Raw genomic sequence first — 51,562 nt, 5'->3', positions numbered from 1 at the left:
CTCTGGTTTCCGAGGAACCAGGAACAGCCCCCGTGAAGTCCCGTAAGGGACGGCGCGCCCACGAAGGGCCTGCCGTTCCTACGCCACGGCCGCTACGCCATGGCGGTCAGACCGCGACGATCACGCCGGGACGATGTTGACCAGCTTCGGCGCGCGGACGATCACCTTGCGCACCTCCGCACCGCCCAGCGACTTCACGATCACGGGCTCGGCCAGGGCCAGGGCTTCCAGCTCGGACTCGGAGACCGAGGGCGACACCTCCAGCCTGGCCTTGACCTTGCCCTTGACCTGTACGACGCAGGTCACGGCCTCGTCCACCAGGTAGGCCGGGTCGGCGACGGGGAAGTCCTCGTAGACGACCGACTCCTCGTGGCCCAGCTTGCGCCACAGCTCCTCGGCGATGTGCGGAGCCAGCGGGGCGATCAGCAGCACCATGGTCTCGACCACGGAGCGGGGCACCTCGCGCAGCTTCGTGACGTGGTTGTTCAGCTCCGTGATCTTGGCGATCGCGGTGTTGAATCGCAGGCCGGCCATGTCCTGGGTGACGCCGTCGATCGCCTTGTGCACCGCGCGCAGCGTGGCCTCGTCCGGCTCGGTGTCGACTACGGTGACCTCGCCCGTCGCCTCGTCCACGGCGTTGCGCCACAGCCGTTGCAGCAGCCGGAACTGACCCACGACGGCGCGGGTGTCCCAGGGCCGGGAGACATCCAGCGGGCCCATGGCCATCTCGTACAGCCGCAGGGTGTCGGCGCCGTAGTCCGTGCAGATCTCGTCCGGGGTGACGGCGTTCTTCAGGGACTTGCCCATCTTGCCCAGCAGACGGCTGACCCTCTCGCCCTGGTAGTAGTACGCGCCGTCGCGCTCCTCCACCTCGGCGGCCGGTACGGCGATGCCGCGCGCGTCCCGGTAGACGTACGCCTGGATCATGCCCTGGTTGTACAGCTTGTGGAACGGCTCGGCGGACGAGATGTGGCCCAGGTCGTGCAGCACCTTCGACCAGAAACGCGCGTACAGCAGGTGCAGCACGGCGTGCTCGGCACCGCCCACGTACAGGTCGACACCGCCCTTCGGCTGCCCCTCCCGCGGGCCCATCCAATAGCGCTCGATCTCAGGGTCGACCAGCTTCTCGTCGTTCCGCGGATCCAGATAGCGCAGCTCGTACCAGCAGGAACCCGCCCAGTTGGGCATGGTGTTGGTCTCCCGCCGGAAGCGGCGCGGGCCCTTGCCGTCGCCCAGGTCCAGGGTGACGTTGGTCCACTCCTCGTTCCGGGACAGCGGGGTCTCCGGCGAGGTGTTCGCGTCGTCCGGGTCGAAGGTGCGCGGGGAGTAGTCCTCGACCTCCGGCAGCTCCAGCGGCAGCATCGACTCGGGCAGCGCGTGCGCGATGCCGTCCTCGTCGTAGACGATCGGAAACGGCTCGCCCCAGTAGCGCTGCCTGCTGAACAGCCAGTCGCGCAGCCGGTAGTTGACGGTGCCCTCACCCAGCCCGTGCTCCTCCAGCCACTGCCGCATCCGCTCCTTGGCCTCGTGCACGCCCAGGCCGTCCAGGGAGATGTCGTGGTCGCTGGAGTTGACGATGGTCGCGTCGTACGAGCCGAACGCGTTCTCCCAGGTCGAGGTGTCCGTCCCGCGGCCGTCGGTGGGCTCGACGACACAGCGCAGGGGCAGCTCGAAGGCGCGCGCGAACTCGAAGTCGCGCTGGTCGTGCGCGGGAACGGCCATGATCGCGCCGGTGCCGTAGCCCATCAGCACATAGTCGGCGATGAAGACCGGCACCTTCTCCTGGCTGACCGGGTTGGTGGCGTAGACACCGGTGAAGACACCGGTCTTGTCCTTGGCCTCCGCCTGACGCTCCACGTCCGACTTGGCCTCCGCCTGCGCCCGGTACGCGGCGACAGCCTCGGCCGGTGTCGCGTGGCCGCCGGTCCACACCTGGTGGGTGTCCTCGGGCCAGACTTCGGGGGCGAAGGACTCGACCAGCGGATGCTCGGGCGCCAGCACCAGGTAGGTGGCGCCGAACAGGGTGTCCTGGCGAGTGGTGAAGACGTCGATGTGCGTGTCCCCGACGGGGAAGCTGATCCGGGCGCCCTCGCTGCGGCCGATCCAGTTGCGCTGCTGCAGCTTGATCGCCTCGGGCCAGTCCAGGTCATCCAGGTCGTCCACCAGGCGGTCGGCGTAGGCGGTGATCCGCATGTTCCACTGCCGCAGCTTCGCCTTGAAGACGGGGAAGTTGCCGCGCTCGGAGCGGCCGTCGGCGGTGACCTCCTCGTTGGCCAGCACGGTGCCCAGGCCGGGGCTCCAGTTGACCGGCGCGTCGGAGGCGTAGGCCAGCCGGTACTCGCCCAGCAGGTCGGCCCGCTCCCGCTCACTCAGCTCGCTCCAGGCTCCCCAGCCCTCCGGCGTCTTACGGGCGCCCGAGGCGAACTGCTCGACCAGCTCCTCGATGGGGCGTGCCTTGCGCGCCTCGGTGTCGTACCAGGAGTTGAAGATCTGCAGGAAGATCCACTGGGTCCAGCGGTAGTACGAGGGGTCGATCGTCGCGAACGACCTGCGCTGGTCGTGCCCCAGGCCCAGGCGGCGCAGCTGGGCCGTCATCTGGACGATGTTGGCCTCGGTCGACGTACGCGGGTGGGTGCCCGTCTGGACGGCGTACTGCTCGGCGGGCAGACCGAAGGCGTCGAAACCCAGGGTGTGCAGCACGTTGTGCCCGGTCATTCGCGCATAGCGGGCGTAGACATCCGTGGCGATGTAGCCCAGGGGGTGCCCGACGTGCAGCCCCGCACCCGAGGGGTAGGGGAACATGTCCATGATGAACTTCTTCGGCTTGGCAGCCTGCTCCGGGGCGCCGCCCAGCGAGCCCTCGCCGGGGTTGGGCGCCTCATAGGTGCCGTGCTTCTCCCAGAAGTCCTGCCAGCGTGCCTCGATGTCGGCGGCCAGGGCCGCCGTGTAGCGATAAGGGGCCGCGATCTCGGCGGCGGTGGTCGTCTCGCTCATCGTCCTCAAAGCTCCATCGGTCGTCTCTGCCCAGCTCTCCTGAAACGAAAAAACCCCTCGCACAGGAGGGGGAGCCGCGCCGACCCCGGTCCGCGGGAGAGGGACCGGTGCTGATTCAGCGCGGCTCGCTAAGCAGAAGGCGTACGGCACGCATAGGGCACAGGGTACCGCACCCCCCGAACCCCCGCCTGGAGACCACCTACAGGCCCAAGACGAGAGACCACCCACAGACAAGAGGGCCGAACCCTCGTACCGGCTGGACCGAACCCTCACACCGGCAGGAGCCCTCACGTCGAGAAGACGGAGCCCTCACATCGAGGGGGCCACCCTCCAAAGGGGGTGTGGGTGGCGAAGCCCCCACAACGCGGCGAAGCCGCAAAAACAAAGGAAGCGAGGCGGCCAAACCGCCGCAGGCGGTTGGCACACCTCGCTCTCGCTTCTGTGGAGCTAAGGAGAATCGAACTCCTGACCTCTTGCATGCCATGCAAGCGCTCTACCAACTGAGCTATAGCCCCAGATTTCTGGTCCGCCGGGGCTTCCCCGCGGCGGCTTCGCCAGCTTACACGGGGGACACCGCGTTCCGCCAAATCGCTTTCCGATATGCCCCGACCCGGGCCGAGCTGCGACCGGGCAGTTCCGCCCCGGCGGTGCCGGCCGCCGGCCGGTCGATACTGTCGGCTCGTGAGCACGTTGTACCAGGCCGCCGAGAGCAAATGGTCATCGGCGCTCAGGGGATACCTTGGGCTCAAGGGATATCTGCTGCGTCGGCCGGTCACGCTGGCGACAGCCCTGTCCATGGTTTCCTTCGCCGCCTTCTGGGCCGCGCAGCGCACAGCGAACGTCTCGATGATCGACCTGATGGTCTACCGGGCCGAGGGCTGGACCGTGCGCAACGGTTACGACCTGTACTCGATGCGCGCCACCTACGCCGACCTGCCCGCCACCTATCCGCCCTTCGCCGCGCTGCTGTTCCTTCCGCTGACGCTGCTGGACGTGGCCGACATGCGCGGGGTGGCGACGTTCGCCAACCTCGGGCTGCTGGTGGTGCTCATCCATCTGTCGCTGCGACTGCTGGGCCGCCCGCTGCACGTCCCGCGGGGCGCTGCGGCCCTGGGGATCGCCTCGTTCGTGGTGTGGTGCGAACCGGTGTGGACGACGCTGCGCTACGGGCAGATCAACCTGCTGCTGGCCGCATTGGTGCTCTGGGACCTGACCCGCCGCCCGGGGACCCGCTGGGCGGGGATAGGCATCGGCATCGCGGCGGGGATCAAGCTGACGCCCGCGCTGTTCGCCGTTTTCCTCGCACTGTGCGGACTGGTCCAGGGCTGGCGTCGGCTGCGGCGCACAGGGCGCACAACAGCACTGTGGAACCCATGGCTGCGGCAGGCGACGGTCGCGACAGTGACGTTCCTGGGCACCGCCGTGCTGTCCGCAGTGGTGCTGCCGCACGACTCCCGGCGCTTCTGGGGCGGGGCCCTCTTCCAGTCCGACCGGGTGGGGCGTACGGAGATCACCGACAACCAGTCGCTGAGCGGCGTGGCAGCGCGGCTGCTGCACACCGGCGACCCGGGCTGGCTGTGGATGGTGCTGGCTTTCCTGGCGGCCGTGCTCGGCCTGGGGGTGGCCGTGGCAGCGGCTCTGGCGGGGCAGCGCGGGCTGCCGCACGGGACGGCCTGGGCCGCCGTCGCCTGTGCCGTGACCACGCTGCTGATCAGTCCGATCTCCTGGTCGCACCACTGGGTGTGGTGCCTGCCGCTGTTGCTGCTGCTCGGCGCGGAGGCGCAGCGCCGCGGCAGTCGCCGCTGGCTGGCCGGGACACTGCTGACCGGCTTGGTGTTCTGCTCGTACGCGCTGTGGTGGGTTCCGCGTGACGCGGGCTCTTCCCGTCCGCCCGAACTCCACCAGAACGGCGCCCAGATGCTGCTGTCGGCCTGTTATCCGCTCGCAGGGGCGGCGTTCCTGGTCGTCGCGGCCGTGGTGACGAGGGACGCACTGCGCGGACGGGGCTGCGGGCGCGGCCCCGGATGGAGGGAGACGGGAGCGTGGCCGGAGGCCGGAACGGTGACCCGGGCGGGGGCTCAGGCCGTCGCGAAGGAGTAGAAACGCTTCAGCGTGCAGTGGGCCTCCAGCAGGCGGCCGTAGATCGGCTCACCGTCCAGCTCCCGGTAGGTCTCGATCGGGTCGCCCTTTATGATCAGCGCCCGAGCGCAGTCCTCGCACCAGTACTGGTAGTCGCTGTTGACCGGCTCCATGTCACGGACGATCGGGGTGCCGCTGCCGCACCAGTCGCACTTCCTGCTGTGGGCGCCCATCCCTCACTCAGCTCCAGATGTGGCCGCAAGCCGTGCACACGTAGGACACTCCTCCATTGTCGCCGAGCACTTGGGCGACGTTCGCCGAACCGCAGGACGGGCACTGAAGGTTGCACGGAGCGCCCCGGGTGAGCTCCGTACGGGGCGGGGGCCACTTGGGCGCGGGCCCGGAGCCGTCCTCGTCGAGGACCGTCGCCGACATCGCACTCGTCCCTCCCCTTCCCCCTCGGCTCTCCCCCTTCCAGCCGTCACGATTCTGCCACGTTCCGGCGTCCGGCCTAAGGGCCGGTCAGCGATCCCCTGGCAATCCTCTTACCCGGCGCACCAGCCCGTTCAACGGCCCCGCCGCAGCACCGACGAGCGTTCCGGTCAGCAGTGCCGCACAAGTGGCGACGAGCGCGTGGGCCGAGGTGTCGGCGGACGGCGCCGTACCCTCCACCCGCTCCAGGAAGACGGCGCCGAACAGCGCCACCCCGCTCAGCAGTCCGAGCTGCGCGGTGGTCACCAGCAGGCCGCTGGCGTCGGCGGCTTCGCTCTGCCGCACGCTCGACAGCGTGCGCGACAATACGGGGTTGTAGGCGAGGGACATCCCGATGCCGCTGACGGCCTGGCAGACGTAGAGCCATGCACCGCCGTCGCCGCCGTCCGACAGCAGCACCCCCAGCAACCCGAACGAGGCCGCGGTGGTCAGGAACCCGGCGGCCGACAGCCGCGGGTGCCAGGACTGCGGGAGGCGTCGCCAGTTCGTACCGACCAAGGCGAACAGCACGGCCGTCGGCACCATCGAGAACCCGGCCAGCAGTGCGCTCTTCCCCAGTCCGCTCTGCAGGTGCAGCATCAGCACCAGGACGAATCCGGCGTTGACGGCCATCATGCAGAAGATCCGTACGACGGCCAGTGGTACGCCCGGCGCCCGCAGCACCAGCGGCGAGATCAGCGGCCTGCCGCCGCGCCGGGCCAGCAGTATCTCGTAGCGCGCGAAGGCCGGGACGAGAGCGGCGCACAGGGCCAGGGAGACCCATCCCCACAGCGGCCAGCCCTGCTCCCGTCCGAGCACCACGGGGACGGTGAACAGCAGCAGCACCGCACCGAGCAGTACCAGCCCCGGCAGATCCAGCGCGCGCCGCTCCTCGGTGCCGCCCCTGGCCTCACCGCGTACGTCCATCAGCCAGGGCGCCAGGGCGAGCAGGGCGAGGCCCACCGGAACGTTGATCAGGAAGACCGGGCGCCACCCCCAGCCGAACAGGTCGGCGCTCACCAGCACCCCGCCCAGCAGTTGCCCCGCCGCCGCACCGACCCCGAGCACGGCCGCGTAGGCACCCAGCGCGCGGGTGCGGGCGAGCCCGGTGAAGGTGCGCTGGATCAGGCTGAGCACCTGCGGCAGCATCGCGGCGCCGCCCGCGCCCTGCACCAGCCGGAAGGCGATCAGCTGGCCGGTGCCCGTCGCCAGTCCGCAGGCCAGCGAGGCGGCGGTGAAGAGGGCGAGGCCGGCCAGGAACACCCGGCTGTGGCCCAGCAGGGCCCCCAGCCGCGCCCCGGTGATCAGCAGCACCGCGTAGGCGATGGTGTAACCCGCGATCACCAGTTGGAGCCCGGCGCCTGAGGCGTGCAGGTCCGCGCGTAGGTCAGGGGCGGCGACATTGACGATGAAGGTGTCCAGCAGCGCCATGAACTGGCCGGTGAGCACGATCGCCAGCAGCCACCCGGGATGCGGGCCGCGACGTGCGGTGCCGGGTCCACTGTCAGTGGCGTGCTCTTTACTGAGAATGCGGTCGTCGGGAATCCGGCGCTCGGAGGCGGTACTTGCTGCCGGGACGGAAGTCCGCGCGGCCGGAGCCGGAGAAGCGGAAGACGAAGGAGCGAAGGTCATGCACCGAGCCTGGCCGGGGCGGGCCGAAGGTCCCGAGAGCCCCGCGATGCTGGTACTGACAGCACCTGGCAGCCGGTTCGCGCTGCCGCGACGATGGGGGATGTGACAGTCATCGCCGAGACAGGAACGGAGCCACGAGCAGCGGGCACCGCCGCCGGAACGTCGCGTTCGGCGGCCCGGCGCCGCCGGTCCGAGCTGGCCGCATTTCTGCGTGGCCGTCGCGCTCGGGTCTCCCCCGCCGACGTCGGGATGCCCGCCGGCCCCCGCCGCCGCACCCCGGGGCTGCGCCGCGAGGAGGTCGCCCAGCTCTCCGGCGTGGGGGTGACCTGGTACACGTGGCTGGAGCAGGGCCGGCCGATCAACGCGAGCGCACAGGTCCTGGACGCGGTGGCCCGCACGCTGGGCCTGGACGAGGCCGAGCGCGAGCATCTGTACCACCTGGCGGAGGTGCCCCACCCACCGTCCCCGGAGCGGATCGCCGAGACCGTCGAGCCGGAGGTCCACCGCATCCTCGGCGCGATGGACCCGATGCCCGCCGTGGTCTACAACGGCCGGTACGACGTGCTGGCCGCCAACGGCGGCTATCGCAACCTCTTCCCGGTCCTGGATCTGGTGGGCCAGCCCGAACGCAACGTGCTGTGGCAGCAGTTCGTGACGATGCCGCCGTGCTGCTGCCCGATCCTCAACCGCGAGGCGGAGCTGTCGCTGATGGTGGCCACGCTGCGCGGTACGTACGGCCGGCACGTCGGCGAGGCTCCCTGGGAGCAGTTCATCAGCCGCATGTGCGAGGCGAGCGAGGAGTTCACACAGCTGTGGCGCAGCGGTGATGTGGCCCCGCCCGGAGCGCGGATCAAGCTGGTGCAGCACGCCTCGGTCGGTCAGCTGCGGCTCAGCTCGACCTCGCTCCAGATCAGCGGCGCCGCCGAGACGCGGATCGTGGCCTATGTGCCGCACGACGACGAGACCGAGGAGCTGCTCGCGCGGCTGCGGACGACAGAAGACCCCATGATCGGCTGCCCGGAGCACGCCCAGCCGCTGTCGCGCATACGCGAGCGGCTGCTGCGCGCGAGCCGACGGAAGTCGAAGGAGCTGTGCACGATGGGCGTAGACGTAGACGTAGACATGGATGTGGACGTGGACTGAACGCCAGGAGCGCCCCCGCCCCCGGGCGCACACAGGCACACAGGCACAGCAAAAATCCCGCCCTCCGTGGCGGCGGAGGACGGGATTCGAGAGGTTCGTGTGGAGCTAAGGAGAATCGAACTCCTGACCTCTTGCATGCCATGCAAGCGCTCTACCAACTGAGCTATAGCCCCGCGGACCGGCGCCGGAGCGCCGAGAACGAGATGCAGCTTAGCTGGTGGCCGGACCGAATGAGAAATCCGGCTGCCCGCCACCACTCCCTCGACCGCCCTGCGGCCGCCCGTGGGCGTCCTCAGTCGTCGTCGCCGAGCACCGGCTCGGGCAGGCTGCCCGCGTTGTGCTCCAGCAGCCGCCAGCCGCGCACCGTCTCGCCCAGGACGGACCAGCTGCAATTGGACAGCCCGCCCAGCGCCTCCCAGGTGCCCGGCGGCAACCCGATGAGCCGCCCGATGGTGGTGCGGATGGTGCCGCCGTGGCTGACGACGACGAGCGTGCCGCCGTCCGGCAGCTTGTCCACGCCGCGCTCGACCACGGGCGCAGCCCGCTCGGCGACCTCGGTCTCCAGCTCACCGCCGCCCCGGCGCACCGGCTCGCCCCGCTTCCAGGCGGCGTACTGCTCGCCGAAGCGGGCGACGATCTCCTCGTGCGTGAGGCCCTGCCAGTCGCCCGCGTACGTCTCCCGCAGGCCCTCGTCGTGCGTGACGTCGAGCCCGGTCAGCGCGGCCAGCTCGGCGGCCGTGGCGGTGGTGCGCTTCAGGTCCGAGGCGAGGATCGCGTCCGGACGCAGTCCGGCCAGCAGCCGCGCAGCGCGCCGCGCCTGGTCGAGACCGGCGTCGGTGAGCGGGATGTCCGTCGAGCCCTGGAAGCGGCGTTCGAGGTTCCACGCGGTCTGGCCGTGGCGCCACAGAACGATTTTGCGGTTCCGTACCGCCCCCGTGCCGTTCAGCGCAGCTCTCCGTCCAGTTCGTCCACCTGCTCGGCGCCTGCCGCCACCGCGTTCGCGTGCTCGGCGGCCCTGCCGCGGGTCGCCTTGGCGTCCTCGGGCAGCTCCAGCTGCGGGCAGTCCTTCCACAGCCGCTCCAGAGCGTAGAAGACGCGCTCCTCGCTGTGCTGGACGTGGACGACGATGTCGACGTAGTCGAGGAGCACCCAGCGGCCGTCACGCTCGCCCTCGCGGCGGGCGGGCTTGGCGCCCAGCTCCTTGTTCAGCCGCTCCTCGATCTCGTCGACGATGCCCTTGACCTGCCGGTCGTTGGGCGCCGATGCGAGCAGGAAGGCGTCGGTGATGGCGAGCACGTCGCTGACGTCGTAGGCGACGATGTCGTGCGCGAGCTTGTCGGCCGCCGCCTGGGCGGCGGTGTTGATCAGCTCGAGGGAACGGTCCGTGGCGGTCACAGGCAAGGCTTTCGGGTCGGAAACATCTCGTGTTCCAGGGTCTCACGGCCGCGCGACCGGATTTCAGCCTTGTCGGCGCGGCCGTTCCTCGTCGGGCCTTTCTCGTCGCGGCCGGTCCCGGGTCACGGAGCCGGCTCGGCGGGTCAGCCCCGGTAGTCGCCTCCCAGCAGGACCGTGACGTCCGCGTTGGCGGCGCCCCTGGCCTTGCGGACCGCGCTGCCGGGCAGCCCCAGCGTCTTGGCGATCTCCTGCGCCTTGGCCTGCTGCCCGGCCTCCGCATAGGTCACCAGCGACCTGGTGCGGGTGGTGCCCGTGCCGCCCTTGACGACGGTGTAGCCGCCGTTGACCAGCGCGGCGGAGGCGGCGTTGTCCAGGCCGCGCTTGCCGGTGGCGTTCTTCAGGCTCACCCGGGGCGCCGCGTCGGGATCGGAGTTCTTGACGCTGCCGCCGAGCACCTTCTTGACGACCTCGTCGCTGACCTGCGGACTGAGCGTCCCGTCAGCCCGTACGGGCAGGGTCCTGGTGCGGTAGTCGCTCTGCTTGGCGTGGTTCGCCAGCTTGGCCAGGGAGGCGCCCAGCTGGGCCTCGGAGAGCGAGGGGTCGGGGATCTGGCCGAGGGACTCGACGGTCTTGGTGACCGCTCCCGTGTCGCTGGAGAGCTTTTTGAGCACCGCCTGCATGACCTGCCCGAACCGGGCGAGCTGCTTGGTCTGGAGCTCGCCCTGGGCCCGGTACGTGGCGTAGGCGACGGCGGCCCGACCGTCCAGGTCCTGGTTGCTGCCCCGCTTGACCTGCGGCGCTTCGCCCTTCTTCGCGCTGGGCACGGTGGTGTCGGTGTTCACCGCGATACCGCCGACGAGCTCGACGAGGTTCTCCAGATACGGGGTGTCCAGCCGCCAGGTGCCCTTGATACCGGAGCCGAGCAGGGTGTTCAGGGAGTCGCGGGTGGGCCCGGCGCCCTCGTCCTCCACGGACTTGCCGAGCGTGGTCGTCCTGCCGTCCTCCGTGGAGACGGCCAGCGAGTTCGGCAGCAGCACGGTGGAGCCCTGGCCCGCGCCCTCGTTGTCCACGAGCAGCGCCGTGGAGCTGACGCCGCCCCGCTCGCGCAGGTGCACCACGATGACGTCCCGGTGTGCGCCGGCCGCGGTGCCGCCCTTGCCCTGGCCGTCACCGGTGCCCGGAAGCATGCCCGCGTACCAGAGGTAGCCCACGCCGCCCGCCAGCAGCAGCGCGAGGACGACGACGAGCGCGACGACGCGGTTGCGGCCCTTGCGCTTGGCTTCCTCGCGGCGCTCGGTGCGGCTCTCGGTGAATTTGAGCCAGTCGATGACGTCCTCGGAGTCGTCGCTGGTCTCCTCGACGAACGAGAATTGCTCGGTACGGTAGTCGTCCGCCGGGCCGGAGGAGGGCTTCGCCTGGCCGGAAGCGGCACCGATGGCACTGCCCGGAGTGGTGCCGGGAGTGGTTTGTCCGGCCGCCGCCTCGGCCACCGACTGCCCGGACTGCTGCTGCGCGTACTGCTGGGGCTCGACGTACTGCTGGGGCGCGTACTGCTGCCCGCCGTACTGCTCGTGCTGCTGCTCGTGCTGCGGCGGCTGCCCCTGGGTGGGCACCCAGTCGGTCTGCTGCGGCGGCTGCGGCTCGGTGTACTGCGGGGTCTGCTGCGGCTGCGGGGGCTGCTGCGCGTACGGGTCGTATGTGTCGTAGTAGCCGCCCTGCTGGGACGTGTAGCCCGCATACGGGTCGTACGACGGGTACGACGCGTCCGGTCCGACCTGTCCGTCGTACGGATCAGCGCCGGGGCCCTCCTGCTGCGCTTCCTGTCGGCGGTATACGGGCCTGCCGTACTCGTCGTAGCCGGTGATCTCGGGCTGCCGACCGTACGGGTCGTATCCGTAGCCGTCGCTCACGCTCGCGAGTCCCCCTCCGTGCCGCCCCCGTCCTGCCGGTACAGCGCACGCTTGTTGATGTACCGCACAACGCCGTCAGGGACCAGGTACCAGACCGGATCCCCGCGTTCCACCCGGGCACGGCAGTCCGTGGAGGAGATGGCCAGCGCAGGCACCTCCACCAGGGAGACGCCGCCCTGCGGCAGCCCCGGGTCGGCCAGCGCGTGCCCGGGGCGGGTGACGCCGATGAAGTGGGCCAGCGAGAACAGCTCTTCGGTGTTGCGCCAGCTCAGGATCTGCGACAGGGCGTCGGCGCCCGTGATGAAGAACAGGTCCGTGTCCGGATTGGCCTCGGCGAGCTCGCGCAGCGTATCGATCGTGTACGTCTTGCCACCGCGGTCGATGTCGATCCTGCTGACCGAGAACTGCGGATTCGACGCCGTCGCGATCACCGTCATCAGATAGCGGTCCTCGGCCGGCGAGACCTGCCGGTGGCTCTTCTGCCAGGGCTGCCCGGCCGGCACGAACACCACCTCGTCGAGGTGGAAGCGTGCCGCCACCTCGCTCGCGGCCACCAGGTGACCGTGGTGGATGGGGTCGAAGGTCCCACCCATCACGCCGAGCCGCCGCTTACCGGTCCCGGGCACTATGTCCTCTCCCATGCGGGACGACTTTACGCTCAGCGATTCCGCTCGGGCTCAGCGATCCCGGTTGAAACGGGTGGTGATCCACAGCAGCAGGAACAGCGCGAGCAGCGCGCCCCCGCCGGTCAGGTACGGGTTCAGGCTCTCGTGCGAACCGCCCTCACCGTGCTCGCCCCCTGAGGCGAGGGTCAGCAGGGCGTCATGTGCGGTGCTGGGCAGAGTCATCGTCGCGGAACCTATCCCGTGAGGCGCGGACAGTGGCTGCGCCGTACCCGTGCCGCGCGCCGGTGAACAACACCGGTGCGGCGCGGAACTGCGCAGCCACATCGTAAGCGGGGACGCTTCGGCGCCTCACCCCGACTCTTCCCGGACTGTTCCGGGACTGTTCCGGACGCAACGGGAAGGCCCCGCTCCGCGTCCCACCCTCTAGTGTGGACAGCCCAGTCGAAGAGGGGGAAACACCATGACAGACGGCACAGGCGGCACGGAGCGCCTGCCCGGCCGCGAGAGGCGGCGCTTTGAGGGGATCTCGTCGCGCGCGTACGAGCACCCGACCGACCGCTCGGCCCTGGTCGCGCTGCGCAAGCTGAGCGGGTTCGACACCGCGGTCAAGGCACTGAGCGGTCTGCTGCCGGAGCGCAGCATGCGACTGCTGTTCCTCTCCGACTCGGTGCGGGTCGGCGACCAGCAGTTCGCCCATCTCAACGCGATGCTGCGGGACGCCTGTTACATCCTGGATCTGGAGAAGATCCCGCCGATGTACGTCACCCAGGATCCGAAGCCGAACGCGATGTGCGTGGGCATGGACGAGCCGATCATCGTCCTCACCACCGGCCTGGTCGAGCTACTGGACGAGGAGGAGATGCGGGCTGTGGTCGGCCACGAGGTCGGGCACGCCCTCTCCGGCCACGCGGTCTACCGGACGATACTGCTGTTCCTTTCCAACCTGGCGTTCAAGGTCGCCTGGATTCCGCTGGGGAACGTCGCAGTCATGGCGCTGGTGACGGCGCTGCGCGAGTGGTTCCGCAAGTCGGAGCTGTCGGCCGACCGCGCCGGGCTGCTGGTGGGCCAGGACCTCCAGGCGTCGATGCGCGGGCTGATGAAGCTGGCGGGCGGCAACCACCTGCACGAGATGAACGTCGACGCCTTCCTGGCGCAGGCCGAGGAGTACGAGGCGGGCGGCGATCTGCGCGACTCCGTACTGAAGATCATGAACGTGCTGCCGCGCTCGCACCCCTTCACCACCGTGCGCGCCGCAGAGCTGAAGAAGTGGGCGGCCAGCCGCGACTACCAGCGGATCATGGACGGCCACTTCCCCAAGCGCTCGGACGACAAGGACACCTCGGTCCGGGACTCCTTCAAGGAGTCGGCGAACCACTACTCCGAGTCGGTGCGCAACAGCAAGGACCCGCTGATGGGCTTCGTCCGCGACCTGGCGGGCGGCGTCGGTGACGTCGGCGGCAGGCTGCGCGACACCTTCACGGGCCGCGGCGCCTCCGGCGGCGGCCAGGACGGCACGAACGGGCACGCTAACGGCTCGGACGGGAAGGACGGTCCGGGCTCGGCTGAGCGTTAGACGCCAGCAGCCCGCACATCGAGGCGGTGGACCGGCCCCGCGCATAGGGGTCGGTCCCCGCCTTTCCCGCGTCCTTGGCCCGCTCGCCCGCCAGCAGCGGTGTCAGCGCGTCGGCGGGATCCTCACCGCAGTTCATCGGCCCGGCGCGCATGGCGACCTGCCGCACGTTGACCTGGTGGTCGCGCAGGTCCTCGCGCTCCAAACGGAAGCGCACCTGGCGGCGTACGGAGAACAGGGATGCGCCCTTGTGCGCGTCCCCGCCCCTGCCCGCCTTTTCGCTCCTGCCCGGGTTCTTCCCGGCGCTCTTGCCCCCGCCGGCCGGGCGTACGGCGTAGACGAAGACGTGGTCCGCGGTGACCTCCAGCCCGTCGCCGACCTCCTGCACCGCGAGGGTGCCGTCGACCCGCACCTTGGTACTGGCCAGGGCCGCCTTGCCGCGGTCGAGGCGGACCATCCAGGCGGTGGCTGCGTGCCGTCCGTCGTTACGGGGTTTCTCCACGCTCTGGTCGAACTGGCGCTGCTGGCGGGCGTTGAGCAGTACGCGCACCGGACGCACCGCGCCGCCGGTGAGCACGTCCGGGTCGAGCGAGCTCTCCACCACGTAGTCCTTGGCCACGGTGAGGGCGGAAAGCACCTGGCTCTCGGAGAAGTGGCCGCTGCTCCGAACGGGTGGCAGTGCCACTCCGTCGGCCCCGGTCGCGAACCGGGCCGCGGGGCTGTTCGCGAACAGATCCGCCGGGGTGCTGCCCGGGACGGGTTCGGTGGGTGCCAGCGGCAGCACTTCGCTGTGCAGCGGCTCGGCGCCGGTCCGCGTGGGGGACCGGTACGGGTTCCGTATGCCCATGTAGATGGCGGTGCCGAAGGCGAGGGCGATCAGCAGCACCAGGATCAGTCCCTGCCGGGAGAGGCCCAGGGCCGTCCTGCCGCTGCGCTCGGCCTCGGGGCGGGCGCGGACCGCGGCGTGCTCCTCGTCCTGGAGCCGCTCCTGCGCCGAGAACTCCTGGAGCCGGGCAGCCTTGATGAACGACTCGTCGAACACCAGGGATCGGTATTCGTCGTCGCCGCCGTTGGGACCGCCGTCGGGCGTCCCGTCAGGAGGATCCACTCGCCCGCCCATAACAACAGGGTAGGACCGACCGGGCGGACGCGAACGGCGCGGCCCCGCCCAACTTGCGGAAACCCGCAGGTCCTGTTCCACTCCGGGGCCATGCCGCGATCGGCCACCGGGCGGGCTCCGCGGACTCCGGCGGGCTCGGCCACCGGGTGCGGGCTCAGCCGCCGGGCGGTTCGGCGGAGACGCTCGGCAGGGCGCCCGGCCCGCTGGGGTCCACGCCGGTGGTGGCGGGGGGCGGCGTGGGGTGCTGTCGCTGGCCGGAGGTGCCCCGGTAGACGGCCGAGAAGGCGAGCGCCACCATGCCGATCCCCATCACCACGGCCAGCACCCAGGCGACGGGCCGCTGCCAGCTGCGGTGGCCGCGGTAGGGGCGCGGGCCCCGGCCGTGCGGTGCGTAACGGCCGTAGCCGTACGGGTATCCGAAGTCGGCGCCGTGCTCGTAGGCAGGGTCCAGCTCCGGGGGAAAGCCCTCGGAACCGTCGTACTCCGTGCGGTAGTCGGAGCGGTTGAAGCGGCCCTCGTCGTCGTCCGGGTCTTCGTCGAAGGCGTCGTCCGCATCGGCGAACTCTTCGTGCGGGAACTCGCCCTCGCCGCGCGGATAGCCGAAGCCGTCCTCCGCGGCGCGGAGGTTCTCGTTCTCCGTGTGCTCCGCGTGCGACTGGGCGGAGGCGAGTATCCGTTCGGCCGCGCTCGGCTCATGGACCTCGGCGGCGCGTACGAAGTCCTCGTCGAGTACCACGGAGGCGAACTCGTCGTCCGCCGCCCCGTGGTCGCGGTACTCGGGCTCCTCGCCGTCCGGGAACGGCCTGCCCCCCACGTCGTCCGGCACGCGATCCAGCGTAGACCTATGCGGTCAATTTGGGCAGGGCCGGAGGGAGGCGGGAGGAAAATCGGTGCGGTCAGTTCCGGATGTGACCGTCCCCGGTGACCACGTATTTCGTGGAGGTCAGCTCCGGCAGGCCCATGGGACCGCGCGCGTGCAGCTTCTGTGTGGAGATCCCGATCTCGGCGCCGAAGCCGAACTGGGCGCCGTCCGTGAACCGGGTGGAGGCGTTCACCATGACGGCTGCGGAGTCCACCAGCGTCGTGAAGCGGCGGGCCGCGGCGGTGTCGGCGGTGACGATCGCCTCGGTGTGCCCGGAGGACCAGGCGCGGATGTGCTCGACGGCGGCATCCAGCGAGGGCACCACGGCCGCCGCGATGTCGTACGACAGATACTCGCTCGCCCAGTCCTCGTCGCCGGCCGGCAGCACGGTCCGGCCGGAGGCGCCGGCCGCCGTCTGCCAGGCGTTGTCGCCGTGCACGGTGACGCCGGCCTCGGCGAGCGCTTCGAGGGCGCGGGGCAGGAAGGCGTCGGCGATCCCCGCGTGCACCAGCACGGTCTCGGCGGCGTTGCAGACGCTGGGGCGCTGGGCCTTGGAGTTGACGAGGATGGCGAGCGCGGTGTCGATGTCGGCGCGCTCGTCCACGTAGACGTGGCAGTTGCCGGTGCCGGTCTCGATGACGGGGACGGTGGACTGCTCCACCACGGTCTTGATCAGCGAGGCGCCACCGCGCGGGATCAGCACGTCCACCAGACCCCGGGCGCGCATCAGCTCGGTGACGCTCTCCCGGCTCTCGCCGGGCACCAACTGCACCGCGTCGGCGGGGAGTCCGGCCTCGGCGACCGCGTCGCGCAGCACGGCGACCAGCGCCGTGTTGGAGTTGTGCGCGGAGGACGAGCCGCGCAGCAGCACGGCGTTGCCGGATTTGAGGCAGAGCGCGGCGGCGTCGACGGTGACGTTCGGACGGGCCTCGTAGATGATCCCGACGACGCCCAGCGGGACCCGCACCTGGCGCAGCTCAAGGCCGTTGGGCAGCGTCGAGCCGCGCTGCACCTCGCCCACCGGGTCGGGCAGCGCGATCACGTCGCGGACGTCGGAGGCGATGGCCGCGACCCGCTCGGGGGTCAGCGTGAGCCGGTCCACGACGGACTCCGCCGTGCCGGCGGCGCGCGCCTTGGCGACGTCATCGGCGTTGGCGGCGACGATCTCGTCCGTCCTGGCCGTGAGCGCCTCGGCGATGGCCAGCAGCGCGGTGTCACGGGTGGTGCGGGGGGCCGGGGCGAGGTCGGCTGCCGCTGTCCGCGCGCGGCGGGCCGCCTGACGGACGGGGGTGTCCGGGATCTCGGATGCGCTCATGGCGCGATGGTAGCCGGGGCACGCGGCGGGCCGCCCCGGCGTCTCAGAACGGGCCGCTCAGAACGGGTGCACCCCCACCGGGCTGGCGGGCGGCGGGCCGTAGCCCTCGGCGACCCGCTGGTGATAGGTCTCGCGGCCGATCACTTCCAGGCCCACGATCTCCCAGGGCGGCAGCTTGGCCGAGGAACGGTGCTCGCCCCACAGCCGCAGCGCCACGGCAGCGGCGTCGTGCAGGTCGTGGGCCTCCTCCCAGTACCGGATCTCCGCGTGATCGTTGGCGTAGCGGCTGGTCAGCAGGAACGGATGGTCGTGGGCGAGCTGTTCGAGGGCGCGCCGTACGTCGGCCAGCGGCGCCTCCTGCCCTGCGACGCTGAGTGTGATGTGCCAGAGCCGGGAGCCGACTCGTGTCTCGGGCTGGGGAGAAGACGCCATATCGACGCTGGCCAGTCGTCTCACCGGTGGCCTCCTGGAGTGGTGCTGGTGCAATGTGACTGTGGGTGCCGCCGAAGGAACGATGCGTGCACGTGCGGGTGCACGTGCTGCTCGCATCGCCCGCGTCAAAGTTGACCAGTCCGAGAGCGCGTGCGGGGCCGTTTTACGGAACGTGTCCATGGAAAGGCTGGACTTTTTCCTGGACTGCAACGGTCCGCCCGAATCGGAAGCGCAGCAGACAGTTGCGATCAGCCGAACATCAGAGAGCGCTGGTCGGCCGCGCGCCGGACGCAGCGCTCAGGACCGCAGCAGCACCAGGTCGTCGCGGTGGACGACCTCGCGCTCGTAGGCCGGGCCCAGCTCCCTGGCCAGCTCGTACGTGGTGCGGCCGAGCAGCCGCGGCAGCTCCTTGGCGTCGAAGTTCACCAGCCCGCGTGCCACGGCCCGCCCCCGGGTGTCCCGCAGCTCCACCGGGTCACCCGCGGAGAAGTCGCCCTCCACCCCGGCGATACCGGCGGGCAGCAACGAGGTACGGCGCTCCACGACGGCGCGGACGGCGCCCTCGTCCAGTGTGAGCGCCCCGGTGGGCGTGGAGGCGTGCGCGAGCCACAGCAGGCGCCCCGCCGCACGCCGGCCTGTCGGATGGAAGTACGTACCGGTCTCGCGGCCCGCCAGCGCATCGGCGGCGTGCACGGCGGAGGTCAGCACCACGGGCACGCCGGCGCCCGCCGCGATACCCGCCGCCTCGACCTTGGTGACCATGCCGCCGGTGCCGACACCCGCGCTGCCCGCGCTGCCGATGTCGATGCCCTCCAGGTCGGCGGGGCCGTGCACCTGGGCGATGCGGCGGGTGCCGGGGGTGGCGGGGTTGCCGTCGTAGAGGCCGTCCACGTCGGAGAGGAGGATCAGCAGGTCGGCCCGGACGAGATGGGCGACCAGCGCGGCGAGCCGGTCGTTGTCGCCGAAGCGGATCTCGTCGGTGGCCACCGTGTCGTTCTCGTTGACGATCGGCACCGCACCCATGGCCAGCAGCTGGTCCAGGGTGCGGTAGGCGTTCCGGTAGTGCGCACGGCGGCTGGTGTCGTCCGAGGTCAGCAGCACCTGGCCGACGCGGCGGCCGTAGCGTGCGAAGGAGGCCGTGTAGCGGGCCACCAGCAGCCCCTGGCCGACGCTCGCGGCGGCCTGCTGGCGGGCCAGATCGCGGGGGCGCTTGGCCAGCCCCAGCGGCGCCAGCCCGGCGGCGATGGCGCCGGAGGAGACCAGCACTATCTCCCGGCCAGGAAGCCCGGCATGCTCACGCTGAGGGCTCCCGGCGTCGACGTGCTTGGCCAGTACGTCGACGAGGGCGTCCACCCGGTCGGCGTCCAGTCCGCCCGCTGCGGTCGTCAGCGAGGAGGAGCCGACCTTGACGACGACGCGGCGCGCCTCCCGCACGGCCCGGCGAGCCGCCCGCTCACTCTCGGTGGCGCCCGTGCCCTGATGGCCGTCCCCCGTGACGCCCGCCACGCGCCCTGTTCCACTGTCTCCTGTCACGCCCGCCCGTATCCCTCGCGCCTGTGCCGCCGCGGCGGGCCATGGGGCGCCGCTGTGCGCCCCATGGCCGTGACCCGCCGTGCTCTCTCCTTCGCAATCTACGTCAGCGCTGCTTCGCGACGCTCATCCGTTTCGCGCAATGGACGCGTGCGGATGGTTACCTTTGACCAGGTAAGCCCACATCTTGGCCCGGCGAAGATTGTCACTTGACCCGCGGGCGTCATACGGTCGGTGGTCGACCCTGGCCACCGCCATCCGGCCACTCCTTACGCCCGTTCCCGTCGACCCTCGATCTCCATGCCAGGAGCCCAGCCCGTGCCCTCTGCCGGACTCTCCACACGACGCGCCGTGCAGCTCGCGGCCCTGCTCGCGCTCGCGGTGTTCTACACCGTGCAGCTCGCGGGTGCGCTGCTGCCGAACGTGCCCGTCTTCGTCGCCGCCTCGCTGGCGGGACTCGCCCTCGACCTGTACCTGACGCACAAGCAGCCGGGACTGCTGGCGCTGCTCGGGAAGGTCCGTTTCGACGTCACCACGCGCCAGCTGCTCCGCGACATGCTGGTCGTCATCGGCCTGGTGCGCATTCCCGAGGTCCCGCCGGACATCGAGCGCCCGCTCACCCTGCTGCTGCTGGCCGCGTACGCCGCGCACTTCCTGTGCCAGGCGGTGGCCCAGCTGGTGCGCCGCACCCGCACGCTGCCGGTCGTCACCCGCAACATCGACACCTCGTCGCTGAACCTCGCCGACGCGCCCTCCCGGCTGCTGGCCCGCCAGCCCAGCCGCAGGCTGCTGCGCTTCTCGATCCCCGGCACCGTGGGCCTGATGCTCAGCGCGAGCCTGTCGGTCCAGGAGTGGGGTCTCATCGGCGTGAGCTGCACCCTGCTGCTGTCGCTGAGCTCCGCCTTCTACCTGGCCACCTGGCTGCTGCCGAAGAACCGCTCCAGGAGCGAGCAGGACGTGCTGGCGTGGCTGGATCAGTGGCTGGAGCAGTACAAGCCCACCGTCGGCATGTACTTCTCCGGCGGTGCGTCCTCCGCCTACCAGGCGAACATGTGGCTGGGCACCCTCGCCCAGCTGGACGGACGCCCGCTGATCGTGCTGCGTGAGCGGTTCATGGTGCAGAAGATCGACGCCACCGACATTCCGATCGTCTGCATCCCCAAGGTCGCCCATCTGATGCGGCTGGAGCACTCCACGCTCAAGGTGCTGCTGCACCCGGCGAACTCCGGCAAGACGTCCCAGGTGCTGCGCATCCCCACCCTCAAGCACGCCTTCATCAACCACGGCGAGTCCGACAAGCTCTCCTCCTGCAACCCCTACGCCAAGGCGTACGACCAGGTGTGGGTCGCCGGTGAGGCGGCCCGCGAGCGCTACCAGCTCGCCGAGGTCGGGGTGGACGACAAGGACGTGGTCGAGGTCGGCCGCCCGCAGCTGAGCCCCATCCAGCACGCCGACGAGCGCGCGGCGGCGCCCAGGAGCGAGTACACGACAGTGCTGTACGCGCCCACCTGGGAGGGCTGGGACGGCAACCCGGGCAACACCTCGGTGCGGCTGGCCGGCGAGAACATCGTCAAGGCGCTGCTGGCGGACCCGAAGGTGCGGCTGCTGTACAAGCCGCACCCGATGACCGGCTCGGTCGACCCCCGCGCGGGCGCCGCCGACCAGCGCATCCGCGCCCTGATCACAGAGGCCAACGCGGCCCGCGGCGACGCCCGGCGCAACCCGGAAGCCGTCGCCGAGCTGGAGCGCCGCACGGCGGGGCTGGACCAGGTCTCCACCTCCGCGTTCCGCCGCAGCGCGGACGAGATGGAGCGGATGAAGATCCAGGGCACGCCCGAGGAGGGCAACGCCGATCGGGTACGGGCCGCCACTGAGGCGTGGGAGGCGGCCTACTGGGCGTCCTTCCCGGAGTGGGAGCACCAGATCATCACCGGTCCGCGGCCGGCGATCTTCAGCTGCTTCAACCAGGCGGACCTGCTGATCTCGGACGTCTCCTCCGTCGTCTCCGACTACCTCACCAGCGAGAAGCCGTACGCGGTCGCCAACACCAGCGGTATGACCGAGGACGAGTTCCGCGGCACCTTCCCGACCGTACGGGCGGGCACGGTGCTCACACCCGACGCGGGGCAGATTCCCGCGTTGCTGGAGTCGGTGCGCCACCCGGAGAAGGACAATCTGGTGCGGGCCCGCCAGGAGCTCAAGACGCATCTGCTGGGTCCCTCCGACCCGCCCTCGCTCGCCCGCTTCAACGCCGCAGCACTGGAGCTGGCGGCCGAGGCCGCCGCCAGGAACGAGCGCGTCGCGCAGCGTACGACCGAGATCCCCGGCCAGCGGGAGGCGGAGGAAGCCGCCGAGGAAGCCGAGCTGGAGGCGCCGAGCACCGCGGACCCGGAGGACGCGGTACCCACATAGGGCACTGACGCCGATCGCCGGCCTGCGCGGCCGGCGCTGCGCCACACCGCCACTCGTTCGCCGAGCCACTCGTTCGTGCGACGCGTACGGCATACACCGGCGCGCAGGAGCGCGGAACGGTGCGGGGCCCCGGGAGGAGTTCACCTCTCGGGGCCCTTTCGTATGCCTGCGTCACATCGGACTCCACCCGCCCCAGGCCGTCACGCAATGCCCTGAAAGCCGGGCCTCGCGTCCCTACGCTCGCTGACGACCCTGCATGCACATATGCCGGGTTCCGCACCATCAGCCAGGAGGGCATGCACGTGACACGCCTGAGAACCGCCGCAACACCGCTCGCCCTGCTCCTGGTGGCAGGGCTCCACCTCGCCGCCCCCTCCCCCGCCGCAGCCGCCGCTACCGGCACCGGCCCCGTCTTCAACCGGCCCAACGGCGCCCCCGCCCAGCAGCGCACCATCCGCAGCGACCTGCTGGCCCGGATCAAGGCCGCAGCGCCCCGCTCCACGATCAAGGTCGCCCTCTACCACTTCTGGGACGCCGAGGTGGCCCGCGCGCTCGCCAAGGCACACACCTCCGCCAAGCGCCGCGTACACGTCCGGGTGATGCTGGACAAGTCCAGCGTGACCGCGATGCCCTCCAGCAGCTCCTACAAGATCCTCCGCAAGGCGCTCGGCACGGACCGGGCGAAACGGTCCTTCGTCGGGCTCTGCCCGAAGCGCAAGTCCTGTCTGGGCAACCCGCGTTCGGGCGCTTCCATCGCGCACAACAAGTTCTGGCTCTTCTCCCGTACCGGCGGTTTACGAAACGTCGTGGTGCAGACGTCCTCGAACCTGTCCACCGGCAGCTACACCAAGTTCTGGAACGACGCGATGGTCGTCTCCCACGCCCGTACCTACACGGCCTACAGCCGGTATTTCAACAAGGTCGCCGCGGCCGACTGGCGGGCCTGGCGCTACACCCGCTCACGCGCCTCGCCCTACACCGGCTACTTCTTCCCGCGGCCGAACGGCCGCGACACCGTGCGCGGCATCCTCGACCACGTCACCTGCCGCTGGAAGGACGCCCGCGGCAGCCACCGCACCAGAGTGCGGCTGGCCATGTTCAAGTTCACCCGGCAGGGCGTCGCCGAGAAGCTCACCGCAATGCAACGGCAGGGCTGCGCCGTCGACATCGTCTACGCCGAGGCCGACAGCAAGGACAGCACCGGCTCACCCGGCACCTGGGAGACCCTGCACGCACGCCGCGGCCCGGCCGTACGGTGCCTGCACCACGACGACGACGCCAACCGCAAGACCCCGCGCCAAGTCATCCACTCCAAGACCCTGATGATCTCCGGCCGCTACGCAGGCACCCCGAACAAGCTGGTGTGGACCGGCAGCCACAACTACTCGGGCCCGGCCCTCACCAGGAACGACGAAGCGCTGCTGAAGATCGACAAGTCCGCCGTCCACGACGCCTATGTACGCCGCTTCCGCCTCGTACGCAGCTCAGCACTCCCTGGCCTCCGCGACAACACCCCCAGCTGCAAGGGAGTCAGCCCGCAGCCGGAGGATTAGGGCTTGTCCGGCGGGCGTTGCCGCGCCTCCTTTGTGCCGACAACGGGTGCCCCTGCCTGACGCACGCGGGCTGCGCGTGCGTCTCGGCTGGGCGCGCAGTTCCCCGCGCTCCTTCGGGGCGCGTCCTCACTCGAACGGGTCGAAGTCCTCGTACTCGCCCAGGACTTCGTCGCGCTCGGCCTCGCGGTCGCGGCGGCGCTGGGCGGCGGGGCGGGGCGCGTCCATGCGGTGGTCCTCGCCACGGCGGCCGAGCATCTCGGCGCCGGTGACCATGGTGGGCTCCCAGTCGAAGACGACGGCGTTGTCCTCGTCGCCGATGGCGACGCCGTCGCCCTCGCGGGCGCCCGCCTTCAGCAGCTCGTCCTCGACACCGAGGCGGGCGAGGCGGTCGGCGAGGTAGCCGACGGCTTCGTCGTTGTTGAAGTCGGTCTGCCGCACCCAGCGTTCGGGCTTCTCGCCGCGCACGCGGAAGAAGCCCTCCTCGATGCGGGTCACCGTGAAGCCCGCGTCGTCGACGGCCTTGGGGCGGATGACGATGCGGGTGGACTCCTGTGCGGGGCGTGCGGCGCGCGCCTCGTCCACCAGGCCCGCCAGCGCGTACGACAGTTCCTTGAGCCCCTGCCGGGAGACGGCCGAGACCTCGAAGACGGGCATACCGCGCTGCTCCAGGTCGGGCCGGATGATGTCGGCCAGGTCCTTGCCCTCGGGGATGTCCGTCTTGTTGAGGACGACGACGCGCGGCCGGTCGTCCAGACCGCCGTAGCGGGCCAGCTCGGCCTCGATCACATCCAGGTCCGAGACGGGGTCGCGGTCGGTCTCCAGCGTGGCGCAGTCCAGTACGTGGACCAGCACGGAGCAGCGCTCGACGTGCCGCAGGAACTCCAGCCCGAGCCCCTTGCCCTCGCTGGCGCCGGGGATCAGCCCGGGCACGTCCGCGATGGTGTAGACAGAGCCCCCGGCGGTGACCACGCCCAGGTTGGGCACCAGCGTGGTGAAGGGGTAGTCGGCAATCTTCGGCTTGGCCGCCGAGAGCACCGAGATCAGCGAGGACTTGCCCGCACTCGGGTAGCCGACGAGCGCGACGTCCGCGACGGTCTTCAGCTCCAGGACGACGTCCCGCGCCTCGCCGGGCTCGCCCAGCAGCGCGAAGCCGGGCGCCTTGCGCCGCGCGGAGGCCAGCGCCGCGTTGCCGAGCCCGCCGCGCCCGCCACGGCCCGCGACGAAGGTGGTGCCGGCACCGACCATGTCGGCCAGCACCTCGCCCCGCTTGTCGAGGACGACGGTGCCGTCCGGTACCGGCAGCACCAGGTCCTTGCCCTCCTGCCCGGACCGGTGCCCGCCCTCGCCGGGCCGGCCGTTGGTGGCCTTGCGGTGCGGGCTGTGGTGATAGTCGAGCAGCGTGGTCACGTCCGGGTCGACGACGAAGATCACGTCGCCGCCGCGCCCGCCGTTGCCGCCGTCGGGCCCACCGAGCGGCTTGAACTTCTCCCGGTGCACGGAGGCGCAGCCGTGCCCACCGTTACCCGCGGCGACATGGAGCTCGACGCGGTCCACGAAGGTGGTCATAGGGATGTGCCTCCAAGGCGTGCTGGGGGGTGTACTACGCGCGTACTACGCGCCGAGGGCGGACCCGCTTCCCGTACGTACGCATACGCCGTACGTACGGGAGAAGGAGGTCCGCCCTCGGATGTGGAGAGTGTGCCGTCCGGCTGCTTACTTGGCGGCCGGGACGACGTTCACGACCTTGCGGCCGCGGTGGGTGCCGAACTGCACCGCGCCCGCGTCCAGCGCGAACAGGGTGTCGTCGCCGCCGCGGCCGACGCCCTTGCCCGGGTGGAAGTGGGTACCGCGCTGGCGGACCAGGATCTCACCCGCGTTGACGACCTGACCGCCGAAGCGCTTCACGCCGAGATACTGCGGGTTGGAGTCGCGACCGTTCCGGGTGGACGATGCGCCCTTCTTGTGTGCCATCTCTCCTCAGTCCTTACTTCTTGGCCGGGGCGGGGATGTCGGTGACCTTCAGCGCGGTGTGCAGCTGGCGGTGGCCGATGCGCTTCTTGTACCCGGTCTTGTTCTTGTACTTCTGGATCCGGATCTTGTCGCCCTTGTGGTGGTCCACCACCTCGGCCTGAACCTTCACGCCCGCCAGGACCCAGGGGTCGCTGGTGACCGCGTCACCGTCGACAACGAGCAGGGTCGAGAGCTCGACGCTGTCGCCGACCTTGCTCTCAGAAATACGGTCAACCTCGATGACGTCGCCCACAGAAACCTTCTGCTGGCGCCCGCCGGTGCGCACGATCGCGTACACGCGGAACTCTCTCTCGCTCGAATCGAAGCTCCTGACGCCAGCCGCCCGGCCGCACACGAAGGCGCGGATCTGATCCGGAAGGATTGAGCGGCCTCTCCCGGGAACCGGGAGGGATTTGCTCAGGAGCAGCGCACCCAGGTGAGGGCACGCCGACGGTCAAGGGTACCCCATACGGACCTGGGGCCTGGTCGGGGCGGGGAGGGACCGGCCCTCCCCGCCCCCCGGTCACTCCTCGGAGGCCGGGGCGGTCACCGCTCCGGCTCCGCCCTCCTGCTCGGCAGCGGCCGTCTTCTTGGCGGCGGACTTCTTGGCGCTCTTCTTCGCCGTGGACTTCGCCGTCGACTTCGCGGCCGTCTTCGCCGTCGTCGCCTTTTCGGTCGCCTTCGCTGCCGACTTGGCCGTCGTCTTCTTGGCCGCGGCCTTCTTGGCCGTCGCCTTCTTCGCCGGGGCCTTCTTGGCCGCCTTCTTCGCGGCGGTCTTCTTCGCCGGAGCGGCGGCCTCGGCCTCGCCCGCGCCCTCGTCCGAGGGAGCGGTCGTGGTGACCGTACGGGTCACCCGGCGCCGGGGCCGGACCGGAGCCACATCGGTGACGACCTCGCCGACCACCGGCTCGGGCTCGGCGGGGGCTGCAGCCGGAGCGGCCACCTCGTCCGAGGGGACGACCAGCACGGCAGCGGTGCCGTCACCTGTCCGGGGAGCACCGGCCGGAGCGCTGGCCTTGCGCGTCACCCGCCGCCGGCGCCGCCCACCGGCGACCTGCTCGGGCTCAGCGGGAGCAGCCGGGGCCGCAGCCTCGGCAGCGTCGGGCTCGGTCGGGACGGGCTCGAGCGCACGCTCCGAAACAGCAGCCTCCATTACGGCCGCCTCCGTAACGTCCTGCTCCGAGACAGCCGGATCCGGTGTCACCGGCTCGACCACCTCGGCGGTCTCGCTCGCCGCCTTCCTCGGGGACCCGGCGGGGGCGCTGGCCTTGCGGCTGCCCCGGCGCCGTCGGCCACCGCGCGCGGAGGCAGCCGCGGCCTCCGCCTCGGCGGCGCTGCTGAACAGCTCCTCGTCCGGTACGAACTCCACCGGCACGGCGGCCGGTGCCGAGACGTCGGCGGCCTCGGCCACCAGCTCCGCGGGCTCCACGGCGGCGGCAGCGGGCGCGGTGGCGGGCGAGGGCTCCGGCAGCGCAGGAACGGGCTCGACGGGAGCGGGCTGCGGCTGGACGATCTGCGGGCCGCCCTTGTCCGCCTTGCCCTTGCCCTTCTTGCCCTTCTTGCCGCCGCCACCGGCACCGGCGGCTGTGGCCTGGTCCATGTGCACGAGGACACCACGCCCGTTGCAGTGCACGCACTGCTCGGAGAACGACTCCAGCAGCCCCTGCCCGACCCGCTTACGGGTCATCTGCACGAGGCCCAGCGAGGTGACCTCCGCCACCTGGTGCTTCGTACGGTCCCGGCCCAGGCACTCCAGCAGCCGGCGCAGCACCAGATCGCGGTTGGACTCCAGGACCATGTCGATGAAGTCGATCACGATGATGCCGCCGAGGTCGCGCAGCCGCAGCTGGCGCACGATCTCCTCGGCCGCCTCCAGGTTGTTCCTGGTGACCGTCTCCTCCAGGTTGCCGCCCTGGCCGGTGAACTTGCCGGTGTTGACGTCGACGACGATCATCGCCTCGGTCCTGTCGATCACCAGCGAGCCACCACTGGGCAGCCACACCTTGCGGTCCAGCGCCTTGGCGAGCTGCTCGTCGATGCGGTACGTCGCGAAGACGTCCACGTCCGAGGTCCACTTCTGGAGCCGCTGGCCCAGGTCGGGCGCCACGTGGGAGACATAGCCGTGGATGGTCTCCCAGGCTTCGTCGCCGCTGACGATGACCTTGGAGAAGTCCTCGTTGAAGATGTCCCGCACCACGCGGACGGTCATGTCCGGCTCGCCGTAGAGCAGCGTGGGCGCGTTGCCCTTCTGGGCCTTCTTCTGGATGTCCTCCCACTGCGCCTGGAGCCGCTCGACGTCGCGGCGCAGCTCGTCCTCGCTGGCGCCCTCGGCCGCCGTACGGACGATCACGCCGGCGCCCTCGGGGACGACCCGCTTGAGGATCTGCTTGAGCCGCGAGCGCTCGGTGTCCGGGAGCTTGCGGCTGATGCCCGTCATGGAACCCTCGGGCACATAGACGAGGTAGCGGCCGGGCAGCGAGACCTGGCTGGTCAGCCGGGCGCCCTTGTGGCCGATCGGGTCCTTGGTGACCTGCACCAGCACCGACTGGCCCGACTTGAGCGCGGTCTCGATACGCCGCGGGCCGTTCCCCATGCCCAGCGACTCGAAGTTGACCTCGCCCGCGTACAGCACGGCGTTGCGGCCCTTGCCGATGTCGACGAACGCGGCCTCCATCGACGGCAGCACGTTCTGCACCTTGCCGAGGTAGACATTGCCGACGTACGAGGTCGACTGCTCCTTGTTGACGAAGTGCTCGACCAGCACGTCGTCCTCGAGGACGGCGATCTGGGTGCGCTCACCGCTCTGCCGGACGATCATCTCGCGCTTGACGGCCTCGCGGCGGGCGAGGAACTCCGCCTCGGTGATGATCGGCACCCGGCGTCGGCCCTGCTCACGGCCCTCGCGGCGGCGCTGCTTCTTGGCTTCCAGCCGGGTGGAGCCCTTGATGGCCTGCACCTCGTCGGAGGGCTCGTCCTTCTTCTTACGGGGCTCGCGGACCTTGACGACGGTGCGCTCGGGGTCGTCCGCGGTGACGGTCTCGCTCGCGGGTGCCTCCGTGTCGCCCGACCGGCGACGGCGCCGACGGCGACGGCGCGAGCTGCTGCTGGAGGCGGCGCCGGCGGGCACCGTCTCCTCCTCGTCGGCGGCCTCCGCCTCGGTTCCGGCTGCGGCCGGCTCGCCGGCCTCGCCTTCCCCGGCGGCCTCGGAGCGGTCCTCGCGCTCCTCCTGCTCGTCGGTCTCCGCGCCCTCGGCCTGCTCGGCGCTCTCGCCACGGCGCCGACGGCGGCCACCCCGGCGACGACGGCGTGCGGGACGCTCGTCCGCCTGGGCGCCCTCCTGCTCCTCGCCCTCGGTGTCCTGGTCCGGGGCTTCGCGGTCCTCCCGCTCGTCCCGGGCCGCCGGCTGCTGCTCGGCGGGCTGCTGTTCGGCCGGCTCCGCGCGGCGGCGACGGCGACGGCGCGGGGTGCCCGCGGTCTCGTCCTCGACGGCCTCGGGCTCGGCCCCCTGCTCGGCCTCGGCCTCGGCCCGCCGCTCCGCCTCGGCCGCAGCGGCGGCGGACTGCGGGGTCTGGAAAGCCGGCTCGGTGAAGACGGGCGGCTGGAACATCGCCACGGGCGCGGGCCGCTTGCGGCGCCCGGCGCGCCCCTCGGTCTTCTCGGCCTTGCCGGGCTGCTCGGCCTTCTCCGCCTTCGCGGTCTGCCCGGTCTGCTCGGCACTCTCGGCGGCCGCGCCGGCCTCGGCCTTACGGGTCGCTTCGCTCGTGGGGGCCGCGAAGCCCTTGGCGATCTTCGGCTCGGCCGGCTCCGCCTCCTGCGGTGCCCCGGCCACCTGGGCGCCCTTGCGGGTCGCGCGGCGACGGGTGCGGGCAGGCGCTGCGGCCTCGCCGGCCGCTGCCTGCTCGGCGCTCGCTGCCGCCTCGGTGGTCTCGGCGGCGGCCTCTTCGGTGGTCCCGGTGGGCTCTGTGATCTCTGCCGCCTCGGCGGAGACGGGTGCGGAACCGGCGCGGGTCGCCCGGCGCCGGGTACGGCCACCGGATGCGGGCTCGGCGGGAGCCCCGGTCTCCGGCTCGGCCTCCGCCTCGGCAGCGGCGGCCTTGCGGGTGCTCGTACGGCGACGGCTGCGCGCCTTCGGTGCTTCGGCCTCCGCCTCGGCCGCCTGGGCAACAGCCGCCTCGGCGCCCTCGCCGGGCTCGGCGGCCTCCGCCTCGGCCGCGGGTGCGGACGCCTCACGGGTGGCGCGGCGGCGCCCGGCCGTCGCGGGCTTCTCCTCGGCCGTCTCGGCGGCGCCCTCGGCGGGGGCCGTCCTACGGCTGGTGGCCCGGCGCCGGGTACGGGCCTTCGGCGCCTCGGCCTCGGTCTCCGCGCCCTCCGTGCTCTCGGTCTGGTCGGCGCTCACCGACTCGGCGGCGGGCTCCGCCGGAGGCGGCGAACCGGCCGGAGCGGTGGCCTTACGGGTGGCGCGGCGGCGGCTGCCGGACTTCGGCGGCTCCGTCCCCACCTCGACGGTGCCCCCGGCCTCCGGCTGCGCGGCGGCAACGGTCTGCTCGGCACCCTCGCTCTGCTCCGCGGGCTCCGCCGGAGGCGGCGAACCGGCCGGCGCCGTGGCCTTACGGGTGGCGCGGCGGCGGGTGCGGGCAGCGGGGGCCGGAGCGGCCTCGGCGGGGGCCGCGGCGGAAGCGTCGCTCTCGGAGCCGTCCTGGGCTCCGGCGTCCTGCGGGGCGTCGGCGGCGCTGTTCTGCACGGTCGGCAGCGCGGGCTCGGCGGCCGTCACGTCCGCGGCCTCCCCGGTGTCCGCCGCGGACGGCGGCCCCGCGGGGCGGCTGGCGGCGCGGCGACGGCGGCGCGGAGGCAGGGTGTCGCTCGGTGTGCTCAGCGCACCACCGGCGGTCTCGGGCGCACCGGCGGCTCCGCCGCCGACAGTGGTCTCACTGTCGACGACCGATCCGCCGGACACGGTGGATCCACCGGGAACGGTGGAAGTGGCGGCTTCCGCGGAAGCGGCGGTGCCGACTGCGGCTGCCTCGGCTTCGTTGGATTCAGTTGGTTCGAGCATGCGGGCGGTTCTCCCGTCACGCTCCCGGGCGCCGCGCTCTGGGGTCCGGGGCGACCCACCCTTGCGGGCGGATCGCTCTCCGGGGCGCGGGCGCCGCACGGGAGCTCGTTGTCTCACTCGCCGGTTCCGGCCCTTGTTCCGGCCCGGCTACGGCGAAAGTCTGCTGGTCTGTGCGCTCGCCTGCCGTACGGCTGCCCGGGTGGCTCCCTGGCGTGCGTCGTCGGCGGCGGCGCGGCTTCGGCGGCTGTCCTACGCGGCGCCGCCCGGCACCGTCGCGGCGCTGGAAATCCCTGAGCCGATGGGCTCCGGAAGCGCGTCGCGGTCAGATGCGAACGGGTCGGTCACCGTGCCGCTCTCCTCATCGAGCGGCCCCTGCGCCAGCCTGGTCACCGCTGCGGCAACGGGCGGCGCCAGGTCGGCCGTAGCGCGGAGACCGGACAGGACGTCGTCGGGTCGTACGGCAGGTGTCACGTGTCGTACTACCAGGCGCAGTATCGCACAGGCCCCCTTGCCGGGCCTATCGGCGCCGGTGGAGGCGTCCGCCTCGGCGCTCTGTGCGGCGACCATGAGCGAGCGGACGGCTGCCCGGGCGTCGAAGGACCGGAGGCCCTTCTTGGTCTGCCGCTGCACCTCGACGGACTCGGCCGCCAGAAAGGCGTCCGCCGCCTGCTGTGCTTCTTGCGGGGTGACTCCGTCGAGCCGCAGCTCCCACACGGACGCCTGGAGCCGGTCGCTGAAGTCGGAGCCGTGTGCCTCGACGGCGTCGACGATGTCGAGGCCGTCCGGCATGCAGCTGTCCAGCAGCGCGCGCAGCTGTTCGGGGGCGCGCTGCCGGGCGAGGGCGATCTCCAGGTACTCGGCCTCGCTGCCGGTGCCGGTGGGGGCGGCATTGGCGTAGCTGACCTTGGGGTGCGGGGTGAAACCGGCGGAGTACGCCATGGGTACCTCGGCCCGGCGCAGTGCCCGTTCGAAGGCGCGCTGGAAGTCGCGGTGGCTGGTGAACCGAAGGCGGCCTCGCTTCGCGTAGCGCAGGCGGAGGCGCTGCACGGTGGGTGCGGGCGGCGGGCCTTCGGGCTGTCGCTTGCCCAGTGGTTCTCTCCTCGGTACCGGACGGCGCGCGGGGCACGGCCGCCCATGTCTTATGGGTCTGTCTTATGCGTCATATGCGTCGTGTACGGAGGCGGAAGTCCACACCGGTCAGGCCGACGGCCCTTGATGACGAGTCGCCTGACCTGCGGCCGAACGCGGCCGGACGCTGGTGCAGCGTCCGCCGGGCCGGACCCGGGACACCCCCGGCGTCCGGCCGGGGACCCCCAGGTTTGTGCGGATGATCCTGCTGCCTAGGGTACGCGGCTGCCCTACGGCAGCGGCTCCCGCTCCTTGGAGCGGGGTGCTCCGAAGAGGGCACGCCGTATCTCTGCCCGCGTCGCGCGCGCCGATTCACGCGCTGCCCCGAGCGCCGCCCGTACCGACCTCGCAGCGGCCCGCAGCGAGCGGCCCACCGCCCGCGCGGCGACGGCGAGCGGGCGCCACAGCCAGTCGCGCAGCACCCGCCCTACGGGGGCCAGCACATACCGCCAAAGCCCCACGAACGGGACCACCAGCAGCACGTACAGCACCCGTCCGACGAACCGGAAGACCGCCACTGTCACCCGTCCGGCCACCCGCCAGGCGACGGCGACCGCACTCGCGATCTCCCGCAGGACCAACATCAGGCCGCGCCCCACGGGCGCGAGCACCAAGCGGTGGAGGGCGACGGCGGGCACCACGATCAGATACCGCCACAGCCACCCCAGCCCCACGCCTACCCCGCGCACCACGGCCACCACCGCGTGCCCGAGGGGGGTCAGCACATACCGGTAGAGGCCCACCACCGGGGCCACCACCAGCCACCGCCACAGCCAGCCGAGGGTCACGGCGATGCCACGCCCCACAGGTGCCAGCACATAACGCCACAGCAGCACCACGGGCAGCAGCAGAAGGTGCCGCCCCAGCCAGGACAGGCCCCCGCCAAGACCGCGCAGCATGGTCAGCACCGCGTGACCGAAAGGGGTGAGGAGGGTGGCGTACGTCCACACCAGCGGCACGACGATCAGCACGCGTACGAGGAACGCGACGGCGACCGCGATGCCCCGCGCCGTCGGCACCACCACATAGCGCCACAGCCCGACCCACGGCCAGACGAAGAGGGCCTTGGACGTCCAGACCAGCGCCAGTCCGATCCCCCGGAACACCGGTGCGAGAACGGTGCGCCACAACCAGCTCGCCGGGGCCACGACGAGCGTGCGCCCCAGCCATGCCAGCCCGCGCCCCACCGGCACCAGGACCCCGCGCCGCAGCGCACGCCCTGCCAGCACCAGCCCGTCCCACACCATGCGGACGGGCAGCACCAGCACGAACATCACGATCCGTACCGGCAGCCGCACCGCCGCCGTCAGACACCCTTCGGGTTCCTTCGCGGGTGCGGTGGCACCGTGGCGTGGCTGATATCCGTTCACGCTGGTGAGGACGGGAGGAGCACGGTTGCCGGTTCGGCGGGCGGTGTGCGGATCCGGTAACGGGCGAATCCCGGCCCCGGACCGGAGCTGCCCGGGTCCGGGCGCGGAGCGCGCGGAGTTATTTCACCACCGTCAGCGGCAGCAGCTTCTTGCCCGTGGGCCCGATCTGGATCTCGGTGTCCATCTGCGGGCACACGCCACAGTCGAAGCAGGGGTCCCAGCGGCAGTCGGGGACCTCGGTCTCGTCGAGGGCGTCCTGCCAGTCCTCCCAGAGCCAGTCCTTGTCGAGGCCCGAGTCGAGGTGGTCCCAGGGGAGCACTTCCTCGTAGGAGCGCTCGCGGGTGGTGTACCAGTCGACGTCGACGCCGGTGCCCTCCAGCGCCTTGGCGGCGGACTCCATCCACAGGCGGTAGGAGAAGTACTCGCGCCAGCCGTCGAACCGGCCGCCGCGCTCGTAGACCTCGCGGATCACCGCACCGATGCGGCGGTCGCCACGGGAGAGCAGGCCCTCGACGATGCCGGGCTTGCCGTCGTGGTAGCGGAAGCCGATCGAGCGGCCGTACTTCTTGTCACCGCGGATCTTGTCCCGCAGCTTGGCCAGCCGGGCGTCGGTCTCCTCGGCGGAGAGCTGCGGCGCCCACTGGAAGGGGGTGTGCGGCTTGGGTACGAAGCCGCCGATGGAAACCGTGCAGCGGATGTCGTTGGACTTGGCGACCTCGCGGCCCTTGGCGATGACGTTGACCGCCATGTCGCCGATCTGGAGGACGTCCTCGTCGGTCTCGGTCGGCAGTCCGCACATGAAGTAGAGCTTCACCTGCCGCCAGCCGTTGCCGTACGCCGTCGCGACCGTACGGATCAGGTCCTCCTCGGAGACCATCTTGTTGATGACCTTGCGGATGCGCTCCGAGCCGCCCTCGGGGGCGAAGGTCAGGCCGGAGCGGCGGCCGTTGCGGGTCAGCTCGTTGGCCAGGTCGATGTTGAAGGCGTCGACGCGGGTGGAGGGCAGGGACAGCCCGACCTTGTCCTCCTCGTAGCGGTCGGCCAGCCCCTTGGCGATGTCGCCGATCTCGCTGTGGTCGGCGGAGGAGAGGGAGAGCAGGCCCACCTCTTCGAAGCCGGTGTTCTTCAGCCCCTTGTCCACCATTTCGCCGATACCGGTGATGGACCGTTCCCGCACCGGGCGGGTGATCATGCCCGCCTGGCAGAAGCGGCAGCCGCGGGTGCAGCCGCGGAAGATCTCCACGGACATCCGCTCGTGCACCGTCTCCGCAAGGGGGACCAGCGGCTGCTTGGGGTAGGGCCACTCGTCCAGGTCCATCACGGTGTGCTTGCTCACCCGCCACGGGACGCCGGAGCGGTTGGGCACGACGCGGGAGATCCGGCCGTCGGCCAGATACTCGACGTCGTAGAAGCGCGGCACGTACACCCCGCCGGTCTTCGCCAGCCGCAGCAGCAGTTCGTCCCGGCCACCGGGTCGGCCCTCGGCCTTCCAGGCCCGGATGATCTCGGTGACCTCCAGCACGGCCTGCTCGCCGTCGCCGATCACCGCCACGTCGAGGAAGTCCGCGACCGGCTCCGGGTTGAACGCCGCGTGCCCGCCGGCCATCACGATCGGGTGGTCCTCGGTGCGGTCCTTGGCCTCCATCGGGATGCCGGCCAGATCGAGGGCGGTGAGCAGATTGGTGTAGCCCAGCTCGGTGGAGAACGAGACGCCGAGTACGTCGAAGGCGCCGACCGGGCGGTGCGCGTCGACGGTGAACTGCGGGACGCCGTGCTCCCGCATCAGCTTCTCCAGGTCCGGCCAGACGCTGTAGGTGCGCTCGGCCAGGACCCCTTCGCGCTCGTTGAGCACCTCGTAGAGGATCATGACGCCCTGGTTGGGCAGGCCGACCTCGTAGGCGTCCGGGTACATCAGAGCCCAGCGGACGTCCGCAGAGTCCCAGTCCTTGACGGTGGAATTCAGCTCGCCGCCCACGTACTGGATCGGCTTCTGGACGTGCGGGAGGAGGGCCTCTAGCTGGGGGAAGACCGACTCGACGGGCATCTCGGCGCGCTTTCGTACAGGGGACAGGGCCAGTCGTCCAGAGTAACGGTTGGCCGTACGTGCCCCGGAGGGCTGCGTGCCCTGCCCCTTCCCCGCAACAAGAGGGGGAGGAGGGGCAGGGCACGCCGCTGTCGCGCGGGGTCCTACGCCGCTATCGGCCGCTGGGTCCGGATCGACTGCAGCAACCCCACCGCGATCCACACCGCGAACATCGACGTACCGCCGTAGGAGACGAACGGCAGCGGAAGTCCGGCCACCGGCATGATGCCGAGCGTCATTCCGATGTTCTCGAACGCCTGGAAGGCGAACCACGCGATCACGCCGGCCGCAACGATGGTGCTGTACAGCTCCGTCGACTCGCGGGCGATACGGCAGGCGCGCCAGATCAGCACGGCGAGCAGCACGAGGATCAGCCCGCCGCCCACGAAGCCCAGTTCCTCGCCGGCGACCGTGAAGACGAAGTCGGTCTGCTGCTCGGGGACGAACTGGCCGGTCGTCTGGGTGCCGTCGAACAGGCCCTTGCCGGTGAGACCGCCGGAACCGATGGCGATCCGGGCCTGGTTGGTGTTGTAGCCGACGCCGGCGGGGTCGAGCGCCGGGTTGGCGAAGGCCGCGAACCGGTTGATCTGGTACTCGTCCAGCAGCCCGAGCGACCACACCAGCACCGCTCCCCCGGCGCCCGCCAGGCACAGTCCGATGATCCAGCGGTTGGAGGCGCCGGAGGCGAGCAGTACGGCGAGCACGATGATGACCAGCACCATCACGGAGCCGAGGTCCGGCATGGCCAGGATGACCACGGTCGGCAGCGCCGCCATGCCGAGCGCGTGCAGGACGGTGCGGTGGTCGGGGTGCTCCTGGTCGCCGGCGTCGACCTTGGCGGCGAGCAGCATCGCCATGCCCAGAATCACCGTGATCTTGATGAACTCGGCGGGCTGGATGGTGAAGCCGCCACCGAGGTTCAGCCAGGCCCGCGAGCCGTTGATGGTGGCGCCGAGCGGGGTGAGGACGCAGACGCCGAGCAGCACGGCGATGGCGTAGAGCACCGGTACGGCGCTGCGCAGTCTGCGGTGGCCGAGCCAGACGGTCCCTATCATCAGCGCGATCCCGATGCCGAGGCTGATGACGTGCCGCACCAGGAAGTACTGCGGGTCGCCCTGGTTGAGCTCGGTGCGGTTGCGGGTGGCGGAGTAGACCAGCAGCGAGCCGATGACCGCGAGCGCGATGCCGGACAGCAGGATGATCCAGTCCATCCGCCACACGATCGAGTCACGTGCGGTCAGCCGGTCCCAGGCCGAGCGGCGCCGCGGGCCGTAGCCGCCGAGGGCGAACGTCCGGGTGCTCATGGGCGTTCACCTCCGGCGAGCTCGCGGGTGTCGCGTGCCTGCTGGGCCCCGTCCCGGCGGCGCTGCTGCTGCTCGCCCTCGTTCCGTACGGCCTCGGCCTCGCGGCGGGTACGGGGTGTCTCCCCCGGCGGCGAGGCGCCGGGGCTCTGGCCGGCCGGCCCGGAGGGCGAGGCGGACGCGCGCTTGGACGGGTCGTCGGCGGGCCGCTTGTCGCGCTGGGGAACGATGGTGCCGTCCTTGTCGATCTTCGGCAGCTTGGTCTCCGGCTTGGACAGCAGAGCCTTCTTCTTGTCGATGTCGCCGTCCTTGCTGACGCCGTACATCGCGTCGTAGATCTTGCGTACGGCGGGCCCGGAGGCGCCGGAGCCGGTGCCGCCCTGGGAGATGGTCATCACGACGGTGAAGTCGTCGGTGTAGGTGGCCAGCCAGGAGGTGGTCTGCTTGCCCGCGACCTCGGCGGTACCGGTCTTGGCACGCATTTTGATCTTGTCCTGCGGCCAGCCCGCCTCGCCGAACCGCCAGGCCGCCGTGCCATGGGTGGCCACGCCCTGGAGGGCCTTGTCCATCTGGCCGATCGTCTTCTTGGCCAGCGGCAGCTTGCCGTGCGAGTGCGGCTCGATCTCCTTGACGGACTTGCCGTTGGGGCTGACGACCGCCTTGCCGAGGGTGGGGTCGTAGAGGGTGCCGCCGTTGCCGAGCGCCCCGTAGATGGTGGCCATCTGGATCGGGGTGACAAGGGTGTCGCCCTGTCCGATGGAGTAGTTCACGCTGTCACCGGCGCGCATCTTCATACCGGAGACGCAGTTCTCCTTGGCGATCCGCTCGGCGTAGCTGGGCCGGCCCTTTGCGCCTTCGGCCTGCTTGCACCAGGCGTCCTTGTTGGCCTCCCAGTAGTCCTTCTTCCACTTGCGGTCCGGGACACGCCCCTCGACCTCGTTGGGGATGTCGACGCCCGTCTTCCTACCGAGGCCGAACTGGTGCGCGGCCTTGTAGAACCAGTCCTTGGCGCCCTTCCTGGGCAGGTTTCCGCCGTCCTTCTTCCACTGCTTGTAGGCCAGGTCGTAGAAGACGGTGTCGCAGGAGACCTCCAGCGCGCGGCCGAGGTTGATGTTGCCGTGGCTCTCGGACTCGAAGTTCTTGAAGACCTGGCCGCCCACCTTGTAGCTCGCCGGGCAGTCGTAGTTGCCGTTGAACGGATAGCCCGCCTTGACGGCGGCGGTGGTGGAGATGACCTTGAAGATCGAGCCCGGTGCCGCCAGGCCCTGGATGGCGCGGTTCAGCAGCGGGTAGTTGGACTTCTTCCCGGTGAGCCTGGAGTACTCCTTGCCGGAGATGCCGCCGACCCAGGCGTTGGGGTCGTACTCGGGGTTGGAGGCCATGGAGACGACTCGGCCGGTCTTGTTCTCCATCACCACCACGGCGCCCGCATCGGCCTTGTAGTTGCGGCCGGTGTTCTTGTCGTGCTCCTTACGGGCGTCCTTCATCGCCTGGTCGAGCTGCTTCTCGGCCACGGCCTGGACCCGCGCGTCGATCGAGGTGACCAGGTTGGAGCCGGGGCGCGCCTTGTCGCTCTCGGCCTCGCCCATCACCCGGCCGAGGTTGTCCACCTCGTAGCGGGTGACGCCCGAGGAGCCGCGCAGCCGGCTGTCGTAGGAGCGCTCCAGCCCGTTGCGGCCGATCTCGTCGGAGGCGAGGAACGGCGAGTCGGTGTCCTTGGCCTTCTCGATCTCTTCGTCGGTGACGGGCGAGAGGTAGCCGAGGGCCTGCGAGGTGTTGGCCCCGTACGGCGCCGGATAGCGGCGTACGGCCTCCGGCTCGGCGGTGATCCCGGGGAAGTCCTCGGACCGCTCCCGGATTTGCAGGGCCTGCTTGGGCTTGGCGTCGTCGGTGACCGGAATCGGCTGGTAGGGCGAGCCGTTCCAGCAGGGCTGCGGGGTCTTGGCGTCGCAGAGCCGGACCTTCTCCTTGACGGTCTTGGGCGACATGCCCAGGACCCTTGCGAGCCGTTCGAGGACGGCTTTGCCGTCGTCGTCCTGCTTCATCAGCTCGGTGCGGGAGGCGGAGACCACCAGTCGGGTCTCGTTGTCGGCGATGGGCACGCCCCGTGCGTCCAGGATGGCGCCGCGCGTCGCGGGCTCGACGACCTGCTGGACGTGGTTGCCCTTGGCTTCCTTCTGGTATTCGTCGCCGTTGCGGACCTGGAGATACCACAGCCGCCCACCCAGCGTCAGCAGCAGCGACAGCACCAGAATCTGAATGACGACCAGCCGGATGGTGACCCGGGAGGAGCGGCCGGTCTCAGGAATGTTGGTCACAGCCGCTTGACCCCCTTGAGCTTGCCCGACTTGCCGCCGCCCAGGCTCACCGCCTTGTTACGCGGGGTGCGCTTGCCGGCTTTCATCCCCTTGCCGCCCTTGCCGAGCAGGCTGCTGCCGGCCGAGGCGCTGAGGCCGGTGCCGGAGGTGAGCCAGCCGTAGGCGCGCATCCCGCCGTCCGCGCTGCCGCCGCCGGGCTCGGCGCCGATCGGGTCCTTCTCGCCGCGCCGGGCCAACGACATGATCAGCGGAACGACGAAAGGCGCCAGCAGCAGGTCGTAGATGGTGGCCGTGATCAGCAGCCCGCTGAGCCCGACCTGGCGGGCCACGGTGTCCCCGACCAGCGCGCCAACGCCCGCGTACAGCAGCGTGGAACCGATGGCGGCGGAGGCCACGACGAGCATGGGCACGGTGGCCGAGCGGTGCTGCCCGGCCTCCGGCTTGGTCAGCCCGGCGGCGTAGCCGATGAGGCAGAGCACCAGCGCGTAGCGGCCCACAGCGTGGTCGGCCGGCGGGGCGATGTCGGCCAGCAGCCCGGCGCAGAAGCCGACAAGAGCGCCCGCGGTGTGGCCGTAGACCAGTGCGAGGCCGAGGACGACGAGCAGCAGCAGGTCCGGTACGGCGCCGGGCAGTTGAAGTCTGGCCAGCACGGTGACCTGGAGCATCAGGGCGACGACCACAAGAGCGGCCGAGAGCAGCATCCGGTTGAGGTACACGTGGATCAGCTCCTGGGCGAGGGCGTACCGCTGGGCGTCTTGGTCACGGTCACCGTGGGGGCGGGCTTGGGCTTGGCCGGTTTCTTGGACTTGAGGACCTCGTCGCGCGGGTCCTTGCGCGGCGGCTGGACGACGACGCCGACGACGTCGAGCCGGGTGAAGCCGACGTAGGGCCGTACCCGCACCGTCCGGGTGAGGTCGCCCTGGTGCCGGTTGACCTTGATGACCTCACCGACGGGGACGCCCGGTACGAACGGCTTGTCGTTGCTGGAGCCGAAGGTGAGCAGCCGGTCGCCCTTCTTCACCCGGGCGTTGCCGTTGAGCAGCTGAACGGTGAGCGCGCTGCCGCCGCGCCCGGCGGCGAAGCCCAGCTCGTTGCTCTTCTCCATGCGGGTGCCGACGGTGAAGTCGGGGTCGTTGGCCAGCAGCACGGTGGAGGTGGAGGGGCCGACGGTGGTGAGGCGGCCGACCAGCCCGTCGCCGTTGAGGACGGTCATGTCGCGGCGCAGCCCGTCCTCGCGGCCCGCGTCGATGGTGACGGTCCAGGAGAAGCCCTGGGCCGCGCCGATCGCGATGACCTGGGCGCCCTTGACGCCGTAGCCGCCCGCGCCGGCGGTCTTGAGGAGCTTGTCCAGCTCCTGGGCCCGGGAACGGTTGCGGTCGGTGGAGCCCAGCTTCTGCCGCAGCGCGGCGTTCTCCTGCTCCAGTCTGCTGAGTCGCTCGTGGCGGGCACCCGAGTCACGGACGGCGGCGATGGCGTTGCCGACGGGGTCGACCGCCGAGGCCATGCCGTTCTCTACCGGGCCAAGGACGGAGGCGGCTCCTCGCCGCGCCCCGTCGAGCGGAGACTGCTCGCCCCCTCTGAGATCCACCGTGATCAGTGCGAACGCGATGGCGATCAGCAGGACGAGCAGCAGCCGGCTTTCTCGTGTGTCCCTCACGTGCGGCGGCCGTGCCTTTCTCTGGGGCAGCCCCGCATCCGCGGGGTGCAGGGCGGCGGCCGCCACAGCGTTCGAACGACCCGCCGCGTGAACGGTCAGTTATTGCGAACAGGCGTACTCGCCGGTCCGGCGCTCAGCGCCGCGGCTGGGCGTCGAGCACCTGCTGGAGCGCCTCGAACTCCTCCACGCACTTGCCGGAGCCCAGCGCCACCGAGTCCAGCGGGTCCTCGGCGATGTGGATGGGCATCCCCGTCTCGCGGCGGAGCCGCTCGTCCAGGCCGCGCAGCAGGGCGCCGCCACCGGTGAGCACGATGCCGCGGTCCATCACATCGCCGGACAGCTCGGGCGGGCACTTGTCGAGGGTGGTCTTGACCGCGTCGACGATCGCGTTGACCGGCTCCTCGATGGCCCTGCGGACCTCCGCCGCAGAGATCACCACGGTCTTGGGGAGCCCGCTGACCAGGTCACGGCCGCGGATCTCGGTGTGCTCGTCCTTGTCCAGGTCGTGCGCCGAACCGATGGTGATCTTGATGCTCTCGGCGGTGCGCTCGCCGAGCAGCAGGCTGTACTCCTTCTTGATGTGCTGGATGATCGCGTTGTCGAGCTCGTCGCCCGCCACCCGGATCGACTGAGCGGTGACGATTCCACCCAGCGAGATCACGGCGACCTCGGTGGTGCCGCCGCCGATGTCCACGACCATGTTGCCGGTGGCCTCGTGGACGGGCAGCCCGGAGCCGATCGCCGCGGCCATCGGTTCCTCGATGATGTGCACCTGGCGGGCACCCGCCTGGGTGGACGCCTCGATGACGGCGCGCCGCTCGACACCGGTGATCCCGGAAGGCACACACACCACCACGCGCGGCCGGGCGAGATAGCGCCGCTTGTGGATCTTCAGGATGAAGTAGCGGAGCATCCGCTCGGTGATCTCGAAGTCGGCGATGACGCCGTCCTTCAACGGCCTTACGGCAACGATGTTGCCAGGGGTGCGGCCGATCATCTTCTTCGCCTCGGCGCCGACCGCCAGGATTCCGCCTGTGTTGGTGTTGATCGCAACGACGGACGGCTCGTTGAGGACGATCCCGCGACCCCTGACGTACACCAGCGTGTTGGCGGTCCCGAGGTCGACAGCCATATCACGGCCGATGAACGACATGTTGGTTCCCATGGATGCGTCTGGCCTTCCAAGTGGGGCGATGTGGTGTGCGGCTACGGAAGGAAGTGGTCTACCGCGCAAGCATGCTCAAAGCGCGAGGCTTCCATCGTAGACGCGCTTGCTCGAACACGTAGAGACGGTTCCTCCGCCATTGTCGGCGGAAGTCCGAACGGCCACCGTAATGGTGACGTCGTGTCGGAGCCGAGCCCGGGCCCATTCCGCCTCCGGCGGCCGATTCGGCGTCAGCCGTGGTCGAGCTGTCGAGCTCAGGAAAAGCTGGGGAAGAAAATCTTCATCTCGCGCTCGGCGGACTCCTCGGAGTCCGAGGCGTGAATGAGGTTCTCCCGCACAATGGTGCCGAAATCGCCGCGTACGGAGCCGGGGGCGGCGGCGATGGGGTCGGTGGGGCCGGCCAGTGCCCGGATACCTTCGATCACCCGTTCGCCCTCGACGACCATGACGACGGACGGACCCGCGGTCATGAACTCCATCAGCGGCTCGTAGAACGGACGGCCCTCGTGCTCCGCGTAGTGCTGCTCCAGCGTGGCCCGATCCAGCGTGCGCAGCTCCATGGCCGCGATGGACCAGCCCGCCTTGCGCTCGATACGGCCGATGATCTCGCCTACCAGGCCACGACGGACCGCGTCGGGCTTGAGGAGGACGAGGGTGCGCTGGCTCATGTGTGCGGCTCCTTGGCTGGGCTCGTACGGTGACCCGAGGTTACCTGCGGCCCACGGCTGTGGTGACGCCGGGGATCACTTTTCCGCCGCTTCCGCGCACCGTCCGGCAGCACTTATGCGGCGTCTACGCGGCACTTATGCGCCACTTCCGGTGTCAGCCCGCGGATTCCGCTCCCGCCGCGGGTTCGGCTCCGGCCGCGAAGTGGGCTTTCGCCTCGTCGATCTTCTTGCCGAAGTGCACCGAAGCCCACCACAGTCCTCCGAAGCAGGCGCCCAGGAAGAACATCGCCGGGACCACGAACCCGCCGGCGAGCAGGGCGATCTGCAGGGCCCAGCCGAGTTGCACGCCACCCGGACGGGTGATGAAGCCACACAGCAGTACGCACAGCGCCATCGCGATTCCACTGACGGTCCAGACAGTGGCCGCCGAAAGGTCACTCGTACGCATTGCGACCAATCCGGCGAAACCGATGACGAAGAACTCGCCGATCAGCGTGGAGGCACACAGCGTTCGCATCTAGCGCCTCCCTCCCAGCAGCAGCCGGGCCTCGCCGACCGTGATGACCGAGCCGGTGACCAGCACCCCGGCCCCCGCGTACTCGCCCTCCTCCTCGGCGAGGGTGACCGCCTCCTCCAGCGCCGCGTCCAGCCGGGGCTCCACCTGGACCCGCTCGTCGCCGAAGACCTCGACGGCGACGGCGGCCAACTCGTCCACATCCATCGCGCGGTGGCTGGAGTTCCGCGTGACGACGACCTCCGCGAAGATCGGCTCGAACGCCTCCAGCAGACCGCGCACGTCCTTGCCCGCGCTGGCCGCGATGACGCCGATGAGCCGGCTGAAGTCGAACGCCTCGCTGATGGCCTCCGCGGTGGCCTGCGCCCCACCGGGGTTGTGCGCCGCGTCCAGCAGCACCGACGGGCTGCTCCGCACCAGCTCCAGGCGGCCGGGCGAGGCGACCGAGGCGAACGCCTGCCGCACCACCTCGATGTCGAGGGTGCGGGCCTGCCGCTGACCGATACCGAAGAACGCCTCCACGGCGGCGAGCGCCACACACGCGTTGTGTGCCATATGGGCGCCGTGCAGCGGCAGGAAGATGTCCGGGTACTCACCACCGAGGCCGCGCAGGGTGAGCTGCTGGCCGCCGACCGCCAACTGCCGGGAGACGACGCCGAACTCCATGCCCTCGCGGGCGACCGTGGCGTCCACCTCGACAGCCTTCTTCAGCACCACCGAGGCGGCCTCCACCGGCTGCTGGGCGAGCACCACGGTGGCGTCGGGCTTGACGATGCCGGCCTTCTCCTGGGCGATCCGCTCGGGCGTGTCGCCGAGCCGGTCGGTGTGGTCGAGGGAGATGGGGGTGATGACGGCGACGCCCGCGTCGATGACGTTGGTCGCGTCCCAGGTGCCGCCCATCCCCACCTCGACGACGGCCACATCCACCGGCGCGTCCGCGAAGGCGGCGTATGCCATGCCGGTGAGCACCTCGAAGAAGGAGAGCCGGTAGTCCTGCTGGGAGTCGACCATCTCGACGTACGGCTTGATGTCCTCGTACGTCTCGATGAAGCGCTCGGCGGAGACCGGCGCTCCGTCGATGCTGATCCGCTCGGTGACCGACTGGACGTGCGGGGAGCTGTAGCGCCCGGTGCGCAGCTCGAAGGCGCCGAGCAGCGCCTCGATCATGCGGGCCGTGGTGGTCTTGCCGTTGGTGCCGGTGATGTGGATGGACGGGTAGGAGCGCTGTGGCTCGCCCAGCACATCCACCAGCGCGGCGATGCGCTGCACCGAGGGGTCCAGCTTGGTCTCGCCCCAGCGGGTGGCCAGTTCCTCCTCCACTCCGCGCAGCGCCCGGTCCACCTCGGGGTCCTCGGGCCTGCCCGGCACCACGTCCGGCTGCGGGGGTCCGGCCTGGGCCCGCAGGGTGCGGCTGCCCGCCTCGATCACCGCGAGGTCCGGGTCGCGGTCGGTCTCCTCCTCCACGATCTCCTCGAAGGAGGGGGGCCGCGGCTCGTGCGGCTCGCCTTCGTGGGGCTCGGGTTCGTGCGGCTGGGGCTCGTCGGGCCGGGGCTCGTCGCTCACGCGGACCAGTCTACGGAAGAGCTCCGCATGGTTTTCCACAGCATTGGGAGAGCTCCGCATGGTTTTCCCGCCGCAACGGCGACCCACCACATACGACGTGCTGGGGGTGCCCCCTGCTCGCAGAGCTTGGGGGAGGTGCCGAACCCGCTCGGGCCGGTCCGGCACCGCCGGTCACATCGGGGCCGCTTCTCGCGGAAAGAGCGCAGCGGCGAGGCGTGGGTCAGGGAAGCCGCTCCAGCTGCTGCTGCAGCCGTGCGATGTCGGCCTCCGCAGCAGCCTGGCGGCCCCGGATCTTCTCCACCACATGGTCGGGCGCCTTCGCCAAGAACGCTTCGTTGGAGAGCTTCGCCCCGGTCTGTGCCAATTCCTTCTCCGCGGCGGCCAAGTCCTTGGCAAGCCGCTTGCGTTCGGCTTCGACATCGATCGCGCCGGACAGGTCGAGGCTGACCGTCGCGCCGGCGACCGGCAGCGAGGCCGTGACCTGGAAGTCCTCCCCCGCGCGCTGGAGCCGCAGCAGCTGGCGGATGGCGGCCTCGTGGGCCACCAGCACGGTGCCCTCCAGATCCAGCGAGGCCGGGACCTTCTGGCCCGGCTGGAGGCCCTGGTCGGCGCGGAAGCGGCGCACCTCGGTCACCGCCTGCTGGACGGTGGCGATCTCCCGCTCCGCTTCGGCGTCACGGAAGCCGGAGTCCTTGGGCCAGTCGGCGACGACGAGGGATTCGCCCCCCGTCAGCGTCGTCCACAGCGTCTCGGTGACGAACGGGACGACCGGGTGGAGCAGCCGCAGCGTCACGTCCAGGACCTCGCCCAGCACGCGGCGGGAGACCTCGGCGGGCTTGCCCCCCGTGGCGAAGGTGGTCTTGGACAGCTCGACGTACCAGTCGAAGACCTCGTCCCAGGCGAAGTGCCGCAGCGCGTCGGAGAGCTTGGCGAACTGGTAGTCGTCGTAGTAGCCGTCGACCTCGGCCAGCACCTCGTTCAGCCGGGAGAGGATCCACCGGTCGGTGGCCGCCATCTCGCTCGCGTCCGGCAGCGGGCCCTCGACGGTGGCACCGTTCATCAGCGCGAAGCGGGTGGCGTTCCACAGCTTGTTGGCGAAGTTGCGGGACGCCTTGACCCAGTCCTCGCCGATCGGCACGTCGGTGCCGGGGTTGGCGCCGGAGGCGAGGGTGAAGCGGAGCGCGTCGGAGCCGTACGCGTCCATCCAGTCCAGCGGGTCGACGACGTTGCCGAAGGACTTGGACATCTTCTTGCCGTGCTCGTCGCGGACGAGGCCGGTCAGCGCGATGGTGTGGAAGGGCGGCTCCTCCATCACGTACATGCCGAACATCATCATCCTCGCGACCCAGAAGAAGATGATGTCGTAGCCGGTGACCAGGACGTCGGTGCCGTAGAACTTCTCCAGGTCGGGCGTCCGGTCCGGCCAGCCGAGCGTGGAGAACGGCCACAGTCCGGAGGAGAACCAGGTGTCCAGGACGTCCGGGTCCTGGTGCCAGCCCTCGCCGGTGGGCGGCTCCTCGTCGGGGCCGACGCAGACGACCTCACCGCCGGGCCCGTACCAGACGGGGATGCGGTGGCCCCACCACAGCTGGCGGGAGATCGTCCAGTCGTGCATGTTGTCGACCCAGTCGAAGTACCGGGACGACATGTCGGCGGGGTTGATCCTGACGCGGCCGTCGCGCACCGCGGCGCCCGCGGCCTGTGCGAGCGGGGCGACCTTGACCCACCACTGCATGGACAGCCGCGGCTCGATGGTCGTCTTGCAGCGGGAGCAGTGCCCGACGCTGTGCAGGTAGGGGCGCTTCTCCTGCAGGACGCGGCCCTGCTCGCGCAGCGCGGCCACGATGGCCGAGCGCGCCTCGAAGCGGTCCAGGCCCTGGTAGGGGCCGTGCGCGGTGATGACACCGCGCTCGTCCATCACCGTGAGCATGGGCAGCCCGTGCCGGCGGCCGATCTCGAAGTCGTTCGGGTCGTGCGCCGGGGTGACCTTGACCTGTCCGGTGCCGAACTCGGGGTCGACATGGCTGTCGGCGACAACGGGGATGGAGCGGTCGGTCAGCGGCAGCTTGATCAGCTTGCCGATCAGGTGCTGGTACCGCTCGTCGTCCGGGTGGACGGCGATGGCGGTGTCGCCCAGCATCGTCTCGGCACGGGTGGTGGCGACGATGACGGTGTCCTCACCCTCGCCGTACTTGAGCTGGACCAGCTCGCCGTCGTCCTCCTGGTACTCCACCTCGATGTCGGAGATGGCGGTCAGACAGCGCGGACACCAGTTGATGATCCGCTCGGCGCGGTAGATCAGTCCGTCGTCGTACATCTTCTTGAAGACGGTCTGGACGGCGCGCGAGAGGCCCTCGTCCATGGTGAAGCGCTCGCGGGTCCAGTCGACGCCGTCGCCGAGGCGCCGCATCTGGCCGAGGATCTTGCCGCCGTACTCCTCCTTCCACCGCCACACGCGCTCGACGAACGCCTCCCGGCCGAGGTCCTGCCGGGACTTGCCCTCCTCGCCGAGCTGCTGCTCGACCTTGTTCTGTGTGGCGATGCCCGCATGGTCCATGCCGGGCAGCCACAGCGCCTCGTAGCCCTGCATCCGCTTGCGGCGGGTGAGCGCGTCCATGAGGGTGTGCTGGAAAGCGTGCCCGAGATGGAGAGATCCTGTGACGTTCGGGGGCGGGATGACGATCGTGTACGGCTGCTTGCCGCTCTTGGCGTCCGCCTCGAAGTAGCCCCGTTCCACCCAGCGCTCGTACAGCTTCCCCTCCACCTCGGCCGGCGCGTACTGAGTCGGCAGATCTGCGGGAATGGCGCTGTTCGGCCCGTTTGCTTCCGGGCTCTGCTGAGTGTTGTCGGTCACGACGGCCAGTGTACGGGCGCCAATGTCCCGGTCTCGAATCGGTTTGAGGACCGGTGCAGCGCTTGTCAGAACTATCCGTCACTATGAGCGGAGCGCATTCGACTACTTGTTCACGGAGGGGAAGCGCCGCTCATGAGTAACAACCAGCCCGGCCCTTACGGCCAACAGCCAGGGCAGCCCGGGCCGTACGGCCAGCAGCCGGGCCCGTACGGGCAGCCGCCGCAGCAGGGTGGCCCCAGCCCGTACGGTGGCGCCCCCGGCCAGCCCGGTTACGGCTACCCGCAGCAGGGCGCCCCGCAGCAGCCCCCGGGACCGCCGCAGCAGGGCTACGGCTACCCGCAGCAGGGCGCGCCGGGCCAGCCGCCCGGCCCCTACGGCCAGCCTGGGCCGCCGATGCCTCCGCAGGGCGGCGGCAAGGGCAAGACCATCGGCATCGTGGTCGGCGCCCTGGTCGTCGTGGCCGCCGTCATAGGCGGCGTCGTCCTCTTCACCGGAGGGGACGACGACAAGGGTGGCGGCGGAGGCGGAGGCGGCAAGGGCGGTGGCTCCTCGGTTGCCGACGACGGCAAGAGGTACAAGCTCATCACGCCCGCCACGGTCGCCGGCGAGTTCGACAAGACGCCCGGCTCGGAGAACCGCTCTTCCGGGGGGTTCAGCGAGTCCGACAAGCAGAAGTTCGAGCAGTTCGGCGTCAAGGATCCGAAGAACGTCAACGCCGGCTACAAGAGCGGCACCGGAGTGAGCACCAAGCAGCTCAACTTCGGCGGCGTCTACGGCGAGATCGAGGACCCGGAGGCGGTCGTCAACGCGGCGCTGCTGATGGTGGCCAAGGAGGCCAAGGAGGACCCGAACACCTCGGGCGGCGGCAAGGCGGAACTGGACGGCGAGCCGCAGGAGGTCAAGCCGAGCGGGCTCGGTGACGACGCGGTCATGAAGTGCCAGAAGGTCAAGTACAGCGCGCCTCCCGGTGACTCCTCGGGCATCAAGGGCTTCACCATGCCGTTCTGCATGTGGGGCGACCACAGCACCGTCGGCTTCGTGGTGACGGCATCCTCGGCCGATGTGCTCAGTGGCAAGTCCACCCCGGTCTCCGAGGCGGGCGAAACGACCGCCAAGGTCCGGAAGGACGTCCGCGTCCCGATCAAGTGACGCCGTCCGCCCCGCAGTGCGCGGGGTGACGACGCAGCACAGGCGACGGTCGACGGCGCCCGGCGGAGCTCCGCCGGGCGCCGTCGGCCGTTCTGAGCGCCTGCAAAGTTGCGGAACATAACCGGACAACTTGCCGGGAATTCTTCACGATTAGGTTCCCACCCGGCTCCGATTCGGCGCCCAGTGCGGCGCTCTCGTCGTGCATCCGTCAAGATGACCGAGCGCGTTGAAGCACATTCACGGAGGGGAAAGCGCCACCATGAGCCAGAATCAGCCAGGACCGTACGGCCAGCAGCCGTACGGACAGCAGCCGCAGCAGCCGGGTCAGCCCGGTCCTTACGGTGGCGCTCAGGGCCAGCCGCAGCAGCCGGGCTACGGGTACCCGCAGCAGGGCCAGCCGCAGCAGCCCGGTTACGGCTACCCGCAGCAGGGCCAGCCGCAGGGCGGGGCCCCGTACGGACAGCCGGGCCAGCCTCCTCAGCCACCCCAGCCCGGTCAGCCCGGGATGCCGGGTCCGCCGCACCCGGGGATGCCGATGCCGCCGCAGGGGGGCGGGGGCAAGGGCAAGACGATCGGCATCGTCGTCGGCGCCCTGGTCGTGGTCGGCGCCATCATCGGCGGCCTGTTCATGTTCGGTGTCATCGGCGGGACCTCGTACAAGCTCACCACCCCGGACACGGTGGCGGGCGAGTACAAGATCGAGCCCGGCTCGGATCGGACCTTTGACGGCAAGAAGGGTCTGACGGGCAAGAGCGAGGACAAGATTCCGGGCATGACCGCCGAGAAGGGGGTCTCTGCCAACTACTCCGCCGGTGCCGCGGACAAGCTCAACTTCGGCGGCGCCTACGGTGAGGTCGACGATCCGGACAAGGCGCTCGACTACGCCTTCGACAAGACGACCAAGTCCCTTGCCTCCATGGCCAAGTCGGACGGCGGGGCCAAGGAGATGAGTCCGTCCGGCTTCGACGGCGAAACGATGAAGTGCCAGGCGTTCTCCGCGCCCACGGGGTCGATGAAGATCACCTACTGCGTATGGGCCGACTCCAGCACGCTGGGGCAGGTCGCCATCCAGGGCAACGGCTCCCTCGACGACGCCGCCGAGACGACCGCCAAGGTCTTCGAGGACGCCCGCAGCGAGAAGTGAGCCGACAATGAGCCAACCTCCCGGGCCCTACGGGGCGGGCGGGTACGGGCAGCAGCCACCGGGCCCCGGTGGGGGCCCCTACGGGCCGCCGCCGGGCCCCGGTTACGGCGCTCCCGGCCCCTACGGCGCCTGGCCGCCCGCTCCCCCGCCGCGCCGCCGCGGACTGGGCGGAGGCGCCATCACGGCCATCGTGCTGGGCAGCCTGGCGGCGGTCGGGGTGGTGGTGTTCGCCCTGGCCGCGCTGGTACGGGCCGGCCAGCCGCAGGGCACCGAGAAGATCGCGTTCCCGGCCACGCTGGAGGACGGCAAGTACCACCGCATGGACGGCAACGCCCAGGTGAAGGCGCAGGAGCGGCAGTTGCAGGACCAGTTGCCCAACGACGGCACTGCCAAGGTCGCCACGTACTCCGTCAGCTCGTCGGGCGATCCGACGGCGGGCGGCCTGGCGATCTCGGGCGCGTACGGCGACATCGACGTCTCCTCGTCCAAGATGCGCGACGACATGCTGGACGGCATGCGGCAGAGCCAGAGCGGCGAGGTCGTCGGGGAGCGCCGGGAGTTCACCCCCGGCTCGGGCGATGTGAAGGTCTCCTGCCAGCTGACGCGGATCACCCGGGGCAGCACCGCGGTGTACGCGCCCGCCTGTGCCTGGGCGGACAACTCCACGGCGGCCACCGTGCTGGAGGTCGACGTCACCAACACGACGGCCGAGGACATCGATCTGGAAGAGTTCGCAGGCGTCACGGTGCGCGTCAAGGACAAGGTGACGGTGCCGAAGTAGGACCACAGCAGTCGCGGAACGGCGAAGGCCCGCCCCTTCCTCACGGAGGGGGGCGGGCCTTCGCCGTTGCCGGGCGGCGGGACCGGCCGGGCCGGTCAGGCGCTCTTCTCGTGGCGCTGCTGCTCGCCGTTGCCGCGGGCGCGCGGCACCAGGGTCGGGTTCACGTTGGAGTGCACGACCTCCTCGGTGATCACGACGCGCTCGACGTCCTTGCGGGACGGCACCTCGTACATCACCGACTGGAGGACCTCCTCCATGATGGCGCGCAGTCCGCGGGCTCCGGTGCCGCGCAGGATGGCCTGGTCGGCGATGGCCTCCAGGGCCGGACGGTCGAAGTCCAGCTCCACACCGTCGAGTTCGAAGAGCCGCTGGTACTGCTTGACGAGCGCGTTCCTGGGCTCCATGAGGATCTGCAGCAGCGCCTCACGGTCGAGGTTGTGCACCGAGGTGATGACCGGGAGCCGGCCGATGAACTCGGGGATCATCCCGAACTTCACCAGGTCCTCCGGCATCACCTCCTCGAACTGGTTGCTCGCCTCGATCTCCCGCTTGGAGCGGATGTCGGCACCGAAGCCGATGCCCTTGGCGCCGGCCCGGGACTCGATGATCTTCTCCAGCCCGGCGAAGGCACCGCCCACGATGAACAGCACGTTCGTCGTGTCGATCTGGATGAACTCCTGGTGCGGGTGCTTGCGCCCGCCCTGCGGCGGCACCGAGGCCGTGGTGCCCTCCAGGATCTTCAGCAGCGCCTGCTGCACCCCCTCGCCGGAAACGTCCCGGGTGATCGAGGGGTTCTCGCTCTTACGGGCCACCTTGTCGATCTCGTCGATGTAGATGATCCCGGTCTCGGCCTTCTTGACGTCGTAGTCGGCCGCCTGGATGAGCTTCAGCAGGATGTTCTCGACGTCCTCGCCGACATAGCCCGCCTCGGTGAGCGCCGTGGCGTCCGCGATGGCGAAGGGGACGTTCAGCATCCGGGCGAGGGTCTGCGCCAGCAGGGTCTTGCCGGAGCCGGTGGGGCCCAACAGCAGGATGTTGGACTTGGACAGCTCGATGCCGTCGTCCCGGCCCTGGCCGTTCTCGCCCGCCTGCACCCGCTTGTAGTGGTTGTAGACGGCCACCGAGAGGGCCTTCTTGGCGGCTTCCTGGCCGACCACATAGCCCTCGAGGAACTCGTAGATCTCCCGCGGCTTGGGCAGCTCGTCCCACCGGACCTCGGAGGACTCGGCGAGCTCCTCCTCAATGATCTCGTTGCAGAGATCGATGCACTCGTCGCAGATGTACACACCTGGACCCGCGATGAGCTTCTTCACCTGCTTCTGGCTCTTGCCGCAGAACGAGCACTTGAGCAGATCGCCGCCATCACCGATGCGTGCCACGAGGAGCTTCCCCTTCGCCTGGGATCCGTCAGGGATACGGACCGAGGTACGTGCTCTCCGACGGTACCTTGCCGGGCCGCCGGAATGGGCCCCCCTTGGAACGACCGACCGACACGTGTAGTACGTGTCCTGGTCGCGCCAAGGGGGTGCGGGTCGTGAACGCCGACCCGTCAGAGTCCGACGGAGGACTTCCGGGTGGAGACGATCTGGTCGATCAGGCCGTACTCCAGCGACTCCTCAGCGGTGAGGATCTTGTCGCGCTCGATGTCATGCGAGATGATCTCGCGCTCCTTGGTGGAGTGCTTGTGCAGCATCTCCTCCAGCTGCTCGCGCATCCGCTGGATCTCGTTGGCCGCGATCTCCAGGTCGGAGACCTGACCG

At 70.6% G+C, this 51,562-nt stretch carries 41 protein-coding genes and 2 tRNA genes (1 of these 43 only partly in view); 8 read left to right on the top strand and 35 right to left on the bottom strand.

Annotated features, from left to right (window positions below; all coding sequences use genetic code 11):
* Positions 1-120 precede the first annotated feature (120 nt).
* A complete protein-coding gene (gene leuS, locus ACTWP9_RS31180; protein ID WP_443249668.1) occupies positions 121-2,994 on the bottom strand; it encodes a leucine--tRNA ligase in 2,874 nt (957 codons plus the stop codon).
* Positions 2,995-3,436: 442 nt separating this feature from the next.
* Positions 3,437-3,509: transfer RNA gene (locus ACTWP9_RS31175), tRNA-Ala, on the bottom strand.
* Positions 3,510-3,789: 280 nt separating this feature from the next.
* Between ACTWP9_RS31175 and ACTWP9_RS31170 the strand changes: the two genes are divergently transcribed.
* Entirely contained in the window at positions 3,790-5,094 is a 1,305-nt protein-coding gene (locus tag ACTWP9_RS31170) for a glycosyltransferase 87 family protein (protein WP_443249674.1), read from the top strand.
* On the opposite strand, the gene ACTWP9_RS31165 is transcribed toward ACTWP9_RS31170, so the two are convergent.
* The 3 genes from ACTWP9_RS31165 to ACTWP9_RS31155 all read right to left on the bottom strand — a co-directional run bounded on the left by ACTWP9_RS31165 (position 5,073) and on the right by ACTWP9_RS31155 (position 7,176).
* Entirely contained in the window at positions 5,073-5,306 is a 234-nt protein-coding gene (locus ACTWP9_RS31165) for a hypothetical protein (RefSeq protein ID WP_209241049.1), read from the bottom strand. The two genes, ACTWP9_RS31170 and ACTWP9_RS31165, sit on opposite strands and share 22 nt — an antisense overlap.
* Positions 5,307-5,313: 7 nt before the next feature.
* Entirely contained in the window at positions 5,314-5,508 is a 195-nt protein-coding gene (locus tag ACTWP9_RS31160) for a hypothetical protein (protein WP_443249667.1), read from the bottom strand.
* An 87-nt stretch (positions 5,509-5,595) separates the two neighbouring features.
* On the bottom strand, positions 5,596-7,176 hold the full coding sequence (locus ACTWP9_RS31155; RefSeq protein ID WP_443249666.1) for an MFS transporter: 1,581 nt from the start codon (positions 7,174-7,176) through the stop codon (positions 5,596-5,598).
* Positions 7,177-7,269: 93 nt separating this feature from the next.
* Here ACTWP9_RS31155 and ACTWP9_RS31150 point away from each other — a divergent pair, with 93 nt between their 5' ends.
* Positions 7,270-8,319, top strand: a complete 1,050-nt coding sequence (locus ACTWP9_RS31150) for a helix-turn-helix transcriptional regulator (RefSeq protein ID WP_443249665.1) — start codon at positions 7,270-7,272, stop codon at positions 8,317-8,319.
* Between the two features lie 100 nt (positions 8,320-8,419).
* Here ACTWP9_RS31150 and ACTWP9_RS31145 read toward each other — a convergent pair.
* The 6 genes from ACTWP9_RS31145 to ACTWP9_RS31120 form a co-directional block, all read right to left on the bottom strand.
* Positions 8,420-8,492, bottom strand: a tRNA-Ala gene (locus ACTWP9_RS31145).
* A gap of 119 nt (positions 8,493-8,611) precedes the next feature.
* Entirely contained in the window at positions 8,612-9,265 is a 654-nt protein-coding gene (locus tag ACTWP9_RS31140) for a histidine phosphatase family protein (RefSeq protein ID WP_443249673.1), read from the bottom strand.
* Positions 9,262-9,714 (bottom strand): ribosome silencing factor, encoded by a 453-nt coding sequence (gene rsfS, locus ACTWP9_RS31135; protein ID WP_443249664.1) that lies wholly within the window; start codon positions 9,712-9,714, stop codon positions 9,262-9,264. The genes ACTWP9_RS31140 and rsfS overlap by 4 nt, the downstream gene beginning before the upstream one ends.
* A 143-nt stretch (positions 9,715-9,857) precedes the next feature.
* Entirely contained in the window at positions 9,858-11,624 is a 1,767-nt protein-coding gene (locus ACTWP9_RS31130; RefSeq protein WP_443249663.1) for a LytR C-terminal domain-containing protein, read from the bottom strand.
* Positions 11,621-12,265, bottom strand: a complete 645-nt coding sequence (nadD, locus tag ACTWP9_RS31125) for a nicotinate-nucleotide adenylyltransferase (RefSeq protein ID WP_443249662.1) — start codon at positions 12,263-12,265, stop codon at positions 11,621-11,623. Before nadD ends, ACTWP9_RS31130 begins: the two co-directional genes overlap by 4 nt.
* 36 nt (positions 12,266-12,301) lie before the next feature.
* Positions 12,302-12,472 carry a hypothetical protein gene (locus ACTWP9_RS31120; protein WP_443249661.1) on the bottom strand — a complete coding sequence of 57 codons (171 nt, stop codon included), beginning with the start codon at positions 12,470-12,472 and terminating at the stop codon, positions 12,302-12,304.
* Between the two features lie 238 nt (positions 12,473-12,710).
* On the opposite strand from ACTWP9_RS31120, the gene ACTWP9_RS31115 reads away from it, so the two are divergent.
* Entirely contained in the window at positions 12,711-13,823 is a 1,113-nt protein-coding gene (locus ACTWP9_RS31115; protein WP_443249660.1) for a M48 family metallopeptidase, read from the top strand.
* Here ACTWP9_RS31115 and ACTWP9_RS31110 read toward each other — a convergent pair.
* The 5 genes from ACTWP9_RS31110 to proB all read right to left on the bottom strand — a co-directional run bounded on the left by ACTWP9_RS31110 (position 13,777) and on the right by proB (position 18,983).
* Positions 13,777-14,940, bottom strand: coding sequence for an SCO2583 family membrane protein (locus ACTWP9_RS31110; protein WP_443249659.1), 1,164 nt, complete (start codon positions 14,938-14,940; stop codon positions 13,777-13,779). The genes ACTWP9_RS31115 and ACTWP9_RS31110 overlap by 47 nt on opposite strands.
* A 154-nt stretch (positions 14,941-15,094) precedes the next feature.
* Positions 15,095-15,766 (bottom strand): SCO2584 family spore wall biosynthesis protein, encoded by a 672-nt coding sequence (locus ACTWP9_RS31105; RefSeq protein ID WP_443249658.1) that lies wholly within the window; start codon positions 15,764-15,766, stop codon positions 15,095-15,097.
* A gap of 70 nt (positions 15,767-15,836) precedes the next feature.
* Positions 15,837-17,117 (bottom strand): glutamate-5-semialdehyde dehydrogenase, encoded by a 1,281-nt coding sequence (locus tag ACTWP9_RS31100; protein WP_443249657.1) that lies wholly within the window; start codon positions 17,115-17,117, stop codon positions 15,837-15,839.
* A 57-nt stretch (positions 17,118-17,174) separates the two neighbouring features.
* Positions 17,175-17,549, bottom strand: coding sequence for a hypothetical protein (locus tag ACTWP9_RS31095; RefSeq protein ID WP_443249672.1), 375 nt, complete (start codon positions 17,547-17,549; stop codon positions 17,175-17,177).
* Between the two features lie 297 nt (positions 17,550-17,846).
* Complete coding sequence (gene proB / locus ACTWP9_RS31090) at positions 17,847-18,983, bottom strand: glutamate 5-kinase (RefSeq protein ID WP_443249671.1); 1,137 nt, start codon at positions 18,981-18,983, stop codon at positions 17,847-17,849.
* 414 nt (positions 18,984-19,397) lie between these two features.
* Between proB and ACTWP9_RS31085 the strand changes: the two genes are divergently transcribed.
* The gene (locus ACTWP9_RS31085) at positions 19,398-21,491 is read left to right on the top strand and encodes a hypothetical protein (RefSeq protein ID WP_443249656.1); all 2,094 of its coding nucleotides are present in this window, start codon (positions 19,398-19,400) and stop codon (positions 21,489-21,491) included.
* Positions 21,492-21,793: 302 nt separating this feature from the next.
* The gene (locus ACTWP9_RS31080) at positions 21,794-23,044 is read left to right on the top strand and encodes a phospholipase D-like domain-containing protein (protein ID WP_443249655.1); all 1,251 of its coding nucleotides are present in this window, start codon (positions 21,794-21,796) and stop codon (positions 23,042-23,044) included.
* Positions 23,045-23,170: 126 nt separating this feature from the next.
* Here the strand turns inward: ACTWP9_RS31080 and obgE are convergent, their stop codons facing one another.
* The 16 genes from obgE to ACTWP9_RS31000 all read right to left on the bottom strand — a co-directional run bounded on the left by obgE (position 23,171) and on the right by ACTWP9_RS31000 (position 46,728).
* Positions 23,171-24,610: a GTPase ObgE gene (obgE, locus tag ACTWP9_RS31075; protein WP_443249654.1), complete on the bottom strand. Its 1,440-nt coding sequence runs from the start codon at positions 24,608-24,610 to the stop codon at positions 23,171-23,173.
* Positions 24,611-24,757: 147 nt separating this feature from the next.
* Positions 24,758-25,015: a 50S ribosomal protein L27 gene (gene rpmA, locus ACTWP9_RS31070; RefSeq protein ID WP_099880750.1), complete on the bottom strand. Its 258-nt coding sequence runs from the start codon at positions 25,013-25,015 to the stop codon at positions 24,758-24,760.
* A 13-nt stretch (positions 25,016-25,028) separates the two neighbouring features.
* The gene (gene rplU / locus ACTWP9_RS31065) at positions 25,029-25,352 is read right to left on the bottom strand and encodes a 50S ribosomal protein L21 (protein WP_019358143.1); all 324 of its coding nucleotides are present in this window, start codon (positions 25,350-25,352) and stop codon (positions 25,029-25,031) included.
* Between the two features lie 225 nt (positions 25,353-25,577).
* Positions 25,578-30,107 carry an Rne/Rng family ribonuclease gene (locus ACTWP9_RS31060; RefSeq protein WP_443249653.1) on the bottom strand — a complete coding sequence of 1,510 codons (4,530 nt, stop codon included), beginning with the start codon at positions 30,105-30,107 and terminating at the stop codon, positions 25,578-25,580.
* Between the two features lie 249 nt (positions 30,108-30,356).
* A complete protein-coding gene (locus tag ACTWP9_RS31055; RefSeq protein WP_443249652.1) occupies positions 30,357-31,154 on the bottom strand; it encodes a TIGR03936 family radical SAM-associated protein in 798 nt (265 codons plus the stop codon).
* Between the two features lie 311 nt (positions 31,155-31,465).
* The gene (locus tag ACTWP9_RS31050) at positions 31,466-32,605 is read right to left on the bottom strand and encodes a hypothetical protein (RefSeq protein WP_443249651.1); all 1,140 of its coding nucleotides are present in this window, start codon (positions 32,603-32,605) and stop codon (positions 31,466-31,468) included.
* Positions 32,606-32,723: 118 nt separating this feature from the next.
* Positions 32,724-34,649 (bottom strand): TIGR03960 family B12-binding radical SAM protein, encoded by a 1,926-nt coding sequence (locus ACTWP9_RS31045; RefSeq protein WP_443249650.1) that lies wholly within the window; start codon positions 34,647-34,649, stop codon positions 32,724-32,726.
* 143 nt (positions 34,650-34,792) lie between these two features.
* Positions 34,793-35,992, bottom strand: coding sequence for a rod shape-determining protein RodA (gene rodA / locus ACTWP9_RS31040; RefSeq protein ID WP_443249649.1), 1,200 nt, complete (start codon positions 35,990-35,992; stop codon positions 34,793-34,795).
* Positions 35,989-38,307, bottom strand: coding sequence for a penicillin-binding protein 2 (gene mrdA, locus ACTWP9_RS31035; RefSeq protein ID WP_443249648.1), 2,319 nt, complete (start codon positions 38,305-38,307; stop codon positions 35,989-35,991). Before mrdA ends, rodA begins: the two co-directional genes overlap by 4 nt.
* Positions 38,304-39,023 carry a rod shape-determining protein MreD gene (mreD, locus tag ACTWP9_RS31030; protein WP_443249647.1) on the bottom strand — a complete coding sequence of 240 codons (720 nt, stop codon included), beginning with the start codon at positions 39,021-39,023 and terminating at the stop codon, positions 38,304-38,306. Before mreD ends, mrdA begins: the two co-directional genes overlap by 4 nt.
* A 5-nt stretch (positions 39,024-39,028) precedes the next feature.
* Positions 39,029-39,964, bottom strand: coding sequence for a rod shape-determining protein MreC (gene mreC / locus ACTWP9_RS31025; RefSeq protein ID WP_443249646.1), 936 nt, complete (start codon positions 39,962-39,964; stop codon positions 39,029-39,031).
* Between the two features lie 133 nt (positions 39,965-40,097).
* On the bottom strand, positions 40,098-41,117 hold the full coding sequence (locus tag ACTWP9_RS31020) for a rod shape-determining protein (RefSeq protein WP_026004902.1): 1,020 nt from the start codon (positions 41,115-41,117) through the stop codon (positions 40,098-40,100).
* Positions 41,118-41,383: 266 nt separating this feature from the next.
* Positions 41,384-41,797, bottom strand: coding sequence for a nucleoside-diphosphate kinase (ndk, locus tag ACTWP9_RS31015; RefSeq protein WP_443249645.1), 414 nt, complete (start codon positions 41,795-41,797; stop codon positions 41,384-41,386).
* 154 nt (positions 41,798-41,951) lie between these two features.
* Entirely contained in the window at positions 41,952-42,314 is a 363-nt protein-coding gene (locus ACTWP9_RS31010; protein ID WP_443249644.1) for a DUF4233 domain-containing protein, read from the bottom strand.
* Positions 42,315-43,874, bottom strand: coding sequence for a bifunctional tetrahydrofolate synthase/dihydrofolate synthase (gene folC / locus ACTWP9_RS31005; protein WP_443249643.1), 1,560 nt, complete (start codon positions 43,872-43,874; stop codon positions 42,315-42,317).
* Positions 43,875-44,094: 220 nt separating this feature from the next.
* On the bottom strand, positions 44,095-46,728 hold the full coding sequence (locus ACTWP9_RS31000; RefSeq protein WP_443249642.1) for a valine--tRNA ligase: 2,634 nt from the start codon (positions 46,726-46,728) through the stop codon (positions 44,095-44,097).
* 132 nt (positions 46,729-46,860) lie between these two features.
* On the opposite strand from ACTWP9_RS31000, the gene ACTWP9_RS30995 reads away from it, so the two are divergent.
* On the top strand, positions 46,861-47,877 hold the full coding sequence (locus ACTWP9_RS30995) for a hypothetical protein (RefSeq protein WP_443249641.1): 1,017 nt from the start codon (positions 46,861-46,863) through the stop codon (positions 47,875-47,877).
* A gap of 208 nt (positions 47,878-48,085) precedes the next feature.
* Here the strand turns inward: ACTWP9_RS30995 and ACTWP9_RS30990 are convergent, their stop codons facing one another.
* Positions 48,086-48,400: a hypothetical protein gene (locus ACTWP9_RS30990; protein WP_443249640.1), complete on the bottom strand. Its 315-nt coding sequence runs from the start codon at positions 48,398-48,400 to the stop codon at positions 48,086-48,088.
* Positions 48,401-48,412: 12 nt separating this feature from the next.
* Between ACTWP9_RS30990 and ACTWP9_RS30985 the strand changes: the two genes are divergently transcribed.
* The gene (locus ACTWP9_RS30985) at positions 48,413-49,021 is read left to right on the top strand and encodes a hypothetical protein (RefSeq protein WP_443249639.1); all 609 of its coding nucleotides are present in this window, start codon (positions 48,413-48,415) and stop codon (positions 49,019-49,021) included.
* A gap of 7 nt (positions 49,022-49,028) precedes the next feature.
* On the top strand, positions 49,029-49,802 hold the full coding sequence (locus ACTWP9_RS30980; RefSeq protein ID WP_443249638.1) for a hypothetical protein: 774 nt from the start codon (positions 49,029-49,031) through the stop codon (positions 49,800-49,802).
* A 95-nt stretch (positions 49,803-49,897) separates the two neighbouring features.
* Here the strand turns inward: ACTWP9_RS30980 and clpX are convergent, their stop codons facing one another.
* Together clpX and ACTWP9_RS30970 are read right to left on the bottom strand one after the other, a co-directional pair.
* Complete coding sequence (gene clpX, locus ACTWP9_RS30975; protein WP_433106620.1) at positions 49,898-51,181, bottom strand: ATP-dependent Clp protease ATP-binding subunit ClpX; 1,284 nt, start codon at positions 51,179-51,181, stop codon at positions 49,898-49,900.
* Positions 51,182-51,351: 170 nt separating this feature from the next.
* On the bottom strand, positions 51,352-51,562 hold the final stretch of the coding sequence (locus tag ACTWP9_RS30970; protein WP_443249637.1) for an ATP-dependent Clp protease proteolytic subunit. It continues 449 nt past the right edge of the window; the window shows 211 of its 660 coding nt (coding positions 450-660); its start codon lies off the right edge, out of view; it ends in the stop codon at positions 51,352-51,354.

Origin of the sequence: Streptomyces sp. 3N207 (genome assembly GCF_052246355.1) — a bacterium.
Lineage (GTDB): Bacteria > Actinomycetota > Actinomycetes > Streptomycetales > Streptomycetaceae > Streptomyces.
The sequence above is the reverse complement of the archived record's forward strand: the minus strand, read 5'-3'. Positions and strand labels throughout refer to the sequence as shown.

What these genes read in the sequence shown, in the direction of transcription:
- ACTWP9_RS31095 (WP_443249672.1), bottom strand. Translation starts at nt 17,549, where the DNA reads ATGGCGTCTTCTCCCCAGCCCGAGACACGAGTCGGCTCCCGGCTCTGG.
- nadD (WP_443249662.1), bottom strand. Translation starts at nt 12,265, where the DNA reads ATGGGAGAGGACATAGTGCCCGGGACCGGTAAGCGGCGGCTCGGCGTG.
- leuS (WP_443249668.1), bottom strand. Translation starts at nt 2,994, where the DNA reads ATGAGCGAGACGACCACCGCCGCCGAGATCGCGGCCCCTTATCGCTAC.
- ACTWP9_RS31100 (WP_443249657.1), bottom strand. Translation starts at nt 17,117, where the DNA reads ATGAGCGCATCCGAGATCCCGGACACCCCCGTCCGTCAGGCGGCCCGC.
- rodA (WP_443249649.1), bottom strand. Translation starts at nt 35,992, where the DNA reads ATGAGCACCCGGACGTTCGCCCTCGGCGGCTACGGCCCGCGGCGCCGC.
- ACTWP9_RS31010 (WP_443249644.1), bottom strand. Translation starts at nt 42,314, where the DNA reads ATGCGAACGCTGTGTGCCTCCACGCTGATCGGCGAGTTCTTCGTCATC.
- ndk (WP_443249645.1), bottom strand. Translation starts at nt 41,797, where the DNA reads ATGAGCCAGCGCACCCTCGTCCTCCTCAAGCCCGACGCGGTCCGTCGT.
- ACTWP9_RS31115 (WP_443249660.1), top strand. Translation starts at nt 12,711, where the DNA reads ATGACAGACGGCACAGGCGGCACGGAGCGCCTGCCCGGCCGCGAGAGG.
- ACTWP9_RS31120 (WP_443249661.1), bottom strand. Translation starts at nt 12,472, where the DNA reads ATGACTCTGCCCAGCACCGCACATGACGCCCTGCTGACCCTCGCCTCA.
- obgE (WP_443249654.1), bottom strand. Translation starts at nt 24,610, where the DNA reads ATGACCACCTTCGTGGACCGCGTCGAGCTCCATGTCGCCGCGGGTAAC.
- ACTWP9_RS31150 (WP_443249665.1), top strand. Translation starts at nt 7,270, where the DNA reads ATGGGGGATGTGACAGTCATCGCCGAGACAGGAACGGAGCCACGAGCA.
- ACTWP9_RS31170 (WP_443249674.1), top strand. Translation starts at nt 3,790, where the DNA reads ATGGTTTCCTTCGCCGCCTTCTGGGCCGCGCAGCGCACAGCGAACGTC.
- rpmA (WP_099880750.1), bottom strand. Translation starts at nt 25,015, where the DNA reads ATGGCACACAAGAAGGGCGCATCGTCCACCCGGAACGGTCGCGACTCC.
- ACTWP9_RS31060 (WP_443249653.1), bottom strand. Translation starts at nt 30,107, where the DNA reads ATGCTCGAACCAACTGAATCCAACGAAGCCGAGGCAGCCGCAGTCGGC.
- ACTWP9_RS31165 (WP_209241049.1), bottom strand. Translation starts at nt 5,306, where the DNA reads ATGGGCGCCCACAGCAGGAAGTGCGACTGGTGCGGCAGCGGCACCCCG.
- ACTWP9_RS30980 (WP_443249638.1), top strand. Translation starts at nt 49,029, where the DNA reads ATGAGCCAACCTCCCGGGCCCTACGGGGCGGGCGGGTACGGGCAGCAG.
- ACTWP9_RS30985 (WP_443249639.1), top strand. Translation starts at nt 48,413, where the DNA reads ATGCCGCCGCAGGGGGGCGGGGGCAAGGGCAAGACGATCGGCATCGTC.
- ACTWP9_RS31110 (WP_443249659.1), bottom strand. Translation starts at nt 14,940, where the DNA reads ATGGGCGGGCGAGTGGATCCTCCTGACGGGACGCCCGACGGCGGTCCC.
- ACTWP9_RS31020 (WP_026004902.1), bottom strand. Translation starts at nt 41,117, where the DNA reads ATGTCGTTCATCGGCCGTGATATGGCTGTCGACCTCGGGACCGCCAAC.
- ACTWP9_RS31160 (WP_443249667.1), bottom strand. Translation starts at nt 5,508, where the DNA reads ATGTCGGCGACGGTCCTCGACGAGGACGGCTCCGGGCCCGCGCCCAAG.
- ACTWP9_RS30995 (WP_443249641.1), top strand. Translation starts at nt 46,861, where the DNA reads ATGAGTAACAACCAGCCCGGCCCTTACGGCCAACAGCCAGGGCAGCCC.
- ACTWP9_RS31155 (WP_443249666.1), bottom strand. Translation starts at nt 7,176, where the DNA reads ATGACCTTCGCTCCTTCGTCTTCCGCTTCTCCGGCTCCGGCCGCGCGG.
- ACTWP9_RS31045 (WP_443249650.1), bottom strand. Translation starts at nt 34,649, where the DNA reads ATGCCCGTCGAGTCGGTCTTCCCCCAGCTAGAGGCCCTCCTCCCGCAC.